37 protein-coding genes (1 of these 37 cut by a window edge) are annotated in these 41,963 nt (G+C 58.4%); 21 read left to right on the top strand and 16 right to left on the bottom strand.

Translation table 11 applies throughout. The annotated features are described in order from the left end of the window. The 3 genes in view from ACU0FH_RS24250 to ACU0FH_RS24260 are tightly spaced (at most 1 nt apart) and all read left to right on the top strand, a layout consistent with a single transcriptional unit that may run on beyond the window. Nucleotides 1-629 carry the end of a branched-chain amino acid ABC transporter permease gene (locus ACU0FH_RS24250; RefSeq protein ID WP_446197240.1) on the top strand. The gene continues 664 nt to the left of window position 1, outside the view, so the window shows 629 of its 1,293 coding nt (coding positions 665-1,293); its start codon lies off the left edge, out of view; its stop codon occupies nucleotides 627-629. Beyond that, on the top strand, nucleotides 626-1,384 hold the full coding sequence (locus ACU0FH_RS24255) for an ABC transporter ATP-binding protein (protein ID WP_446197241.1): 759 nt from the start codon (nucleotides 626-628) through the stop codon (nucleotides 1,382-1,384). Before ACU0FH_RS24250 ends, ACU0FH_RS24255 begins: the two co-directional genes overlap by 4 nt. A gap of 1 nt (nucleotide 1,385) precedes the next feature. Beyond that, a complete protein-coding gene (locus ACU0FH_RS24260) occupies nucleotides 1,386-2,087 on the top strand; it encodes an ABC transporter ATP-binding protein (protein WP_238371321.1) in 702 nt (233 codons plus the stop codon). A gap of 44 nt (nucleotides 2,088-2,131) precedes the next feature. On the opposite strand, the gene ACU0FH_RS24265 is transcribed toward ACU0FH_RS24260, so the two are convergent. Beyond that, nucleotides 2,132-2,737, bottom strand: a complete 606-nt coding sequence (locus ACU0FH_RS24265; protein WP_446197242.1) for a glutathione S-transferase family protein — start codon at nucleotides 2,735-2,737, stop codon at nucleotides 2,132-2,134. A 162-nt stretch (nucleotides 2,738-2,899) separates the two neighbouring features. On the opposite strand from ACU0FH_RS24265, the gene ACU0FH_RS24270 reads away from it, so the two are divergent. Genes ACU0FH_RS24270 through ACU0FH_RS24285 form a run of 4 tightly spaced genes read left to right on the top strand, consistent with a single transcriptional unit; the run spans nucleotide 2,900 to nucleotide 8,027 of the window. Beyond that, entirely contained in the window at nucleotides 2,900-4,126 is a 1,227-nt protein-coding gene (locus ACU0FH_RS24270) for a serine hydrolase domain-containing protein (RefSeq protein ID WP_446197243.1), read from the top strand. Continuing rightward, nucleotides 4,123-6,099 (top strand): acetoacetate--CoA ligase, encoded by a 1,977-nt coding sequence (locus tag ACU0FH_RS24275; RefSeq protein WP_446197244.1) that lies wholly within the window; start codon nucleotides 4,123-4,125, stop codon nucleotides 6,097-6,099. Before ACU0FH_RS24270 ends, ACU0FH_RS24275 begins: the two co-directional genes overlap by 4 nt. Beyond that, nucleotides 6,100-6,978, top strand: coding sequence for an acyl-CoA thioesterase (locus ACU0FH_RS24280; protein WP_446197245.1), 879 nt, complete (start codon nucleotides 6,100-6,102; stop codon nucleotides 6,976-6,978). After that, the gene (locus ACU0FH_RS24285; protein ID WP_446197246.1) at nucleotides 6,975-8,027 is read left to right on the top strand and encodes an amidohydrolase family protein; all 1,053 of its coding nucleotides are present in this window, start codon (nucleotides 6,975-6,977) and stop codon (nucleotides 8,025-8,027) included. Before ACU0FH_RS24280 ends, ACU0FH_RS24285 begins: the two co-directional genes overlap by 4 nt. A 17-nt stretch (nucleotides 8,028-8,044) precedes the next feature. Here the strand turns inward: ACU0FH_RS24285 and ACU0FH_RS24290 are convergent, their stop codons facing one another. The 7 genes from ACU0FH_RS24290 to ACU0FH_RS24320 form a co-directional block, all read right to left on the bottom strand. Beyond that, nucleotides 8,045-8,815 (bottom strand): SDR family oxidoreductase, encoded by a 771-nt coding sequence (locus ACU0FH_RS24290; RefSeq protein ID WP_446197247.1) that lies wholly within the window; start codon nucleotides 8,813-8,815, stop codon nucleotides 8,045-8,047. A 3-nt stretch (nucleotides 8,816-8,818) separates the two neighbouring features. Next, a complete protein-coding gene (locus ACU0FH_RS24295; RefSeq protein WP_446197248.1) occupies nucleotides 8,819-9,592 on the bottom strand; it encodes an SDR family NAD(P)-dependent oxidoreductase in 774 nt (257 codons plus the stop codon). Between the two features lie 3 nt (nucleotides 9,593-9,595). Beyond that, nucleotides 9,596-10,879, bottom strand: coding sequence for an acyl-CoA dehydrogenase family protein (locus tag ACU0FH_RS24300; RefSeq protein ID WP_238371547.1), 1,284 nt, complete (start codon nucleotides 10,877-10,879; stop codon nucleotides 9,596-9,598). Between the two features lie 50 nt (nucleotides 10,880-10,929). Beyond that, nucleotides 10,930-11,709, bottom strand: coding sequence for an enoyl-CoA hydratase-related protein (locus ACU0FH_RS24305; protein WP_446197249.1), 780 nt, complete (start codon nucleotides 11,707-11,709; stop codon nucleotides 10,930-10,932). Between the two features lie 4 nt (nucleotides 11,710-11,713). Further along, nucleotides 11,714-13,018 (bottom strand): 3-hydroxyacyl-CoA dehydrogenase NAD-binding domain-containing protein, encoded by a 1,305-nt coding sequence (locus ACU0FH_RS24310; protein ID WP_446197250.1) that lies wholly within the window; start codon nucleotides 13,016-13,018, stop codon nucleotides 11,714-11,716. Then, on the bottom strand, nucleotides 13,015-14,880 hold the full coding sequence (locus tag ACU0FH_RS24315) for a class I adenylate-forming enzyme family protein (RefSeq protein ID WP_446197251.1): 1,866 nt from the start codon (nucleotides 14,878-14,880) through the stop codon (nucleotides 13,015-13,017). Before ACU0FH_RS24315 ends, ACU0FH_RS24310 begins: the two co-directional genes overlap by 4 nt. A 179-nt stretch (nucleotides 14,881-15,059) precedes the next feature. Further along, the gene (locus ACU0FH_RS24320; RefSeq protein WP_446197252.1) at nucleotides 15,060-16,283 is read right to left on the bottom strand and encodes an acyl-CoA dehydrogenase; all 1,224 of its coding nucleotides are present in this window, start codon (nucleotides 16,281-16,283) and stop codon (nucleotides 15,060-15,062) included. 97 nt (nucleotides 16,284-16,380) lie between these two features. Between ACU0FH_RS24320 and ACU0FH_RS24325 the strand changes: the two genes are divergently transcribed. From ACU0FH_RS24325 to ACU0FH_RS24350, 6 genes are all read left to right on the top strand, one after another. Beyond that, a complete protein-coding gene (locus ACU0FH_RS24325) occupies nucleotides 16,381-17,292 on the top strand; it encodes a LysR family transcriptional regulator (protein ID WP_446197253.1) in 912 nt (303 codons plus the stop codon). Between the two features lie 92 nt (nucleotides 17,293-17,384). Next, entirely contained in the window at nucleotides 17,385-18,881 is a 1,497-nt protein-coding gene (locus ACU0FH_RS24330; RefSeq protein WP_446197254.1) for a chemotaxis protein CheW, read from the top strand. Nucleotides 18,882-19,112: 231 nt separating this feature from the next. Then, nucleotides 19,113-20,087: a MotA/TolQ/ExbB proton channel family protein gene (locus ACU0FH_RS24335; RefSeq protein ID WP_446197255.1), complete on the top strand. Its 975-nt coding sequence runs from the start codon at nucleotides 19,113-19,115 to the stop codon at nucleotides 20,085-20,087. Beyond that, complete coding sequence (locus ACU0FH_RS24340) at nucleotides 20,084-20,464, top strand: ExbD/TolR family protein (RefSeq protein ID WP_446197256.1); 381 nt, start codon at nucleotides 20,084-20,086, stop codon at nucleotides 20,462-20,464. The genes ACU0FH_RS24335 and ACU0FH_RS24340 overlap by 4 nt, the downstream gene beginning before the upstream one ends. Continuing rightward, a complete protein-coding gene (locus ACU0FH_RS24345; RefSeq protein ID WP_446197257.1) occupies nucleotides 20,461-20,853 on the top strand; it encodes an ExbD/TolR family protein in 393 nt (130 codons plus the stop codon). The genes ACU0FH_RS24340 and ACU0FH_RS24345 overlap by 4 nt, the downstream gene beginning before the upstream one ends. Beyond that, nucleotides 20,850-21,851 (top strand): energy transducer TonB, encoded by a 1,002-nt coding sequence (locus tag ACU0FH_RS24350; RefSeq protein WP_446197258.1) that lies wholly within the window; start codon nucleotides 20,850-20,852, stop codon nucleotides 21,849-21,851. Before ACU0FH_RS24345 ends, ACU0FH_RS24350 begins: the two co-directional genes overlap by 4 nt. Nucleotides 21,852-21,930: 79 nt before the next feature. On the opposite strand, the gene ACU0FH_RS24355 is transcribed toward ACU0FH_RS24350, so the two are convergent. Further along, entirely contained in the window at nucleotides 21,931-23,901 is a 1,971-nt protein-coding gene (locus ACU0FH_RS24355) for a TonB-dependent receptor domain-containing protein (RefSeq protein ID WP_446197259.1), read from the bottom strand. A 236-nt stretch (nucleotides 23,902-24,137) separates the two neighbouring features. On the opposite strand from ACU0FH_RS24355, the gene ACU0FH_RS24360 reads away from it, so the two are divergent. Genes ACU0FH_RS24360 through ACU0FH_RS24375 form a run of 4 tightly spaced genes read left to right on the top strand, consistent with a single transcriptional unit; the run spans nucleotide 24,138 to nucleotide 27,910 of the window. Then, nucleotides 24,138-25,202, top strand: coding sequence for a hemin-degrading factor (locus ACU0FH_RS24360; protein WP_446197260.1), 1,065 nt, complete (start codon nucleotides 24,138-24,140; stop codon nucleotides 25,200-25,202). Then, complete coding sequence (locus tag ACU0FH_RS24365; RefSeq protein WP_446197261.1) at nucleotides 25,199-26,047, top strand: heme/hemin ABC transporter substrate-binding protein; 849 nt, start codon at nucleotides 25,199-25,201, stop codon at nucleotides 26,045-26,047. The genes ACU0FH_RS24360 and ACU0FH_RS24365 overlap by 4 nt, the downstream gene beginning before the upstream one ends. Nucleotides 26,048-26,086: 39 nt before the next feature. Continuing rightward, nucleotides 26,087-27,133 (top strand): FecCD family ABC transporter permease, encoded by a 1,047-nt coding sequence (locus ACU0FH_RS24370; RefSeq protein ID WP_446197262.1) that lies wholly within the window; start codon nucleotides 26,087-26,089, stop codon nucleotides 27,131-27,133. Nucleotides 27,134-27,136: 3 nt separating this feature from the next. Next, the gene (locus tag ACU0FH_RS24375; protein ID WP_446197263.1) at nucleotides 27,137-27,910 is read left to right on the top strand and encodes a heme ABC transporter ATP-binding protein; all 774 of its coding nucleotides are present in this window, start codon (nucleotides 27,137-27,139) and stop codon (nucleotides 27,908-27,910) included. Nucleotides 27,911-28,042: 132 nt separating this feature from the next. Here the strand turns inward: ACU0FH_RS24375 and ACU0FH_RS24380 are convergent, their stop codons facing one another. From ACU0FH_RS24380 to ACU0FH_RS24390, 3 genes are all read right to left on the bottom strand, one after another. Beyond that, nucleotides 28,043-29,986, bottom strand: coding sequence for a multiheme c-type cytochrome (locus ACU0FH_RS24380; RefSeq protein WP_446197264.1), 1,944 nt, complete (start codon nucleotides 29,984-29,986; stop codon nucleotides 28,043-28,045). A gap of 257 nt (nucleotides 29,987-30,243) precedes the next feature. Then, nucleotides 30,244-31,338 carry a transglutaminase-like domain-containing protein gene (locus ACU0FH_RS24385; RefSeq protein WP_446197265.1) on the bottom strand — a complete coding sequence of 365 codons (1,095 nt, stop codon included), beginning with the start codon at nucleotides 31,336-31,338 and terminating at the stop codon, nucleotides 30,244-30,246. A gap of 426 nt (nucleotides 31,339-31,764) precedes the next feature. Then, complete coding sequence (locus tag ACU0FH_RS24390) at nucleotides 31,765-32,925, bottom strand: metallophosphoesterase (protein WP_446197266.1); 1,161 nt, start codon at nucleotides 32,923-32,925, stop codon at nucleotides 31,765-31,767. A gap of 849 nt (nucleotides 32,926-33,774) precedes the next feature. Here ACU0FH_RS24390 and ACU0FH_RS24395 point away from each other — a divergent pair. Further along, nucleotides 33,775-34,242, top strand: coding sequence for a pentapeptide repeat-containing protein (locus tag ACU0FH_RS24395; protein WP_446197267.1), 468 nt, complete (start codon nucleotides 33,775-33,777; stop codon nucleotides 34,240-34,242). Nucleotides 34,243-34,573: 331 nt separating this feature from the next. Here ACU0FH_RS24395 and ACU0FH_RS24400 read toward each other — a convergent pair whose 3' ends face one another. Genes ACU0FH_RS24400 through ACU0FH_RS24410 form a run of 3 tightly spaced genes read right to left on the bottom strand, consistent with a single transcriptional unit; the run spans nucleotide 34,574 to nucleotide 38,253 of the window. Beyond that, the gene (locus tag ACU0FH_RS24400; RefSeq protein ID WP_446197268.1) at nucleotides 34,574-35,566 is read right to left on the bottom strand and encodes a HupE/UreJ family protein; all 993 of its coding nucleotides are present in this window, start codon (nucleotides 35,564-35,566) and stop codon (nucleotides 34,574-34,576) included. Continuing rightward, on the bottom strand, nucleotides 35,563-36,423 hold the full coding sequence (locus tag ACU0FH_RS24405) for a peptidylprolyl isomerase (protein ID WP_446197269.1): 861 nt from the start codon (nucleotides 36,421-36,423) through the stop codon (nucleotides 35,563-35,565). Before ACU0FH_RS24405 ends, ACU0FH_RS24400 begins: the two co-directional genes overlap by 4 nt. A 9-nt stretch (nucleotides 36,424-36,432) precedes the next feature. Beyond that, the gene (locus ACU0FH_RS24410; protein ID WP_446197270.1) at nucleotides 36,433-38,253 is read right to left on the bottom strand and encodes a DUF3604 domain-containing protein; all 1,821 of its coding nucleotides are present in this window, start codon (nucleotides 38,251-38,253) and stop codon (nucleotides 36,433-36,435) included. Between the two features lie 122 nt (nucleotides 38,254-38,375). Here ACU0FH_RS24410 and ACU0FH_RS24415 point away from each other — a divergent pair, with 122 nt between their 5' ends. The 3 genes from ACU0FH_RS24415 (at nucleotide 38,376) to ACU0FH_RS24425 (ending at nucleotide 39,874) form a co-directional block, all read left to right on the top strand. Next, entirely contained in the window at nucleotides 38,376-39,098 is a 723-nt protein-coding gene (locus ACU0FH_RS24415; protein WP_446197271.1) for a Crp/Fnr family transcriptional regulator, read from the top strand. Nucleotides 39,099-39,422: 324 nt separating this feature from the next. Further along, entirely contained in the window at nucleotides 39,423-39,620 is a 198-nt protein-coding gene (locus tag ACU0FH_RS24420) for a hypothetical protein (protein WP_446197272.1), read from the top strand. Nucleotides 39,621-39,691: 71 nt separating this feature from the next. Next, nucleotides 39,692-39,874, top strand: a complete 183-nt coding sequence (locus tag ACU0FH_RS24425; RefSeq protein WP_446197273.1) for a hypothetical protein — start codon at nucleotides 39,692-39,694, stop codon at nucleotides 39,872-39,874. A gap of 296 nt (nucleotides 39,875-40,170) precedes the next feature. Here the strand turns inward: ACU0FH_RS24425 and ACU0FH_RS24430 are convergent. Then, a partial coding sequence (locus ACU0FH_RS24430) for a hypothetical protein (protein ID WP_446197274.1) occupies nucleotides 40,171-41,963 on the bottom strand: 1,793 nt, incomplete at its 5' end.

Consider the following 41,963-nt stretch of genomic DNA (forward strand, 5'->3'; position numbering starts at 1 on the left):
GTTATTCAGCGCGTTGGGTTCGCTTCTTCTCTTTCTCCGCGGCTGGATTCTTTGCCGGGATCGCGGGCGCGCTTTTCGCGATCAACTACGAAATCCTCACCGAAACCAACCTTTCGACCACCCAGTCCGGCGTGATCCTTCTGATCGCGTTCCTTGGCGGCGTCGGGTTCTTTTTCGGGCCGATAATCGGGGCGATCGTCTTTACCCTTCTGCAATCGGTTCTCAGCCTGCAGAGCGAAATCTGGCAGCTCTACGTGGGTGCATTGTTCCTGGCGACGGTGATGTATTTCCCCGGCGGTCTAGCCGGTGTCCTGATGATGCATGTGCCGGCGGCTAAGTTCGGAAAACTAGGCACTCTGGTCGTGCCCTACATCAAAACCTTGGTTCCGGCGATTATCGCCATCTTTGGCCTTGCCGCGCTGATGGAACTGCTCTTCCACGTCCGCCATGCCTCGGCCGGTGATGATCAAATGACGCTCTTCTGGACGACTTTTGATAGCCATAGCGTGCTGCCATGGATCATCGCATGTGTTGCGACGGTTGGCGGTTTCTGGCTGGCGCGTCTATCCGCGCCTTCACTCAGGGAAGCTTGGCATCGGGCCAATACACCAAAAGGGAGACCCGCATGACGGCCGCTCTTGAAATCACCGACCTGAAGAAGAGTTTCGGAAAAGCCGAAATTATCCGTGGTGTGAACCTGTCGATCGCCAAAGGGGAACGCCATGCGATCATCGGGCCAAACGGGGCGGGAAAGTCCACGCTGTTCAACCTGATTACCGGACGGTTTCCCCAGACAAGCGGGTCAATCAAGCTTCACGGGCATGACCTGCGCGGCAAGGCTCCGTTCGAAATCAATCGCATGGGGCTCAGCCGTTCGTTCCAGATCACCAACATCTTTCCAAAGATGACGGTGTTCGAAAACGTGCGCTGTTCGCTGCTCTGGTCGCATGGCTACAAGTACTCGTTCTGGAACATGGTGAGCCGGTCGCAGGACCTTACTGATGGCGCTTTGGAAATACTTGATCAGATCAACCTCTTGCAGCGCGCCGAATTGCCCGCGGGCCTCCTGTCTTACGCGGAACAGCGTGCGCTTGAGATCGGGATCACGATTGCCGGCGGTGCTGATGTTATCATGCTGGATGAACCGACCGCAGGCATGAGCCATTCGGAAACCGATTACATCGTCGAGCTGATCCGCAAGGTCACGCAGAACAAGACTTTGGTGATGGTAGAGCATGACATGGGCGTGGTCTTCGGCCTCGCGGACCAGATTTCCGTTCTGGTCTATGGCGAGATCATCGCCACGGGACATCCCGAAGACGTCCGTTCCAACCCCAAAGTTCAAGAGGCTTATCTGGGCGCCGCATTGGAGGCAGAGCATTAATATGCTGGAAGTCAGAGACATGCATGCTTACTACGGCAAATCCCATATTCTTCAGGGGGTTAACCTTAACATCCAAGAGGGCGAGATCGTCGCCCTCTTGGGCCGAAACGGGGTAGGGCGATCAACGACCTGCAAGGCCGTTATGGGCGAGGTGTCGCCTGTCGGGTCGGTCGTGTTCAAGGGACAGGAGATTGCCGGGAAGAAAGCGTTCGAGATCGCCAACCTTGGCGTCGGCTATGTGCCTGAAAATCGGGATATCTTTCCTGGCCTTACCACGCGTCAGAACCTGATCCTTGGTCTTAAGCCCGGACAAAAGGATGGCGCCGGACGCTGGTCGATGCAGGACATGTTCAACCTGTTTTCGAACCTCGACAATCGGGCCGATGTCGAAGCCTCAGTGCTTTCCGGCGGCGAACAGCAGATGCTGACCATGTGCCGTACCCTGATGGGCGACCCTGACCTCGTCATGATCGACGAACCGACCGAAGGCCTTTCCCCCCAGATGGTCCAGCGCGTGGCCGAGCTCTTGCAGGAAATCGCCAAACGCGGGATCTCGACCCTGCTGGTGGAACAGAAACTTTCCATCGCGCTGGACATCGCTCACCGGGTCTATGTGATGGGCCACGGCAAAGTCGTTTTCGAAGGCACGCCGCAGGAATTGAAAGCCCGCGAGGATGTGCGCAAGGAATGGCTCGAAGTCTGAGCCTTAGGAAAACGAAAGGCCCCGAATTCCGGGGCCTTTTCATTTCAAAGCGATGCGGCCTTTTGAAAGGCGGGACGCGCCTTGAGACGATCGATATAGGGCTTGAGATTAAGCTTGTCAGACAGGTCGGCCCCAAGGCGGTCGGACACGATGACGGCCTGACCGCACATGATGTCCGCGCCCGAAAATTTTCCCGCCAGATACTCCTTGCCTTCAAGCGCTGCATCAACGGCTTTCAGCATGTTGTTCAAAAGCTTGGTCGCCCGTTTGACGTTGGTCTCATTGCGACGTTCGGGCGGAAGAAACACAGTTTCCACCATGATCACGTTAATCTGCGGCATAATCATGCCCTCGGCATAATGCAGCCATTGCAGATACTCGGCGAATTCCGGGCTCTCCTGCGCAGGGATGAGCCGCCCATTCCCATATCGCGCAAGGACGTATTCGACGATGGCGCCGGATTCGTGAATCGTCACATCGCCATCTACGATGGTCGGCACACGACCGTTTGGGTTGACCGCAAGATAATCCGGTTCGCGCATGGACTTGTCGCCCAGTTTAAAAGGGACGATTTCATAGTCCATTCCAAGCTCTTCGAAAAGCCAGGCAATCCGGATTGCCCGCGTATTTGCGGCAAAGTATAGTTTCATTAATCCCCCCTGTTTTCGCTTTAACCCGAGTGGCTTGCATGGCAAGTTCAGCTCGTGCACGGTGCTCGCGATATGTACCGTTAACATGTAAAGCCGTCAATTCCGGACCACTATGCGCCCGATGCGCAACGCACGGAAATGCCCGGCCGAGGGGAGTGTAACATGCAAACTGCCGGGTTCGACAAAGAACGTCTGGAACGTATCGCCGACTGGATGGAACGCTATGTTTCGGAACGCAAGTTTCCGGGCAGTTCGGTCCTGATAAAGCGGCATGGCGAAGAGGTTTACTTTAACGCCGCCGGTAAAAGAAACGTCGAGGACGATCTACCGTTCGAACGGGATACCGTGGCACGCATCTATTCGATGACCAAGCCGATCACCTCTGTCGCGATCATGATGCTGGCGGAAAAAGGACTGTTTCATCTTGATGCGCCCGTTTCGGAATTCATTCCTGCCTTCAGCGACATGCAAGCCCTAGTTGAAGGCGCGGAAACACTTGACCAGACCGAACCGTCGCCCAGCCCGACACTCCACCATTTACTGACCCACACCAGCGGGCTGAGCTATCCGTTCAACCCGGGCTTGCTGGGGAAGGCGATGGATGAACACAAGATCCTGTTCCGGGCAAATGATAGCAGCCTAGAGGAAATGACGGATCGAACAGCGGCACTGCCACTTGCGTTCCAGCCGGGACGCCATTGGGAATACTCGGTTTCCATCGATATCCTGGGCCGGGTGGTCGAAGTCGTTTCCGGCAAGTCGCTCGATGCGTTCTTTAAAGCTGAAATTTTCGACCCGCTCGGCATGACCGAAACCGCTTTCACTGTTCCCGCTCATGTCGGTGATCGTTTTGCGTCGCTCTACACCCCGCTCGAGGGCGACGGGATGGCGCTTAACGCGGCAAAGGGCGAAGGTAATACGCTGCGCCGGGTAGACCGCGCGGGCAAATCGCCTTTTGAAAGCACCACCTGTTTTTCCGGTGGCGGCGGTCTTGTCGGTACACTCGACGATTACATGGCCTTTACCGAAATGCTCCGTCGGGGCGGCAGTTGCGAGGGCAGTCGCCTGCTCAGCCCGCATACCTTGTCGTTCATGATGCGCAACCATCTGCCTGGCGACATCGCCTCGATGGGACCCAAGAGCTTTGCCGAACAGCCAATGGAAGGCATGGGCTTCGGTCTCGGCGGATCGGTTGTCCTTGATCCCGGCCGGGTCCGCGTTCCAGGCAATGTCGGTGACTTCAGCTGGGGCGGCATGGCCTCGACCATGTTCTGGGTCGATCCGGTCCTTGATCTCAGCTGCGTCTTCTTCACCCAGCTGACGCCTTCCAGCTCTTATCCCTGTCGGGCAGAATTGAAAGCGCTGGTCCATGGAGCGATCACGGAATGACCACCGAACGTCCGATCCTCTGGACCCCTTCGCCCGAGCGTGCCGAGGCCAGCACGATGGCCCAGTTCATCCGTTGGATCGAACAGGAATATGGCCTGATATTCGACGATTACGATGCCCTGTGGCGGTGGAGCACGAGCGATCTCGACAGTTTCTGGCGCGCGATCTGGACTTATTTCGAAATCGGAAGCGCCGATGACGTGGATGAAGTCATCACCGATCGCAAAATGCCCGGGGCCAAGTGGTTTCCCGGCGTCAAAACGAACTTTGCTGAAGTAACACTCAGGCAGGCCCGGAAAACGCCCGACAAACCCGCCCTGATCGTTCATTCGGAAACCTTCGAGCGTAAGGAGTTAAGCTGGAAAGAACTCGAGCGGCAGGTCGCCAGCGTTGCAAAGCATCTGTCAGATATGGGGGTCGGGCAGGGCGACCGGGTGGTTGCCGTCCTCCCCAATACCGAAACCGCGATCATTGCCTGCCTTGCTACTGTCAGTCTTGGAGGTATCTGGTCGCTCTGTGCCCCCGATATGGGTGGCGTCGCTATTCTGGACCGGTTCCGGCAGATCGAACCGAAAGTCCTCATCGCGCAGGACGGTTATGTACACAACAACAAGCGCATCGACCGGAGAGAGCTGATCGCCACGACAGCCAGGGGCCTGCCAACCTTGGAACATCTGGTGGTGCTTCCGGTGGTTGGCGACCTTCCAGAAGGCGCCACTTCCTGGAGCACCCTGACCCGGGAACATGTTGAATTTTCTCCCGTCCCGGTCGATTTCGAACATCCGCTCTGGGTAGTCTATTCCTCGGGGACAACCGGCAACCCGAAACCCATCGTGCACGGCCACGGCGGCATTCTGCTCGAAGCGTCCAAGCAAAGCCTGCATCAGGACCTGAGCGATAAGGACAGGTTCTGCTGGCTGACTTCCTCTGGCTGGATCATGTGGAATTCGCAGTTCACCGCCCTTGGTCTTGGCGCAACGGTGGCTCTGTTCGATGCAGCGCCGAATAACCCTGATATGCTGGAGTTCTGGCGTTTCGCGGCAGAGGAAGAACTTACCTATCTTGGCGCAGGGGCCGCGTTCTATGCAAGCTGTCTTAAGGCGGGCATCCGGCCAAGGGATAGCGTCGACCTGAGTGCGCTTCGCTCGCTTGGCTCGACGGGCTCACCACTGTCCGATGACTCCTATCGCTGGATCTACGACGCGGTGAAGCCCGATGTCTGGCTGGCGCCAATCTCGGGCGGCACCGACCTTGCCGGTGCCTTTGTTGGCGGACACCCTATGATGCCCGTCCGGATGGGTGAAATGCAGTGCCGTCTGCTTGGCAACGCCGTCCGCGCATTCGATGAAAGCGGCGATGAAATCAACGGACAGGTAGGCGAACTTGTCTGCACGGAACCGCTCCCTTCGATGCCACTGTTCTTTTGGGGGGATACGGACGGCTCGCGTCTACACGAAAGCTACTTTGATACCTATCCGGGTGTCTGGCGTCACGGCGACTGGATCGAGTTCACCGATACCGGCGGATCGGTAATCTACGGCAGGTCCGACGCGACGATCAACCGGCGCGGTCTGCGTATGGGCAGCGCGGAAATCTATCAGGCCGTCGAAGGCCTGCCCGAAGTGATGGACTCTCTGGTTGTCGATCTCGAATTCCTCGGGCGCGACAGCTTTATGCCCCTGTTTGTCGTCCCGGCAGTGGGTGTCACGCTGGACGACGCTCTGAAAACCAAGATTGCCGATGCCATTCGCGCCGCCGTGTCTGCCCGGTTCGTGCCAAACGAGATGATCGAGATTGCCGAAGTTCCGCGCACGCTGTCCGGCAAGAAACTGGAAGTTCCGGTAAAGAAGCTTCTGCTTGGCGGAGATCCGGATAAAATCGTCAACCGGGATTCGATGGCGAACCCGGACAGTTTCGACACCTTTATCGCCTATGCGAAAACCCTGAACGACAACATGAAGAAAGAAAACTAGATGTCTGATCCCTCAGCGGAAATACAGAACCTGCTCGATATTGAACGACTGGAAGTCGATCTGTTTCGCGGCATCGGCTCGGGGGGAGAGACCGAAATCCGCATCTTTGGCGGACACGTTATCGCACAGGCGCTGATGGCCGCCTATCTCACAGTGCCCGACCGGACCTGCCATTCGCTTCACGCCTATTTCATCCGGCCCGGCGATCCGAAAATACCCGTTATCTACGAAGTCGATCGGGCCCGCGACGGCGGCAGCTTTACCACCCGACGTGTCATCGCCATTCAGCACGGCAAGCAAATCCTAAACCTCTCGGCTTCGTTCCACGTACCGGAAGAGGGTTGGGAATATCAGCACAAGATGCCCGATGTACCCGCTCCCGACGGGCTGCCCAGCATGGCAGAGCTTCGCGCCAAGGATGCCGAGAAACTCGACCCAAAACAGGCCAAGTTCTTTGCGCGCCCGCGTCCCATCGAAGTACGCGAAGTCAATCCGCAGAACATGCTGGAACCAACGCCGATGGACGATGAAAACTGCATGTGGTTCCGGATGCCGGCGGCCGAAGGGCACGATGCCAAGCTTCAGCATTGCTATCTCGCCTATGCCTCCGACATGAACTTGCTTGGGTCGTCCTTGCGTCCTCACGGACTAAGCTGGCTTAAGGGCGGCGTCGTCCCGGCAAGCCTTGACCACGCCATGTGGTTTCACGCGCCGATCCATTTCGACCAATGGCACCTTTACGCGATGGATGCGCCCTTTACCGGTGGCGGTCGCGGCTTTAACCGCGGCAAGATATTCGATCAGACCGGCAAGCTGGTCGCCAGCGTAGCTCAGGAAGGGCTGGTGCGCCGGTACAAGCCAGCGGAAGCGCGCAAGTGAACGCGGGCGGGCGCTATCCCGGATGGCGTCCGGGAATCGAACTGCGTGACGAGTGGCTCGCACTGACGCGCGAAGAGATCATCGATCCGGATCGCCAAATCGTCGATCCGCATCATCATCTCTGGGTGCACGGGACAAAGGATAATCCGGCGGTTTACGAAACTGAACGGCTGCTCCGTGATACCAGTGCAGGACATAACGTTGTTCAAACCGTCTATATCGAATGCCGCTCTTACTGGGACGTCACGGCGCCGGATCATCTGCAATCGGTGGCTGAAACCGCGAACGTCGCGCGGATGGCGTCCGAAATGCCACAAGGTGGTGCGCAGATCGCGGGTGTCGTCGCGCATGTCGATCTGACCTTGCCGACAGAAAAACTGGACGAGGCACTGGATGCGCATGAAAGGGCCGGGCAGGGACTATTGAAAGGCATCCGCCATTCCGGCGCCCGCGACGACGATCGCGCCAGCCTGATGATCCCGGGGAGAGGCGCAAAGGGTCAGTACAGCGATCCCGCCTTTCGGCGCGGCCTGTCGCATCTGGGCAAACGCGGCCTGACCTACGATACGTGGCACTACCATCATCAGAACCGCGACTTCCTCGATATGGTCCGCGCTGTACCCGAGACGACGATCATCCTCGACCACTTTGGCACACCATTGGGTGTCGGTCGCTTTACCGGCAAGCACGACGAGATTTTCGATCTTTGGCAGGAAGATATGGCCGATCTTGCAGATTGCCCGAACCTGCGCGCAAAACTCGGCGGGCTGGCGATGCCGGACAACGGGTTTGGCTTTATGGACCGTTCCAAGCCTCCCGGTTCCGATGAATTGCTCGACCAGCAAGGGCGGTGGTACCGACACATGATCGCTCATTTCGGCCCAGAACGCTGCATGTTTGAAAGCAATTTCCCGGTCGATCGCGTATCGGTCAGCTACGCTATACTTTGGAATTTTTTCAAAAAATTGGCGGCTGAGCTTGATGCAGAGTCTCAGGATTTACTTTTTGCCGGGTCCGCCCGCGCCACTTACGGCCTGCCGCCCGCCTAAAGCGGACGGCAGATAGGTCATTTCAGCTTGCCGTACTGACGGTTCAGCTTGCGCATCCCGCCGATCCAACGGTCGTAATTCTCGGTTTTTTTGCGCATATAGGCCAGAACTTCCTGATGAGGCAGAACAAGGAATGTCTCCTCGCGGATGGTCCGCACGCAGGCTTCGGCCACGGGTTCCGGCTCCAGCATGCCATCCATCGAGGCCACGCCGTCTTCGCGGCCACGTGTCATTTCGCTTCGGACCGCCTGCGGGCAGAGAACCGAAACCTTGATCCCGTCATCGCCGTGGGTCAGCGCAAGCCATTCGGCAAGGCCCACCGCCGCGTGCTTGGTCACACCATAGGGGGCCGAGCCGACCTGGTTCAGCAGACCCGCCGCCGATGCCGTGTTCAGCAGGTAACCGCCGCCGCGCTCGATCATCCTAGGGACAAGATGACGTGCGGCCCAGACATGCGCCATCACGTTCACCTCCCAGATCCGCTGCCAGTCTTCGTTGGCAACTTCCATACCGCCGACGGTCAGGATGCCCGCATTGGAACAGAACAGGTCGATGGGGCCAATTTCGGCTTCGACCTTTTCGATCAGGCCCGAAATTTCTGCCTCTCGCGCCACATTGACCTCAAAAGCAATACCGTTGATTTCGCTGGCTGTTGCCTCGGCACCGGCAAGATTGAGATCGGCGCAGATCACTTGCTTTGCGCCCTCGGCGGCAAAGCGGATGGCCATCGCCTTGCCGATACCGCTGGCGGCCCCGGTGACGACGACAATTTTATCTTTTAGTTCCATTACTTACGTCCACATATTTGAGCCGCCACAAACCGTCAGCGCCTGACCGGTCATATAACGACTGGCATCCGACGCGAGGTAGACCGCGATACCCGCGAAATCCTCTGGCTCACCCAGCCGGCGCAGCGGAATGCTCTTGTTGATACGGGCCTCGACATCAGGATTATCCCAGAGTTCGCGGGCAAAATCAGTTTTCACCAGCCCCGGACAAATTGCGTTGAACCGGATGCCGTCGGGGCCGAACTCTGCCGCGAGGTTCCTCACAAGCCCGATCAGCGCCAGTTTCGACATGCCATAGGTGCCCAGCGTTTCCGACGGTTTGAACGCCCCGATGGAAGAGGTGAACATCATCGACCCAGTGCCTTTGGACACCATGTCCGACACCACCATCTTGGCCAGCCAAAGATTGGCCTGTACATTGGCGCGCATCGTTTTTTCATACGCTTCATCAGGTATTTCCGAGGTTTTCCCGTAGTAAGGGTTCACCCCGGCATTCCCAACGACGATGTCAATCGGGCCAGCCTTTTCCCGCGCCCCGGCAACCAGCGCTTCAAGCTGCTCTTTGTAGCCGACGTTACAGGCGATCCCAACGGCGCGATCCGCGCCGACCGTTTCGTTAATCTTGGCGGCAGCCTCGTCAAGCTGATCCTGCTTGCGCGCAGAGATCACCACCTTGGCGCCGTGATCGGCAAGGGCCGTCGCCATGACAAGCCCCATGCCCTTGGACGCGCCGGTCAACAGCGCGACGCGTCCCGTAAGATCGAAAAGTTCGCGCATTTCTTACGGCCCCTCGAACATGCGGCCACCGACCGAGCGCGCGACACGGGCCTTGCGGTCGTTGGAATCCTGATAGCCCTGAACTTCGGCGCGGGCGACAACGTGGTGGTGCACCTCGTCCGGACCATCGGCAAAACGCAGCGTCCGCTGGCCAACATACATCTCGGAAAGAGGGAACCATTGCGACAGACCTGCGGCACCATGCACCTGCATCGCCTGATCGATGATCTGACAGGCTTTCTCAGGCACCAGCGCCTTGACCGCCGAAACCCAGATCCGGGCTTCCTTGTTGCCGAGCACGTCCATCGCCTTGGCGCCTTTCAGAACCATCATCCGCATCGCCTCGATATCGATACGTGCGCGCGAGATGGTCTCCATGTTCTTACCAAGATCGACGATACGCTTGCCAAACGCTTTCCGGTTCAGCGACCGATCCAGCATCATGTCCAGCGCCTTTTCCGCCGAGCCGATCGAGCGCATGCAGTGGTGAATCCGGCCCGGCCCAAGGCGAAGCTGGGAAATCTCGAAACCGCGCCCTTCACCCAACAGGATGTTATCCTTGGGAACACGCACGTTTTCGAACTTGATGTGCATATGGCCATGCGGCGCATCGTCATGGCCAAACACGCGCATCGGACCTACGATGGTTACGCCGGGCGTATCGATGGGCACGAGGATCTGACTTTGCTGTTTGAAGGTTTCCGCCTCGGGCGAGGTTTTCACCATGGTAATCATGATCTTGCAGCGCGGATCTCCGGCACCGGAGATGTAGAATTTCTCGCCGTTGATTACCCATTCATCGCCTTCAAGCACCGCGCTCGTCGCGATGTTCTTGGCGTCCGAAGAGGCCACATCCGGTTCCGTCATCGCATAGGCAGAGCGGATTTCACCGGCGAGCAGGGGCTTCAACCACTTTTCCTTCTGCTCGGGCGTGCCAACACGTTCCAGCACTTCCATGTTGCCAGTGTCAGGCGCCGAACAGTTCAGCGTCTCAGAAGCCAGCGGGTTTTTACCCAGTTCCGCCGCGATATAGGCATAGTCGAGATTGCTCAGGCCTTCGCCGGTTTCCGAATTCGGCAGGAAGAAATTCCAAAGACCGCTTTCCCGTGCTTTCTTCTTGGCGGTTTCGAGTAGCTCAAGCTGGCCCGGCGCATAAGACCATCGATCTTCACGCCCCTCACCCAGGCGATAGAATTCCTCGGTAATCGGATCGACGTTCTCGGCGATATGCTTGATGACCGCCTCAAGCAGCGGGCGCGCCTTTTCGGACATGCGCAGGTCGTTCATCTCCGGGGGATGTTTTGCCAATGACATACTGAATTATTCCTTTCGCTGACTTAGCGGTTTTTCCATTCGGGTTTGCGTTTTTCGACAAAGGCCTGCACGCCTTCCTTGAAGTCTTCGGTCTTGGCCAGATCGGCCTGAACCTCACGCGAATATTGCAGGCTTTCTGGAAGACCATCGGCAACGGCCATGCTGTTCAGGATACGCTTGGTCGCCTTGATCGAAGACGGCGACACCGTGCAAAGCTGTTCGGCAACTTCCATCGCGCGCTCCATCACCTTTTCATGGGCGACAACCTCGTTGCAGCATCCAAGTTCAAGCGCTTCCTGCGCATCAATTGTGCGGCCGGTAAACATCATCTCTTGCGCGGCAAGGCGACCGATATAGCGCGACAGACGCTGGACACCCGAGGCCGAGGCAAAGAAGCCGACTTTGACTTCGGGCAGGGCGAACTTGGCGTTTTCCGACGCGATGATGATGTCGCAGGAGAGCGCGGTTTCGAAACCACCGCCCATGGCAAACCCGTTGACCGCCGCCACCAGCGGTTTCTCGAGGTCAAAGCGCGACGATAAACCGGCAAAGCCGCTCGCCGGCAGACCTTTCTTGATCCCGCCCTCATTGGTCGCCTTGAGGTCATTTCCTGCGGTAAAGGCCTTGTCGCCCGCACCGGTCAGAACCGCGACCCATAGGTCTTCGTCCGCTGCAAATTCGTCCCAGCAATCCGACATTTCATGATGCATCTCGGAATGGACGGCATTGTAAACCTCGGGACGGTTCATGGTCACGACGAGGATATGACCTTTCTTCTCGGTCTTGATGAATTCATATGCCATGGATTTATGCCCCCTTGTCGGTTTTCAGACCGCCTGCATCGATATCGATGAACTTGCCACCTTCGGCGGCCAGCTTCTTGAGTGTTTCCGCTGGCGCAAATTCCGGATCATCGGCGGCAAGCTTTTCCATCCGGTCCAGAACTGCCTGCGCGCCGACCATATCGCCGTAAAACATCGGGCCGCCCTTGTCGGCGGGCCAGCCATAGCCGTTCAGCCAGACAACATCGATATCCGATGGCCGCTGTGCCTTGTTCTCTTCAAGGATCTTCACGGCCTCGTTGATCATCGGATAGATGCAGATTTCTATGATCTCATCCTGCGCCATTGTGCTGGGCTCGGCCCCGGTGATGTCATGGATGATCTTGGCGGTCACATCCGACGGGATCGGCGTGCGCGCTTCATCATAATCGTAATAACCCGCCTTGGTCTTTTGCCCGCGACGATCCATCTCGCACAGTGCATCCCGGATCGGATTCGCCGTCTTGGCCCCCTTGGACCAGCCGATATCCAGACCGGCAAGATCCGACATCTGAAACGGGCCCATGCGGAACCCGAAGGCATTCAGCGCCGCATCCACATCCCAAGGCATCACGCCCTGATACACCAGCTTGTTGGCCTGCTTCTGCCGGGCAAAAAGTATGCGATTGCCGACAAACCCCGGGCAAACCCCAACCAGAACCGCGATCTTGTTGATCGTCTTCGCCAGATCCATGCATGTCGCAACCACGTCATCCGCAGTCTTTTCGGCGCGCACGATTTCAAGCAATTTCATGACGTTAGCGGGCGAAAAGAAGTGCAACCCGATAACATCTTCGGGCCGCTTCGTCATCGCGGCGATCTCGTCGATATCCAGCGCCGAGGTGTTCGTGGCAAGGATCGCGCCGGGCTTCATCACTCGGTCAAGCTCAGTAAAAATCTTGCGCTTGAGCTCCATGTCCTCGAACACAGCTTCGATGACCAGATCGCAATCTGCTAGCGCGTCGATCGACAGTTTCCCGTCAAAACGGGCCATACGGGTTTCGACCTCATCCTGCGGAAATCGACCCTTGTCTGCACTACGCTGATAGTTGCCACGCACGACACTCAATCCGCGATCCAGCGCTTCCTGCTTGGTTTCCACAATCGTAACGTCAAAGCCTGCCGTCGCGAAATTCATCGAAATGCCGCCGCCCATGGTCCCGGCGCCGATGACACCGACAGTGCGTATTTCACGCCGTGGCGTCGAGCCATCGATACCCGGCACGTTCCAGGCAGCTTTGCCAGCTTCGGCAATATAGCTGCCGATCTCTTCCTGTGTTGGTTGGTTCATGCAAGCTCCGTTTTTTCATTGAGTTCGTTTAGGCAGATCCGACGCAATTCGCGCCGATCCAGCTTATCCGTCGTGCCGCGGGGCAGGGCGGTGTCAAAGGTCCATATCCTCTCGGGTATCTTGAACTTTGAAATATGCGGGGCAAGAAAGGCGGCTAGTTCGCCGATTTCCAATTGGGCCCCGGGGCGCAGACGCAACCCGGCGCCGACCACCTCACCCAGCCGTTCATCCGGTATCGAGAACGCGCAGGCTTCGACCACGTCGGGATGCCTGTGCAATGCACCCTCTACGTCGAGGCAAGCGATATTCTCACCCCCGCGTATGATGATGTTTTTCTTTCTATCTACGATGGTTAATATGCCATCTTCATCCATCATACCCAAATCGCCGGACTTCAGCCATCCATCCTTCAAGATTTCAGCGGTCGCTTCGGGTTTGTTTAGATAGCACCGCATGTTACAGGGGCTTTTAACAGTGATTTCCCCGACTTCACCCTGCGGAACCTCATTACCCAGATCGTCGAGCAGTTTCAGATCCTGGACCGGTGGATAAAGACGACCCGTCGCGCCGGGATGAGACAAGTATTCTTCTCCGGCAAAGCCGACTCCGTTTGCATTTGTTTCGGTCATGCCCCAGCCGGTGGCAATCTGAGCCTCGGGAAATGCCTCGGCCAGCCCATCTACCTGTGCCGCGGGACGTTTTGCGCCGCCAGCGCCCAGATACTGGAGCGTCGGAAAAGACAAACCGTCACGCCGGGCAACGGCAAGAAGATCCGCCGATTGCGTCGGAACCCCAAGAAAACGCGTAACTTTTTCCAAAACTATAAGCTCGGCGGCTTTCTCGGCGTTCCATTTTTCCATCAGGATGACACGACCACCGGCGGCAAGACTGAGCAAAAACATCGGATGCGTAGCTGTCACGTGGAACAAGGGCGTCACGATAAGCGCGCATGGGCGAGGGGGTTCATCCACCGGCTCCGGAGGTGGCGTCAAGATCGCTGCGATTTCGGGTTGCATCAGCCACGTATATACTGCGTTAAGTGCGCCCCGATGCGTCTGCACCACACCTTTGGGTTGGCCTGTCGTACCCGAGGAATACATGATCGCCATGTCATCGTCGGTATCGATTTCCCGTTCGGACCAATCCGCCGAACCAACGCCATCCTTCAGCGCCGCATAGCTTTTCTCATCACCGGCATCGCCATCGCGAACGCCAACCAGAGTGAGATCAAACTTATCCAGCAAAGGTCTGATACGATTACATCTTTCACCGTCGGCAAAGACAATTTTTGCACCGCTGTCCTCAATCGCATAGGAAAGTTCTTCGGTCGTCCACCAACCATTGAGGAAAACGATGACACCGCCGACAGAGGTGATTGCCATCATGAGGATCAGCATCTCGGGACAATTACGCATAGCAACGGCAACCGGCTGTCCTTTGGCTATCTTCATGTCCTTTTCCAGAACCTGTGCCATCGCCTTGATGTCATTACAGAACTCTTCAAAGGTCCAGGTTTCGCCGTTAAACGTGATATAGTTAGCAGAGCCATCGTCGAACAGCGGCCGTACGCGTTGCAGAAAATCGCGCATGTGCCGCGGAATGGATTTGAATACCCGGTAGGTGACGCCACGGATATCGGCTTCTTCAACCGCGTACTGCGGGTTGTTTGTCACGACCTGACGGGCAGCTTCCTGAAAACTCAAAGCTGAAGTCATAAGGCGTTTTCGCTGCGACACTCGGCAGCGAGCGCGACATCTGCTAGCATTCGATTTCCTCCCATGCGCAGCGCAATCAATCACTCGGGGGATTGCAGGCTGCGACTCTCCTCGAAAAAATGGTAACCATCTTTTCAGAGACTGCAATACCGCTTGTCGGAATTGTATTCCGCAATACGTATATCCGCGTTTTACATAATACCAATTATACGATGTTCTGGTGGGGATGCGCGTTGGCCTTCTCCCGGAATAAATGCCCCCCAAAAAAAACAAAGGCCGGTGCATCACACCGGCCTTCGCAAATATCAATCGCTGTTTCAGCAGGATCAGAAGAATGCCTGCAATCCGGTCTGAGCACGCCCAAGGATCAAGGCATGGACATCATGGGTCCCCTCATAAGTGTTCACGGTCTCAAGGTTCATCATGTGCCGGATCACCTGGAACTCGAGGCTGATGCCGTTGCCGCCGTGCATGTCACGCGCCATGCGCGCAATATCCAGCGCCTTGCCGCAGTTGTTGCGCTTGACGATCGAAATCATTTCCGGCGCGGCATTCGCCTCGTCCATCAGACGTCCCACCCGCAGCGATGATTGCAGGCCCAGCGAGATCTCGGTCATCATGTCTGCCAGCTTGCGCTGGAAAAGCTGCGTCTGCGCCAGCGGACGGTTAAACTGGTGACGGTCCAGCCCGTACTGCCGCGCCGCGTGCCAGCAAGCTTCGGCCGCGCCCATCGCGCCCCAGCTAATCCCGTAACGCGCGCGGTTCAGACAGCCGAACGGTCCTTTCAGACCCTCCACATGCGGCAGCAGCGCATCTTCGCCGACTTCAACATTGTCGAGCACGATCTCGCCGGTCACCGACGCGCGCAGCGACATCTTGTTCTCGATCTTCGGCGCCGACAGCCCCTTCATACCTTTCTCAAGGACAAAGCCACGGATTTTACCGCCGTGGGCTTCGGATTTTGCCCAGACAACAAAGACATCCGCGATCGGCGCGTTCGAGATCCACATCTTGGAGCCGTTCAGCCGATAACCCGCGTCGGTCTTGACGGCGCGGGTTTTCATACCCGCCGGGTCGCTGCCTGCGTCGGGTTCGGTCAAACCGAAACAGCCGATGTATTCACCGCTGGACAGTTTCGGCAGATACTTCTCACGCTGCTCTTCCGAGCCATAAGCATAGATCGGATACATGACGAGCGAGGACTGAACCGACATCATGGATCGATAACCGGAATCGACCCGCTCAACTTCGCGCGCGACAAGACCGTAACTCACATAGCCCGCGCCGATACCGCCGTATTGCTCGGGCACTGTAACGCCCAGCAGCCCCATTTCGCCCATTTCGCGAAAGATTTCCGGCTCAACGGTTTCGTTTTCGTAGGCGGCGGTCACACGCGGCTGCAGCTTTTCCTGCGCATAGGCGCGCGCGCTGGCCGCGATCATCCGCTCGTCTTCGGTCAGCTGGTCTTCAAGCCGCAGAGGATCGGTCCAGTCGAACCGACCAAGATCGGGCGCGTCTTTTGGTTTCAGCGATGGCGTCGGCGCGTTCATGTGCTTTCCTTCCGAAATCTGGTTTTGCGCATCATAAGTGTTTCATCGCCGGAAAAACAGCAAGACTTCCGCATGTAAGTATGAATAAAAGGAATACATGCTGACACCCCGACGTTTCCTGCCTTCCATTTCTTCCCTGCGTGCACTTGAAGCGCTTGATCGCCTTGGCAGCGCCTCTGCAGTCGCCCAGGAGCTTTCTCTTACCCAAAGCGCGGTAAGCCGGCAGTTGCAGGCCTTGGAAAAACAGATGGGCACGGAAATGGTCCAGCGGGATCAGAAACGGCTTACCCTGACAACCGCCGCCAAGGATTATGCGGCCGAGATCCGGCAGGCCCTCACACAAATAACTAATGCCTCGATGCGGCTTCAGGTTCAGCCAACCGGCGGCACGCTCAATCTCGCGATATTGCCGACGTTCGGTATGCGATGGCTGATGCCCCGCCTGCCCGAGTTCGCGCGCCTGCACCCCGATGTCACTCTGAACATGGCGACGCGCCTTGAACCGTTCAATTTCGCAACGGAACCTCTTGATGCGGCGATATATTTCGGTACAGATGATTGGCCCGGCACAGACCGGCTCCTGTTAAAGCATGAATCCGTCATCGCCGTTGCCGCGCCCTCACTCGTGCCCGATGGTGCACTGGCAAATCCGCAGGACATTCTTGCCCTGCCCCTCCTGCACATCAAAACGCGCCCCAAGGCCTGGGCAGAATGGTTCAACGCTCAAGGCGCACCCCTTGGCAAGGCGGTGCCGGGAATGATCTATGACCAATTCTCAACCATTACTCAAGCCGCGCTTCACGGTATCGGCGTGGCCCTGATGCCCGATTATCTTGTCGAACAGGAAATCGCGACGAGCAAGCTTGTGCCGGTGTACGGCGGCCCGGTGGAAATGCGCGGAGCCTATTACCTCGTATGGCCACGGGCGCGCGCGAACAACCCGGCGGTTGTTGCGTTTCGGGAATGGTTGACAGGTAAAGCGGAACCCGAAGATCCCCTGCCCCGATAAGCCCCAGACACCACGGTTAACTTACGGTTAGGACCTGCGCGTTTACCAAGGGCCCTCGAAGTCCCGCTCTGGTCCTTCGCGCGAGCACCGGTATGACCGACGATCAGAAAGATCACGAAGCCAGCCACAGAAGCGCATACGGCATTCTTCGTGTCGGAGGCACGTTCGTCGCTTTGTCCTCAGATTTCCTGCGCGAAGTCGTGCCTCGACCGGCGCCTCTCAGCCAACTCCCCTATGGCGGATCTGGTCTTATAGGGGCTATGATCTTGCGCGACGACACCATTCCCTTGGTCGATCTGCGCCTCGTTCTCAGACTAAACCAGAACGACACGCCGCAAGATGATGTCGCGGTTATTATCTCTCACGAGGATCGGCTTGTTGCACTGCTCGTCGATTCCATCCACGGGATCGCCACCGTCTATCCATCGGACATGCGGACGTGCAAAAACGTGCCGCATGTCGAAGAGAAAATGGTGTTCACCTACGACAATTCAGTCGTTTCGCTGCTATCGCCCAACGATCTGTTCGGCGCACTGGGCCTGCCCTCCATCAGCGTCCCACCAAGAGAGCAGATGGCCGAGAGACAAAAAAGCCATGAAACGTATCTGCTGTGCAGTTGCGCAGGTCATGACCTTGCCTTTCGCGCCGACGAGGTCGAGGCGACGCATCCGCTATCGGTCTTGTCGCCCTCGCCGGTCGCCGTCGGAATTTGCGACGGAGTTGTCCACTATCACGGGCGCGATGTGCCCATGATCGATACGCTCAGCGCCCTTGGGCTTGGACGCCGCATGTCTCCCCAACAATCCGCCGGTGTCGTTATCCGTTTTCCCGACGACGGGTTCATCGCCTTCGAAATCGACACGTTTCACAACGTGGTCAAACTGGGAAGTGACCAGATTGCCGATTGCCCAACCGTGATCTCTGGCAAGCCGCAGTTCTTTGAAAAAGCTCATATCGATGAATCGGGCCGCTCATTCCTGATTGTCGAGGTCGAGGCCTGCCGCAAAGACCCCGCCCTTTTCAACCTGTCACGAACAGCAATCGCGGAGCGTGCCGTTGCCCGGACAGACAGCGCGGCAACCGATGCCCAACAGCTTTACCTTGTGTTTTTCGCCGGGATGAGAACCTGCTGCCTAATCCTGCAAGCCTCTGAAATCATTCGAATACCCGAATATATCCTCTCGTCATCCCCGTCGCAGAGCGGTTACATGGGGACTATCACGAGGCACGGCCAAATCGTACCGATCTATTGCGCGGCCCGGCTTTTCGGTCGCGAAGGACGTATGCTGGCCAAGGACTCTGCCATACTCATCGTGCGTCGCGGCCCGGGTATGTTCGGTTTCACCATCGAAAGATGCGAGGAAGTCGCCAAGGCCCACGTGGTCGAAAGTAACGATCAGGGTCAGGCTCTGGTAGCCCGACGCCGACGCGATGGCACCCTCCTCCCGATCACCGACTTTGCCCGGCTGATCGACGGTATTGATCTTGGTCCAAAGCGTTCAACCGATCAGGAAAACTGCACGCGAGACGCGCCGGAACAAGTAACATCCTCGCCAGGTGACGCTAGCCGCTCGATCACACGAGCTTGACCCAACCATCGCGATCCAAATCAATCCGCCCCGACGACTGACCTTTCACAGGCAATTCTCACCGGTCGATCGGCTGGAATTCTCTTGCGCCACTAAACTTGACTATTTTTATCAATATTACTAGGCAGGATAAAAATCGCACCGTAGCATGAGCAAAACCTTGGGCAAACGCGCCGCAACAGCAGAACGCCCCGCTCACCGCAACCGCAGTCAAGAAGGGATGCTGGCACCGTGAAAACCCGATTTGTGAGAGTCCCTGCCCTGCTTGTCTTACTGTTCTCTCTGTCGCCCCTGTCGGCACTGGCGCAGTCAACGACGCCCGAGGTCACAATCGATACTCCCAGCCTGCAAAGCCCGGCACCGGCAGACAACCTTCAGCGTCCGCAAGCCGAAGAAAACGTCACCGCACCGCCGTCGCTCGATGCAACCACAGATCCGGCTACAACGGAATCGCAAGCGGCCAGCGAAACCTCTACGGTCACTCCCGCGACAGAACCGGCTGGTTCAGACGAAGCCGTGTCCACGCCGCCGGTGGATACACTTGCCGCTGCAGCCGATCGTGCGCGTAGCTTCCTGATAGATGGCGGGCCGTCGATCTGGGCCATTGCCGCCCTGTCAGTGATCACTGTCGCGCTTATCCTATGGAAAATCTGGCGTTTTATCCTCGCCGGTGCCTGGTCCAGGCGCATGTCGAACCGCGCAGTAACTGCGTGGGAGACAGGCGATACCCGCATCGCTCTCGACATCATCCGCACGCGTCGCGGCATCCGCAGCCGCCTTGCCCGCGCGGCGATGCAGGCGCGGATCAATCACGAAGACTCCGCCGCCCGCGAGGATGTGGCCCGTGTTGCCAAGAACCTGATCGCGAAACAGGAAAACGGTCTGCGCGCGCTGGAACTCATCGCGACGATTGCCCCGCTGCTCGGTCTTCTCGGGACGGTCATGGGCATGATCTCGGCTTTCCAGGCGCTACAGGAAGCGGGCAGTTCCGCCGATCCCTCGCTTCTGGCAGGGGGTATCTGGGAGGCACTCCTGACCACGGCTGCTGGTATGGCCGTCGCGATCCCCGCCTCAGCCGCGCTGACATGGTGCGAGGCGACCATCGACAGCATCCGTCGTGATATCGAGGATCTGGCGGCCCGCATCTTTATCGCCCCCCTGCCCGTCACCGTCGCTGAATCGAGCCGGAAGCTCGCCGCTGAATGACCCTCTCGCTTGCCAAAAGCCGTCCAAGGCGCAAGCCCAGCCTGACGCCAATGATCGACGTCGTATTCCTGTTGCTGGTGTTCTTCATGCTGGCCTCTCGGTTTGGCGTCGATCAGGTGATGCCCCTGCCGCTGGCCTCCGGCGGATCGGACTATTCCGGGCCCCCACGCCTTGTCGATATCCAGCCCGACGCCCTGCAACTGAACGGGCGCAAAATGCCCATCGAAGCGCTAATCGCGGCGCTGAAGGACATGACCGAAAGACCTGACGACCTGATCATCCTGCGCGGCGACGACGAAACCGATCTGCAACGGCTCGTCACCGTCGCGGCACAGCTGAGGAGCGCCGGGTTTTCCCGGCTAACGCTGGTCGAATGAGCTTTGATCTCGCCCCCGCCCCCAGACGTCCGCGCGCGGAATCCATCGTGCCGATGATCAATGTGGTGTTTCTTTTGCTGGTGTTCTTCCTGATGACCTCGCGGCTCAGCCAGCCCGAACCGTTTCCGGTGACTCCGCCGACGGCCGAACAGGGCAGCGATACAGAAACAAGCCCGATCATTTACTTGTCGGCCGAAGGTGAGATAGCGTTTCAAGAGTTGCGCGGCGAGGCGGCCATCGAGGCGCTTTCGCAAGCCTCAGAGGATGGCATCCCCGCCCCGCAACTTCGTGCCGATGCCGGGGCCAAAGCCAGCGATGTCGCCCGGCTCCTTCGCGATCTCTCCGCTGCCGGGCTGCGGGATGTGTCGCTGGTGGTGGCACAGCCATGACGCGGTATTTTGAGATCACCGGTTTCGTCGCCCTGTCTGTAGCCTTGCACCTCGTGCTCGCGATGGAAATCGACGAGCAGGATGGCGCCAATGCCGGTGGCGAAGGCGGCGCCGAGATGGTCAGTCTTGTCGCGGCAACCGCCAGCGTGCAAACCATGGTCGAGCAGTGGGAGGCCCCGCCCCCTGTGGTCACTCAGGTGGCGCAGCCCAGTCGCGAAACTGTCGAGCCGGACGTCACTCCTGACCGGCCACAGGCTCAGTTCGATCTTGCGCCCGATCGCAGCGCCGCGATCAGCCTGCCCTCGGCGGAGCAGGACCTCCCTGATATGCCGCAGGTAGACATGAGCTCGCCCGAGCCACCCAGACCACCAGAGCCCAAGCCGGAACCGGAGGTCGCGGAGCCCGAACCTGCACCTGAACCGTTGGAAAAGATTGCCGAGGCGGAACCGCAGGAACCACCGGAGGTCGTCGACGAGCCAGAAATCGAGGATCAACCTCTCGAAACCGCCATGGCCACAAGTCGCCGTCCCAAGCAACGACCAGAACATATCGAGCAGGCACAGCCCGAGCCGAAACCTCGTAAAAAAACCGAACCCGCGCCCGTCGCAAAGCAAGATTCAGTGGGGCAAAACGCCCAGAAATCCGCCGGGACCGGTGGGACGACGCAGGCGGGCAATTCCGGCAATGCCAAGGTTGCGACACTCAGCAACGCACAAAAAGCCAGCCTCGAGGCGACCTGGGGCGGGCAGATCCGAACCCGCATCGAGCGGCGGAAAAGATCACCACGTGGCGCGCGTGGCGAAGGCCGGGTGGTGCTCAGCATCACCGTCGCGCGGTCCGGGCAGGTTCTGCGAGTGGCCGTCGCCCGTTCTTCGGGCAACCGGCTTTTCGATCAGGCCGCGCTTCAGGCCGTGTCGCGATCCGGCAAGATGCCTTCGGCTCCGGCCGGGCTGACCAATGCCAGCTACGGGTTCATGCTGCCGATGGATTTCCGTTGAATCCCGGTTGCCCGCCAGCAGATATCAAAGTTCAACTTCAACTGCCCCGGCCAGCCACATGAACTGACCGGGGCATATATCAGAACGTCTTGGACACGGTGAACTTCAGGTTCCGTCCCATGGCCGTCCGGGTCGCCAACGCCGGGGTATATTCCCGGTCAAACAGGTTTTCGATGCCGACACGGAACTCTGTACCTTCAAGGAATCCCGAGTCGGGCCGGTAAGTGGCCCGCAGGTTATGCACGCCGTAGCCCGTCGAAGGCGTCGCACTTCGATCCATGCCACGGTCCGCCACCACCTCCCAGCTCAAGTCCAGCCAACGGTCCCATTTTCTGCCAAGCGTCAGCCGGATTTCGTCGGCCGGCGTTCCCTCCCAGTATGAGGTCGATCCCGGCGTGGTGTTCTCCGAGCGGGCGATATTGGCATTCATATCGACGTAATATCCCCCCATAATCGAATAGGCCGCCTCGAGTTCCAGCCCCTCATGTTCGACATCGGTTAGGTTGATGTACGAGGTGATATCCCAGACCCGCGTCTGATATACGACGGCCTTGACCGCCAGCGCATCTCCATCGGCAAAAAGATCGTAACTGTCATAGCTTACGCCAAGTTCATAAGTGACGGCCTTTTCCGGCTGCGTCATGTAAAGCGGCGTGCCGAGGTCATCGATGATCGGCATGCTTTCACCGTAGAACGCGCCCCCGAATACAGCGATGCCTGACGCAAATTCGTACCGTGCGGAAAGCCCTCCCATCAACGCAGTGTTGTCATAGAACCCGTAAAGGTCGCCGCCGATTTCCTGAGATTCAAACCTGACCTGCGGCGTTATGGTTAGGGCGTCACTAAGGTCGATATCGTCCACCGCGAACAGCGCAATCCGGCGATCCGTGCCGCCCGGTGCCGAGGATGCATCCAGCCGCTCCCGCTCTGACAAATCGAGCCCAAAGCGCAGGTCATGCTGCACATTGCCCGTGGCGAAGAAGGCATTGTTCGTGATCAGCAGTTTCGTCGTTTCATACCGGTGATCCGCGTTTACGGTCGAAACCAGCAGGGGAAAGCTCGACGTGCCCTCCAGCGGGGAAGACCCGGGCACATATTCCTGATCGATCTGCTGATCGGAATAGGACAGATCCACCTCCAGATTGATCCATTCGGTGTTTGGCGAATCAAAGCGGTAGCGCAGCACGGCCGTCTTGTCGTCGGTTTGCCGGTCCACGTTGCCGAAACTGTCAGCCGTCACCCCGAAACTGTCATAGGGCACGTCTTTTTCGTCGGTCTGCGTGCGCGACAGCAGCAAACCGATGGAATGCTGACGTGCGTCACCAAAGGTATAGCGGGTGTTGACCAGCCAGGACGGTAGTTCATACCCCTCATCCGAACGCGGATTGCCTGCCCCGTCCTCCGTCACCCCTTCTTCGCGCCAGACATAGTTGAACAGAACCTCGAGATCCTCGTTCACCTGCCACGCGCCAATGGTTGAACTCGTCAGCCCATCCCCGTTCGAGGAGAACTGCAGCGTCTGCCGCAACCTCAACCCCGGCTCGCCTAGGGTGAAATCGCTGGCCTGCAACGGCTCGAGCCGGATTAAGCCGCCGAAATAGCCCGATCCATATTCAAACGTGCCGCCCATACCGCGCAAGACGACCGCTTCGCGGTACAGCGCGGGGTCAGTAAAAAGCTGGGTGCCGACACGGTAAATCTCCTCGCTGCCTTTACTGGCGCCACCGATCTGAATGCCGACTTTCTGATCTGTCCCAAAGGTTCCATTGGCACCGAAACCGCGAATATTGATCCCCGAGCCCACCGGCGAGCCACCGTTGACAAGGTTCACCCCCGGCACACTGTCGACCAATTCAGCGATGGTGCCTGCCTGCCGATCCTCGATCTCTTCGTAATCAACGGCGGTTTCCGAGGTCGCCGTATCCGTAGCCACGTCGCGTTTGCTCTCCACTTCGATCGGCGCCAGTTCGATAAGATCGTGCGCGAATACGGAACTGCCGTGAACGAAGGCCACTGTGCCCAGCAATAATGCCCGGACGGTTGGTTTCATCACCATTTACTTTCCTGTCCATTCTCTTTTCTCAAGCTGGCAAGAAAGCTGGCTGCATCACCTTGGCATTGAAAATCGAGTTTTCTTTCAACGCCTCGCGGCAACCGGTTAAATTACCCTAGTAATTCTGTCAAGAATGCGTTAACCGCCGGGTGTCACGATCCAGCAGCGCCTGCCTCCCTCGGTTTCAAGGTCAGCAAGACATGTGGCTTTTCTTCATATCGAAAGGATCAAGAATGGCCGACAGCCCGTCCACTGACATTGCCGAAAGACCCAGCCCCGAAGCCATTCGCGACGCCGTGAAGGGTGCAACCCTGCGCGCGCGCGATCTGGCCGCCAGCCTCAACGTGAGCGAGGCACAGCTCCTCGCGGCGCAGTCGGGTCAGGGCGTGACCCGGATCGACCCAAACCCTGACCGTCTGATCGCCGCCGTACCCGAACTTGGCCGGGTCATGGCGCTTACCCGGAATGAAAGCGTCGTAAGCGAACGCCATGGCACCTATCGGGATTATCGCGGTGGCGAGCATGCCTCGATGGTGCTGGGGCCCGAAATCGACCTGCGCATCTTTCCCCAATACTGGCAGCATGGATTCGCCGTCGAGGCTGAGACCAAGACAGGTATCCGCCGGTCCTTTCAGATCTTCGACGCCGCCGGAGATGCGGTTCACAAGATCTACCTGCCGCAGGATGCCGATCCCTCGGGCTGGAACGCGCTGCGCGATACATTGACCGTACAGAACCAGTCTGACTCCATGCAGGTAAGCGCCCAAGAACCGGTAGAGGATGCCATCGTCAAACCGGAACGCGCCAGCCGCCTGCGCGAGGAATGGGACAAGATGACCGACACCCATCAGTTCCTGATGATGGTCCGTCGGCTCAAGATCAACCGGCTGGGGGCTAATCGCATGGCAGGCGCGCCCTATGCCCGTCCGCTGGCACCGGGTGCCGTGGCGACCATGCTCGACGCGCTCGCCGAGCGTCAGATTTCACACATGATGTTCGTCGGCAATCGCGGTTGTATCCAGATCCAGTCCGGGAGGATTTCGCCTATCAAACCGGTTGGGCCGTGGCTCAACGTGCTGGACCCGGATTTCAATCTGCACCTGCGCGGCGACCACATCGCCGAAGTGTGGGCGGTCACCAAGCCGACCCGCCGTGGCCCGGCGATTTCCGTAGAAGCCTTTGACAGCCAGGGCGGTCTCATCATGCAGTTCTTTGGCCATCGGAGCGAAACCGAAGATCATTATCCCGAATGGACAGAAGTCGTCGACAGCCTGCCCGAGCTGGAGCCTGCCCTATGATCCGCTTGTCGCTTGGCTCCATTTTCAGCTTGTTCGCAATCTTCCTCGCTGCGCCCCATGCGGATGAGCAACCGTCGCGTATTGTATCGCTCGGCGGTAGCGTGACCGAGATCGTCTATGCGCTGGGCGAAGGCGACCGGCTTGTGGCGCGCGATACAACCTCGAACTACCCGCCAGAGGCGAATGACCTGCCGGATGTCGGTTATATCCGCCGCCTCTCGGCCGAGGGTGTGCTCTCGGTCAGTCCCGATCTGATCCTTGCCGAAGAAGGCGCGGGCCCGCCCGAGGTCGTCGCACAACTGCATCAGGCAGGCGTTCCGATGGTCGATGTGGTTGAGACGCCAACCGTTGACGCGATCCGAGAAAAGATCCTGACGGTCGGCAAGGCGCTGGGCACCGAACCGGATGCCAAAGCCCTTGCCGACAAAGTCATGCAAGACCTTGAGACAGCGCTAGAAACCCCTGTTTCGGCAGAGAAACGCGTGCTTTTCATCCTGTCTATGCAGGGCGGACGGATCATGGCCTCGGGTCAGGATACTGCGGCGGATGGCATGATCGAACTTGTCGGGGCGACCAATGCGATGCAGGGGTTCTCAGGCTACAAGACAGTGACCGGAGAAGCCGTGATCGCGGCCGCGCCCGACGTGATCCTGATGATGGACCGCAGTGGCGATCACGCGATGGCAGATGACGATCTGTTTGCCCACCCGGCCATTGCCACGACCCCCGCCGGGGAAAACCGCGCGGTGATCCGGATGGACGGCATGCGCCTGCTCGGCTTTTCAGTGCGCACCCCCGAGGCCGCGCAGGAACTTATTGCAGCGCTGAACGGGCTCGGCTCCTGATCCATGGTGGCGATGTCGGAGATCAGGTCTGTTTCGCCAATGGACCGACCGGGCGACCGCAGCAACCGGGCCCGCGTCCTTGGACTCTGTCTGGCGGTCTTGCTGGCACTGGTCGTGGTGTTCAGCCTGACGACAGGCGCCTCCGGCATTAATGCGGTCGAGGTCATGGCGGGCTGGCTGCGCGGTGAACCGATGGCAAGCCGTGACGCTGTCATCCTCTGGCAAATCCGTCTGCCACGCACCCTGACCGGCATCGCCGTGGGCGCATCGCTGGCAGTGTCCGGGGCGCTGATGCAGGGATTGTTCCGCAACCCTCTGGCCGATCCGGGTATCATCGGTGTCAGTGCGGGCGCCGGTCTGGGCGCGATCGGCGCTATCGTGCTTGGTGGCATGCTGCCGATTTTGTTGCGCGATTTGGCCAGCGTCTACCTTGTTCCGATTGCGGCCTTTTTCGGCGCGTGGCTCAGCATGCTGCTGCTCTATCGCATCGCAACCCGGCAGGGGCGAACCTCGGTTGCGATGATGCTTTTGGCCGGTATTGCGCTGGCCGCGCTGGCCGGTGCGTTTTCGGGTGTGATGATCTTTATCGCGGACGACGCGCAGCTGCGCGATCTCACCTTTTGGGCGCTTGGTTCGCTGGGCGGTGCCACATGGCCAAAGGTCGCCACGGCCTATGTCATTATGACCCCTGCCCTGATCTGCGCCCTGTTCCTGACGCGCGGGCTGAACGGCCTTGCATTGGGCGAAGCCGGTGCATTTCACATCGGTATCCCAGTGCAACGGGTTAAAATCCTTGCCATTCTCTGCGTCGGCGCGGCCACCGGGGCCGCCGTCGCAGTTTCCGGCGGGATCGGATTTGTCGGGATCGTGGTGCCGCATCTTTTGCGGCTGATAAGCGGCCCGGATCACCGGTTCCTGATCCCCAACGCCGCGCTTCTTGGGGCGTCGTTACTGCTGGTCGCGGATGTGATCTCACGGGTCATCATGGCCCCGGCTGAACTGCCGATCGGGATAATCACGGCAGTGCTTGGCGGACCGTTCTTCCTCTGGATCCTGCTGCGCCAGCGCGGCGTGTTGGATATGTAAGCGATGATCGAAGCACGCGATATCACCGTCCACCTTGGCAATCGGCAGATCCTGAAAGAGATCAATTTCATTGCCAAACCCGGTCAGGTTTCTTCGGTCGTTGGTCCGAATGGATCAGGGAAAACAACGCTTCTTAGGGCGCTTACGGGTGAAATCGCATGTGATGGCGAAATAATCCTTAACGGGCGCGACTTGCGACAAATCCCGCATTGGCAACTGGCGGGCATGCGTGCTGTGCTGCCGCAATCTACCGCGCTTGCTTTCCCCTTCAACGTGATCGAGGTGATCCATCTGGGGCTGCCCGACAGGCGATCCTATCCGCTCGCGCTTGAGGCGCTGTCGCGTGTCGGGTTGGCGGGCTACGAACAACGTCCCTATCAAGAACTGTCCGGCGGTGAAAAACAGCGGGTGCAGTTGGCCCGTGTGCTGGCACAGATCTCCGGTCCGACGGATCAGAGCGGGCCGCGTTGGCTGTTCCTTGATGAACCGGTCTCGGCGCTTGATATCGGGCACCAGTTACAGATCATGCGACTGGCGCGGGAGTTCGCGGACGCAGGGGGCGGTGTGGTTGCCATCATGCATGACCTGAACCTGACGGCGATGTTCTCGGACCAGATCACCCTGCTCAAGGACGGGGCCGTTCTGGGTACGGGACGCCCCGAAGCCACGCTGACCGACAGCCTGCTGAGCCGTGCCTACGACTGCCCGTTAAGGGTTGGGTTCACCCCGCCGCAGGTCCCATTTGTTCTGCCGCAGAGTGCCGGGAAAAGCCTCTGAACGGCGTGCACAAGCCGTACACCCCCTGTACACCCCCCGTACATCAGGCGTGCACTTTTCTGGCAAATTTCACCTTCAAGCAGGACATGCTGCGCCGAATTTGCTGATTTTCGGTTAACCGGACAGAGCCGGTCAGTCGGCGGCGGGCGGCAGCAGGTCACTGCCGTCGTTCTGGCCGAGCAGCTCGGATCGCATGGTCTGGAGCCCCAGCGAGTCGGGGTTTCGAGCGATGGCCTCGTCGAGGATATTGAGCGCCTCGCGTTGCTGACCCTGAACCGCGGCGATACGGGCGCGCATACTCCAGGCGTCGACCAGTTGCGGATCGAGCCAGGTCGCGGCGGCAAAGGCGCCAGACGCCGCCGCAAGGTTTCGCCGGACCAGCGCGAGACCGGCGATTTGCAGATGCGTTTCAGGATAATCCAGACGATTGCCCACTGAAGAGCGCCACTCGGCAGCGACAGATTGCATCCGTTTTGCATATTTGTCGGGAAGATGCGCGATCTGCGCGCTCGAAAGCTCCATAAATGCCGCGATACGGACGGACTTGGACGGATCGTTCAGCAGTTCGATCAGCCGCATGCTCCTCTCCGTCATCGGTGCCATACGCTGGGCGCGAACGGCGGCAGCGCGGACCAGCGGATCGGGATCGTCCAGCGTCGCCGCAACGGCATCGGCCGGACCGCCTTCGCCGTTCTGGGCAAGCAGCCAGAGTGCGGTGGCGCGGACAAGGCCCGGCTCGGCCCGGTTCAGCGACAGGGTAACGAGATCTTGCGCCGTACCTGCGGGATCACGTCGTCCATGGGCAAGGATCTCCCCGTAGTGCGGACCGCGATGTGTGCTATTGGGGAACCACTCGGCGATCTGATCCGCTGCCCATTCGGGATTGCGCCCTTCGTGACAGGTAGTGCAGGCATCGGGCGCACCGGTTGTTTCCGCCAGATCAGGCCGTGGAATGCGGAAGGAATGATCGGCGCGCCAGTCGTTGCCCATATAGACGCGTTCGACCATATGACAGTTCTTGCACTGTGCGCCGGGGGTTCCGGGTTCATGTCGGTGGTGCTCCGGGCTGTCATAATCGGCTTTCACGAGCGTCGGAAACTCCGGATTCCCCGCCGGGTTGTGACACTGGGTGCAGACGGCGTTGCCCTCGGCGACGAGATCGGCTTCGTGCGGTAGGTGACAGTTCGAGCAGGAGACGCCCTTGGCATACATCTTGGATTGCAGGAAGGAGCCGTAGACATAGACCTCATCCAATATCTGGCCGTCGGCTTCGTAAAGACCGGGGCGCAGGGTCGCGAGGTTGTAGGCATCGTCGAAATCTGTGCCCGGCATCGGGTTGCCATCAAGAAAAGCCTCGCGGCGGGAATGGCATCCGGCACATTGCTGGATCGCCTCTTCGGCGTCGGAGAAATCGACCGTGAACCCGTAATTCTCGGGTGGGGTCTGGGTGGTTTCCATGGTCTCGGCCCAGCCGACGTGATCGGACCCCGGACCATGGCACGCTTCGCAGCCGACGCCGATTTCGACCTGCGTCGAGGCAAAGCTCTGCGTGCCTGAATCGTAATTGGTGGCATAGCCGGTCGCGTGACAGGTGGCGCAACGGCTGTTCCAGGTCTTGTAAGGACCACTCCAGTGCAGCCCGTTGTCCGGTGCGTAATCACTGTCGGGATAGAGGTGGAACCAGCCGCCCTTTTCCGTATCCCAGACCACGTCGAAACTTTGCAGGCGTCCGGGTTCGGTTTCGAGCAGGTATTGCTGGAGCGGTTCGATGCCGACAACGGAATGCACCGGGTAGTCGGTGGTCTCACCATCTTTTTCCGTGACTTCGATGCGGGGATTGCCATTCTCGTCACGGTGAAACAGTACGCTGAAATCGCCTTGGGCAAAGCGCGTGTCATTGAAATCGGCAAGGATGTTGGTGTCTTCTGCCGGGGTCCATGCTAGCGCGTGGTGCGACCCCTCCCAGGCCTCGAACGCATCTTGATGGCAGGCGGTGCAGCGGTCGGAGCCGATGTAGTCCTGCGCCGAGACGGCAGGCGCGGCCATCAGAAAAGCGAAGGCGATTACCCAGCGCATGGCACGCGTCTTTCGACTTGCCCTGTCGAAGGGCGTGAACCGGGGCGGATCAAAGGCGTATGGCGGTAGAACGGCACGAAATTCACCCAAAGAAGCTAATAAATTTGGGTGCTTATCCCCTCGTCGATCTTTGCGGATCAACAAGGGTTAATCAATCAAAAGTTGAAAAATCTTCGTGATGCTGTCGCAATAGTGCGCATCGGCCGTGGCGGCGCCGTCCCGCCGGGCGCAGCGGGCGGGACGGGAAAGGATCGCAATCAGAGGTCGATTTCGCGCGCGTTGATCGTATAGGCGAAGCCTGCCGGGTCGAGCGCGTCAAGCGGCGCACCGTCGATTTCCGCCTCAGGATACATGAGGAAGCTGACCGGCCCCGAGGCCGCGCCAGGCAAGGCGACATCATGGGCAAAGTTATAGGCGACCCAGTTGCCTTCCCATGCGCCGAACAGACCGGCACGGACATCGGCAACCTTGGAATCATCAAGTGAGAGGTTCTTTGGCGGTTCTTCAAGCATGACCTTGCGCACATCGGCTGGATCGACCGCTGTCCAGCCGATACCGTCAAGGAAAACCTCTGCCCGGCAGTGCTGCGCCTTGGTCACATCGCTCGATCCGGCACCGAGGCTTTTGTAACCAAAGCGGGACGGTGCGACGCGCAACCCGTAAACATCACGCGCGGGCAGACCGGCGGCACGGGCGAGACCGACGAAGAGCGTGTTCAGATCGGCGCATTTGCCGGTGAGATTGTTCATCTCCAGCATGGAGGCCACGTCGCCAAGGCCGCAGCCACGGGTTTCGGGATTACGAGTGGTGTTCAGCACAATCCAGTCATAGATCAGCCGCGCCTTTTCCAGATCGCCGGTCGCATCGCCGATGATGGACTCTGCGGTTTCCTTGACGATCCCGTCGGTCGGCACGAGCGTGGTGGGTGCCGTGTAATAGGACCGGTCCTCTGACGACAAAGGAACCGCGCCGGTATCGGAAAGATCGGCGTGGCGGTCCTGTGCCTCGGCCGTCGCGACCAGTTCGAGCTTGGCCGGGGCGTTGCCTGCGTCCCAGGCCGCATGCAGGAAACGCGCCCCGTTTTCCGGATCGGTCACAAGCTCGGCCCGATCGGCGTTGGTGGTCCAGTCCGCCTGCCCCGCCCGCGCCCAGTTTTCTTCGGTGACGGCTGGAACCGGCACCCAGAGGTCGACCGGCGCGCCATTGCGGGCGATCTCGACACTTGTGGTCAGCTCGAACCGCCGCCAGCCCGAGGGCTTCGGCGCGAACCCCGCCGAAGCGCCCCGCGGCAGAAGGGAAATGGCGGCGCTGGCACTGAGGGCTTGCATGAAAGTACGTCTGTCGAAGGTCATGAAAGGGTTCCTGAATAGAGGGTGTCGGCGGGATATGCCGGGCTTCCCGCAAGGGCAAGCGGGTTGTCATTTGCGCAGGCCACGAAAAGACCCAGAGGATGGCGCGGCTAACCGTAAAAAAGCCCTGAGTTGTCTCTACGTCACCCATTCAACTCAGGGGTGCTTTGCGCTAATAGCGCGCCTACTCACAAACGCCAAATAATGGCGCCTCTCCACCACTCACGACCGACATTCGGCAGAGGCCGCCACCGTCCCGACCGGACGCGAGAATTAGCTCGCGCGACCGGTCGGGCAAGTTTCACCCCTGAAATCGCTGAACTGCTGACGTGAGGCTGGAAGGTGGCTTTCACGTTGGCCATTTTAGGTTTTCTTATACGGTGTTGAGCCATGAAAGGCGGGCTGGCAGCAGTGCGTCCCTATCCGCATTCAACCACCGATAGCGTCTCCCTCTGCCGGACGCGGGATTGTATCGCCACGCGCCCGCAGGGTGATGCGGGTCAGTTCAGACGGAACGCCAAGGCGCAGGGCAAATCCTGGCCAGAGCGCGGTACCATTGCTGACATAGAGGTGCATGTCATCGACCGCGTAATGCCCTGAGATGAAACCTTCGTTAAATTGGGCTATCAGCGAGGCGAGACCCACGACCATACCGCCATGGGTATGCCCGGAAAGGTGCAGGTCGACCCCCGCTGCAGCCATCATCCGCGCCTGAATGGGCTGGTGATTGAGGAGAATTACCGGCGCGTTTTGGGGCGCGCCGTCCAGCGCCCGGCGGATATCCGGCGCGGGAAAGCCGAACCGCGTGGCCGCAAGATCGGTCAGTCCCGCGACCACCAGCGTTCCCCCTGCCCGCTCGATCCGTGCATGGGCATTGGCAAGCGGACGCATCCCGAGATCCTGGTAAACCGCCCACCATGTGTCGTAGTCGAAGTAGTATTCGTGGTTGCCTGGGCTGACATAAACCCCATCCCTCGCCGAAAGCGCGGCCAGCGGCGCCACATCGTCACGCCGCGCATCAAGATACCCATCTATCAGGTCACCGCTGATCAGGATGATGTCCGGGTCGAGCGCATTCACCCGCGCCACAAGCGTTTCCGTAAAGGGACGCTGAAACAACCGGCTGAGGTGAAGGTCAGTCAGGTGGACAATGGAATAACCATCGAACCCGGCAGGCAGGCCTTCGATGTCAAAGGCGATGTCTTTCTGCGCGGGCTGGCGAATGGCGTTGACCACGCCAAGGCTGGAAAACGCGATACCGAGGGCCAGCGCCGCAAAGCTCCAGCCCGGGGCAAGCGGTCGCCATTGCCAGATTACCAGCGAGCGCAGGAGCATGAAGATATCAAGCAACGCGTAGAAAGCGGCGGTAATGATGATGGCCCCGAAACCGAGGTTTACCGCGATCACGACAGCGCGCGGCAACTCCAGCGAGAACATGTTGCCATAGGCCAGTTTGGTCAGAAGATGGTTCTGTGCCAAAAGGAAGATCACGAGGGCGACCAGAACCTTGCACCAAAGCGGCATGCCCAGCGGAACGAGCGTGCGCAGCGCGACATAGGCACCAACGATCCCGACGATAATGGCAAACATGAAATGACTCTCCTGCTCGTGGACCGGCCTGTGCGGTCACCGCAAGCTAGTTGGCGGCAGTTGGAATGTCGCGCGCGTTCTGCTGAAAAAACTTATGAACGAGAGACATAAATGGCCTCTGTACGCTTTGTTGTCAGGTTAAATTCGAATTTCAGGTTTTGTTCGGGTTTTATCCACCGAGAGCAGCGCTTTCAGAATGGCACGAACTGAATCTTACCAACGGAGGTTGAATATCGGTGCTTCAGTCAAGGCTTGATAAGTCTTGCCAGAGCGCCGATCGATCACAGCTTAGCAAGTGTGCGCCCGGTCATCGAAAGCTGACCTGCGGTGCATGAGGGAGCCAGACCGCCTCTGGTCTCCCGCCTGCGACAATCAGGGTGATATGCCCCGAGAGATGTTGGTACCCAAGGCCGGAACTCCAACCGGCACGCCCGAAGGCGGGGGGTTTTTGAATTCGGTCGAAACCCATAAATCACAAGCGGTTGAGCCGATTTGCGTCACAGCGACAAAACATGAACAAAAGGTGACTGTGCGAGCGCTGAATTTTGCACGCTTATCGCGACCAAAACCACATGCTCCCTTACGTTAGCACCGCTTTGAAGCCGAGCAAAATTTGGATGTCTAATGGTAGTACCAGAGCAGGTTAACTACGCGAAAAAGTGGCCGCGATACCTTGAAAGGCGAAAGGCGCATACAGACTTTAGCCGAGATCTATACGGACAAACCATCGATCAAGGTGCACCTATTTCGTGTCTCTCTTTTCGCGGGCGCTCGTACCGATTGGCCAAAGACAACGTCCACGGTCAAAACTAGCAAACACGCGCTTCGCGTATTACCCAAGGTGCTCCGATGGTGGCCAACAGATTTGCCGTTTTCTTTTCCGCAACCCTTACCGTTTTTCTGACGGGTTCGGCCCCCGCAATCTCTGAAGACGCGGATCGCTCGAAAGATGTGCGCGCTTTGGGACGCTGTGCTGAGTGCGTTCTGCATCAGGATGACTTCAGTGGACGCAACCTCATGGGGATCGATTTCACATCGGCTGACCTGAAGCTGATCAAATTCGACGGCTCCAACATGAACCTGGCCGTTTTCGAGAATGCAGTCCTCACGGATACAAGCTTCGCCGGGGTCAAGCTGCGCGGCGCCAATTTCGTAGGCGCTCGTCTCATAAACGTATCTTTGAAAGAGGCCGACTTGCAGGGCGCTGTCTTCGACGGCGCCATTCTCGAAGGCACCGATCTCGACGCGGCCAAACTCTGCAACACTCAGACCGCGTCCGACGAGATCGACAACTCGGATTGTGACGTAGCACGCTGAGCGCATTCGGTTGGCAACGATTGGTGCGCTACGCGAAGATAGAGAACATCCGTAACCTAGACCGAGGTCCGCTTAGACGGACTTTCCCGACATCTGTACCGCCAGATAATATGGTAGCAAACGGCCCACAGCTGACCTTCAAGCTATCTAGAGCGGAAGTCGGGTTTCGAGTTCTTTCAATGCACTCGATTGCGGAGCTTCCTCGCAAGCACAGAGCTTGACCTGACGAGTATCGTTATGTCTCGACGTCTTGAAAAGGCGTTGATGGGACTGCCAGTCCTACCGATTTGGGCTCAGATGGATATTGCCGATGCCGAAAACCGAATTCATCTCAAAAAAACATCCCGTCCAGTCGCTCAAAAACCCAGAACGTCGCGATGATGCCAATCCCGTAGGCCGCCATGATCGGCGCGGAGCGTGGAAGATAGACCAGCTTTCGCAACAGCGCCACCAATGCGAGCAACGCCGCGATAAAGGCGAGCTGCCCGAGTTCCACACCGACGTTGAAAAAGAGCAGTGCCAGCGGGACGTCTCCTTGCGGCAGACCGATTTCGCCAAGTGCCCCGGCGAAGCCAAATCCGTGCAGCAGACCAAACGCAAAAGCAACAAGCCACGGCCACCGAGTCGCGAGGCTGGAACGACCATGACGCAGGTGGATCGCCTCGACCGCGACCAGCAGGATGCTGAGGGCAATCAGCGTCTCGACCGGGGGCGGCGGAAGCGAGACATACCCGAATGTCGCGAGCGCCAGGGTTATGGAGTGGGCAACGGTGAAAGCCGTTACAGTCTTAAGAAGCATCGCCCATCCGCGCACGATCAGCATAAGCGCCGCGACGAAGGCGAGGTGATCGAGACCTTCAAGAATGTGCTGAAAGCCAAGCAGCGTGTAGGTTTCAACCACGGCGAGCGCGGAAGGTTTCTCGGGGATCATCACGCTGTTCTCGCGCGGGCGCAGCAAAAAGCTGTGTTGCGTGCCATCCTGCAGAGTCAGCTGCACCAAAGTATCGATGGTGGTGCGATCAAGGTTTTCGATCCGCAATTCGGTGCCTGGCAACCCGACTCCGCCGGTTAGAACATACCGGAAGATCACGAAGCCATCGACGATGGTTTGGCCCGGGATCGCGCTAAGAGTAAGAGACGCATCAAAGGCAGGTCGAATATCCTGCACCATGCCGTCGCGGGTGGGCACCTTCCACAGCATTTCGTAGCGCTGCGGTGCAAGTTCGTCGATCTGCAAAAAAGCTGGGCGGATTTCATGCGCGCGCGCCTGCGGGAACAGCATGAGGAGGCACAGCAAGAACGCGGAAAGAAAGCGCAGTATCATGGTCGCGCGTATGCCTGACGGACCGCCTCGGGCACGCCTTCGGCCTGCAGTCTGATTTCGTAACGGTCCAGCAACGCGCGGAACATCTGATCCTGCGCGTCAAGCACGGTGTAATACTCGTATTGCCGCGCGACGAAATCGCGGATCTCGTCAAAGGGGGCAAGGCGTTCGGGCTGGTAGTCCGTTACTTTGACGAGATGCTGACCCAGCCCCGAGCGCACGGGACCTGACCACGTCCCCACCGGCAATTCCGGCAGCGTCGCCGCGAAATCGCCGCCAAAAGAATTTTCCAGCACTTGTGTCGCTGTCATCTCCCAGTCCAGCGGTATCGTCAGCTTGCCTTTCCGATCCGGCGGCACCTCGCCGCCATCGCGCAGGGTCGCAAGCGTCACCTCAAGCGACCCCTCGCCCGGCAGGTAAAGCACCTGCCGAAAGGCAAATGCCTCAGGCAGGGTAAAAAGGTCGGGGCGCTCGGCATGGAAAGCGCGCAACTGTTCCTCTGTCGGCGGCTGCATCAGCATGCCGAGATCGCTCGACACCGCCTCCATCTTTTGCGCCAGCCGGGTGCGGATGATGTCGTCTTCTTTGTCCAGCCCCATACGAAGCGCTTCTCGGTAAAAAACCTCCTGCCGCAGGTGACGGTCGATGATGGCCGCCATGTCCTCGGGTGACGGATCGCGCTTCCATTGCGCAGTCCACAGCGTCTGCAAATGATCGAGCCGGGCCTGGTCGAGTGTGATAACTTCGGCCTGCGGCCCCGCGTTCTCCTTTGGCGCCAGCGTGTTCCAGGCAGCAAAGAGTAACCCGCCCAACACAAGGATATGGACGAGCGGCTCTCTCAATATCGATTTCAACATCGGACCGCCTCAGTTCACCTCATGCCAGATCGGCGAGGCCCAGGCGCGCTCGACCAGCTCGCGCTTGACGTCCTCGGGATAGGTCACGCCCTCGCGCAGCTCGTCGTAAAGCGTCCAGCGCGCGGTCGGCAGCTGGAGCACACGGGCATAGTAAAAGGCTTCGACATCCGGGTTCCAGTCGGGATCGGTCCAGACGGTCATCAACTCGGGCTCGCCCTTTTCGGAGTTGAACTCACCGGTTTCCATGTTGATCGGGGCATCGACCGGGACGACGCTGCCATCGGCCTGCAGCCGGTCGCCCGAGGCGACGACGTCATAGATCGTATCCTTCATCTCGCCGTCCTCATACCAACCCTTGATGATCTGAATGCGGTCGAGGTTCGGTCCGATCGGGTCTTTCATCGCCCAGACGAGAAACTGCGGCGCTTCGCTGCCAGTGTAATCGCCACCCATAGGTACACCTTTTTCGTAACCGTCGGTGACCATAGCGTCGTAGCTGTCGTAACTGTCGGCAAAGCCCTGACCGGCAAAGACGCGAACCTTCATGCGCGGGCCAGAGGTGGCAAAGGTCTCTTTGGCCGACATCGAATCCCATATGGCCCCCCGGGTATTGGATTCCGCCCAGACTGCTGTCAGCGCGCCGGGGTTCACGTCCGAGATCAGCATTTCGCCCTCAAGCACCGAAGTCGATCTGATCTCGGCAGTCTGATCCGCATAGCCATGACTGCCGACCATGAAGTTATCTTCCTCGACGTTGCTCGGCGTACCGTTATGACTGTCAGTGCCACCGACGAAGCCGTATTTGAAAGGGTTCACGCCAAGGTCGGCATTGTACTTGATGCCGCGCCCAAGCCCGTAGCGCACGAAATTCTCCTTTACAAAGCCCCGGCCGCTGAACCGCTGGATAGAAACCGCGTTCTCAAAATCAGCAAACTCGTCGTTGGGCCAGAAGTTCGGTATCACCTCGGAGTTACCCTTTACCTGCATCATCTCGATCAGCGGCTCCATCGAAGCGCGTGTCTCGGCGTAATCCTGTCCGATCGGTACACCGGTCAAGCTTGCCTCTGCAAAGAGCAGTCCCTTGGATTCGTTGGAGTTATGTGGAATGGCAAATACCTTCTTGCCATCGTCGCGCTGGGTCTGCATCCACGCCCACAACATCTCCGGATCGGCGCCCTCGTTGGACGAAAACGGCATGTCCGGCACATTGGTGTCTCGGAAGAACACGTTGCGGTGTTGGTTCGACCCGCCCGGAGCAGACGTCCATTCATAAGCGTGTATCGTGGTGAAGGTGCCCGGTTCGTAATGCGCTTCGGTCGCCTCGAAGTTCTTCTGCCAAGTGGTCTTGATCGCTTCTTCACCTTGAAAGAATGGCGGATGTGGATCGCCACCCCCGGCAAGCGGCGCCAATACGTATTGACCGTAGAGCCCCAGTGCCGTTTCAAGGTCCGGCGCCGTGCGGAACGCCACGGCGATCTCGTCATCGTACCCCGGCGCGCCCTCGGTCATTAAGCTGTAGGCCTCGCCCATGAACTCGGAATGATCCGTAACAGCGACGAAATCCAGCGGGCGCTTGATCTTGTGGAGGCTGCCATTGACCATGATCTCTTCGCCCTTGGCGAAGCGGTAGGCATCGTCCGGCGTCAGTCTGTTCCCGCCAATAAAGGCATCCATCGACACGCCGGTGTGGACATGCTGTTCGCCGAAATAGGCTTCTTTCAGTGGATTTTTTGGCGCGTCGGCTTCGGTAGCTTGTGCTTGCACGCCAGTGGCGAACGAGGCAGCAAGGGTTCCCGAGCAGAGCAATAAGCGAAAATCGTTTCGAGCCATGATCAAATTTCCTCGCTCCAAATAGCAATCGAAAGGTTTTCATTAACTGCAGGGTAACGCGTGAAGGATACACGTATAACGAGAGTAGACTACACTCGTAAATTTGATAACACTGCCCACGTATGGGCATTTCGAAAAATTTTGATCTGACGACAAACGACAGGTTCAAGCTTGAAGAGCGGGGGTGGCTCTTTCGCCAGCCTGAAGAAATCCGCAAAGCAGTTCTGGACGCGTCTGTCGTGATGGAACTGGAACGCGGTGAGAGTGCAATGCACCTTGGCGGTGAAGACGGTGGGCTCTTTGGACTGATCGAAGGCTGGCTCGACGTGCTGATCTCGCCGGGAAGTATGGAGCCTACCTTGGTGCATGTGGCTACCACCGGCTGGTGGTTCGGAGATAGCGCCTTGTTAACTCATACCCCGAAGCGTGGTGCCCATGTCGCCCGCACGCGTTGCAGGATCGCGCATCTGCCCGCAGAGGCGGCTGAATGCATGGCGCGCGATGGTTTCGACATCTGGCGCAGCATTGCCTTCATCTCCGTAGGTGTAATCGACCATACCTTTGCAGTGATCGCGGCAAACCGCTGCCACGACCCTCTCGAACGTACAAAACTGACCCTTTGTATACTGTTGCGCGAAGGGCTGCCTTTCGCCTCAGGCGCCTCGGCCAAGCAGCCGGTGCTGCCTATCTCTCAAAGCGAGTTCGCCGAGATCGCTAATCTTTCGCGCAATGCGGCGGGCGATGCGCTTCGTGAGCTTGCACAGATAGGAGCAATCCACTTGGGGTATCGCGAGATCAAGGTTCTGGACCTAAAGGCGCTCCGCTCGAGTTACCACGGTCAGTAATTCTCTCAGGTGGCTCGGCAAGTCCTGTGTACCATCTGTTCGAAGTCGATAATGTGCGCGATGCTTCAAGGTGGCGAGCTTTCGGAAAAACGACAAAGCAGACTTTAGCGCAAATCGCAGCGAACTTTCGGAATCCGCCGTTCCGGTCAAAAGCCGCGCAGCGTACCAATGTCTTTGGCCAGCTCCGAGCCGGCATTTGCCACTCGGCAGTACAAAGTCCAGCCATTCCCCCCGGCAGCACAAAAGCAACAGATCACAGCCCCTTTTTCGACGCACTTGATCGTTAGCCGAAAATTGGAACCAGCCGCTACTTAGGGGAGACGCATGAAGCACGACGACATCTTGAAAGAAGCAGTCGTTTCGATCGATATCGCTGACGCGACAAGTCGCGGGAAATCCATCGCCCCGCTCGAACCACTCGGCTTCGTGAAGTCCCTGTTTCGCTACACATTCCTTGGTTTGATCGGTCTAATAGTCCTGTCTGGCGTCGCGATGCGGTCTATTTTCCAATCAAAGCGATAACTTAACAAATTCATTAACTCGAATCTTCGCTCCCTAAACTGTGAAATCGACATAGAACTGGGGGGTTCATTATGAAATTTGTGCTGGCGCTTTGCGTCCTTCTTTTTGCTGTGCAGGCCGAAGCGGCCAATTTGCGCTATGAGTTCCAAGTAAAGGTGATCGAGGAAACGTTTTATACAACACGTGGCTGGAGTCCGGGAGACTGGGCAAACAATCCTGGAACTCACACCGTCACCTATGACAATGACCCTTAAGGCTTTCACTACAAGTATTCCGCTATTCGGGATGGTCAGTGGCACGATGCGATCATCGAGCTGAGGCCGGACCCGTATGGAAACGAAATTTTCTTTTTCTCAACATGCTCTCTTGGAGGAGTCAGGTGCTACGCTAGTTCCGGTAGGTTCACCTTAGAAAACTATCTGTCCAGTCCAGACGTCTACGGATACTTTTCCGCATACTTGGTCGACGGTGGCGGCATCACAGAGGCCTATGACGGCCTCTTTAACTGTGGAACGAACCCAAAGGGGAAGGACATGGTCTGCGGAGGATATCAAACACGGTTGGCTGTCCGGATCGTGAACACGCCACTCTCTGCCGGGGGCGTGCTTCTCGTTTCAGCACTTCTCATGATGTCCCGCCAGAAACGGTGCCATCGCCGTCTTCGACGAGGAGAGCAACAGCGCTCGCGGTGATCGCGATTGTTAGCTTCTTGGCGCCGTTCCCTGCGGCAGTCACGGCATCGAACGCACCTGACACGTAATCTACGCTGACGAGCGTATAGGTCCCGTTCCCATCCCCCGTGACATCTAGGTGCAAAGTTCCACCCGTTGATCACGACCGCGCTCGGCATATTTGGCTCGATGACTTTATCTGTCTTGAAGTCATCAAACTCTTTGATGCCGGTGACAACTTCCGAAATAGAACCATCGAACCAGACTTCAGGCGCGTGCTCGTTATAGTCCAGGCGCGCGTAATCAGTCTTTTCGCCCTGATCATCGTCAAGACCGCGGATCACGACCCCCGACACGTCTTCAGCATTCGCAGGAACATACTGAATATCATCAAGGATAACCATGAAATCATCTTCAATCCGGGGCTGGAACTCGCGAACCGTTCCGATCGTGCCGCCGCTGCCGGTCATTTCATGACCCGGCTTTGGCAAGAAATAACTCGCCCCATTTTCCTGACACCAGATCCGAAGCGTCGGTTTGAATGAAACGGTCGATCCCGGTTCGATCGTGAGCGTCCGCGTCGTCGCGCTGACCCCATCGAATCCAACATTCGACATCCCGTAAATGGTCAGACTGTTGCCGCTCGACAGGGTGAAATCACCGTCATCCATGACCACGGCAACATCGCTGTTTGCCCGCGCGGTGATATCGACATTTCCCTGAACGTCGCCGGTGTTCATGAACATGCCGTCATAGCAATCGACGGCGAGCTTGTCCGTTCCCCTATAGCCACCAATCCCAAAGATGGTGCCCATAGAGGAATTGACCCGGCTATCGCCAATGACCGTCACCGGATCGGACGCAATAAGTGCGCCCTGCGTGACCTCCATCAGGATCCGCCGAAGCGTCAGGCCCTCATAGTCAAACTTCGGATCGAGGTTCCAGTTCATGTAGGGCGCGCCGTAGGTGTCGACGCTGTCGCCCTCGACGTCCCCCGGGAGACCTTCGAGGCCGTCGGCCGACCAATCGAGCTCGATGCACGCCATGAAGCCCGGTGTGTACTTCCAGGCGTTCGGTTTGAACTGCATGGTTTTCGGCGTGGTGCGGCGCGTGACGTTGTTGCCCATGCGCCCCCGAAACCAATCAGAGATCTCCCGGCGTTCTTCCCACGGTGCCTCAGAGGCTCGCATGCGATTGTGGAAATCGTAATGCGTCTTGCCCGAGGAACCTGTCTTCTGATCCTCGTAAGCCTCGAGCGTGGTGCCGTCCTTGATCAGCTGCGAAATGCCATCAACCCGATAATCAGGTGTCGCCGCATCCCAATTGCAGAACTGAACATCGTATTGCTCCGGGTCCGGTTGCTGATTGTTATCGACCTGATCCAAGATTGCCGTGGTCTGGCTGAACGCCCGCGTGTTCGACCCATAGCCGGGGATATACTCGACACACGGCCCAATGGTTTCCGGGCCGGTTAGATCCACGAGACCGGGTCGGTTCGGATCGTGATCGATCAAAAGGACATGGCGCAGCCCTGGAGTAGCCCCCTGAAAGTGGTCCACCAACTGGGATAGATTTGTCCCGCAAATTGGAGGATCAGCGATGGCTGGGAAACGAGAAAAGCCCGAAGAGATTGTATCGAAGCTTCGGCAGGTTAAAGTTCTGCAGGGACAAG

The sequence above is a fragment of the Heliomarina sp. genome, from assembly GCF_052826185.1.

What these genes read in the sequence shown, in the direction of transcription:
- ACU0FH_RS24280 (WP_446197245.1), top strand. Translation starts at nt 6,100, where the DNA reads ATGTCTGATCCCTCAGCGGAAATACAGAACCTGCTCGATATTGAACGA.
- ACU0FH_RS24385 (WP_446197265.1), bottom strand. Translation starts at nt 31,338, where the DNA reads ATGACCTTCGACAGACGTACTTTCATGCAAGCCCTCAGTGCCAGCGCC.
- ACU0FH_RS24390 (WP_446197266.1), bottom strand. Translation starts at nt 32,925, where the DNA reads ATGTTTGCCATTATCGTCGGGATCGTTGGTGCCTATGTCGCGCTGCGC.
- ACU0FH_RS24345 (WP_446197257.1), top strand. Translation starts at nt 20,461, where the DNA reads ATGAGCTTTGATCTCGCCCCCGCCCCCAGACGTCCGCGCGCGGAATCC.
- ACU0FH_RS24415 (WP_446197271.1), top strand. Translation starts at nt 38,376, where the DNA reads ATGGGCATTTCGAAAAATTTTGATCTGACGACAAACGACAGGTTCAAG.
- ACU0FH_RS24270 (WP_446197243.1), top strand. Translation starts at nt 2,900, where the DNA reads ATGCAAACTGCCGGGTTCGACAAAGAACGTCTGGAACGTATCGCCGAC.
- ACU0FH_RS24340 (WP_446197256.1), top strand. Translation starts at nt 20,084, where the DNA reads ATGACCCTCTCGCTTGCCAAAAGCCGTCCAAGGCGCAAGCCCAGCCTG.
- ACU0FH_RS24425 (WP_446197273.1), top strand. Translation starts at nt 39,692, where the DNA reads ATGAAATTTGTGCTGGCGCTTTGCGTCCTTCTTTTTGCTGTGCAGGCC.
- ACU0FH_RS24350 (WP_446197258.1), top strand. Translation starts at nt 20,850, where the DNA reads ATGACGCGGTATTTTGAGATCACCGGTTTCGTCGCCCTGTCTGTAGCC.
- ACU0FH_RS24380 (WP_446197264.1), bottom strand. Translation starts at nt 29,986, where the DNA reads ATGCGCTGGGTAATCGCCTTCGCTTTTCTGATGGCCGCGCCTGCCGTC.
- ACU0FH_RS24420 (WP_446197272.1), top strand. Translation starts at nt 39,423, where the DNA reads ATGAAGCACGACGACATCTTGAAAGAAGCAGTCGTTTCGATCGATATC.
- ACU0FH_RS24375 (WP_446197263.1), top strand. Translation starts at nt 27,137, where the DNA reads ATGATCGAAGCACGCGATATCACCGTCCACCTTGGCAATCGGCAGATC.
- ACU0FH_RS24400 (WP_446197268.1), bottom strand. Translation starts at nt 35,566, where the DNA reads ATGATACTGCGCTTTCTTTCCGCGTTCTTGCTGTGCCTCCTCATGCTG.
- ACU0FH_RS24290 (WP_446197247.1), bottom strand. Translation starts at nt 8,815, where the DNA reads ATGGAACTAAAAGATAAAATTGTCGTCGTCACCGGGGCCGCCAGCGGT.
- ACU0FH_RS24295 (WP_446197248.1), bottom strand. Translation starts at nt 9,592, where the DNA reads ATGCGCGAACTTTTCGATCTTACGGGACGCGTCGCGCTGTTGACCGGC.
- ACU0FH_RS24360 (WP_446197260.1), top strand. Translation starts at nt 24,138, where the DNA reads ATGGCCGACAGCCCGTCCACTGACATTGCCGAAAGACCCAGCCCCGAA.
- ACU0FH_RS24300 (WP_238371547.1), bottom strand. Translation starts at nt 10,879, where the DNA reads ATGAACGACCTGCGCATGTCCGAAAAGGCGCGCCCGCTGCTTGAGGCG.
- ACU0FH_RS24325 (WP_446197253.1), top strand. Translation starts at nt 16,381, where the DNA reads ATGCTGACACCCCGACGTTTCCTGCCTTCCATTTCTTCCCTGCGTGCA.
- ACU0FH_RS24330 (WP_446197254.1), top strand. Translation starts at nt 17,385, where the DNA reads ATGACCGACGATCAGAAAGATCACGAAGCCAGCCACAGAAGCGCATAC.
- ACU0FH_RS24265 (WP_446197242.1), bottom strand. Translation starts at nt 2,737, where the DNA reads ATGAAACTATACTTTGCCGCAAATACGCGGGCAATCCGGATTGCCTGG.
- ACU0FH_RS24310 (WP_446197250.1), bottom strand. Translation starts at nt 13,018, where the DNA reads ATGAACCAACCAACACAGGAAGAGATCGGCAGCTATATTGCCGAAGCT.
- ACU0FH_RS24365 (WP_446197261.1), top strand. Translation starts at nt 25,199, where the DNA reads ATGATCCGCTTGTCGCTTGGCTCCATTTTCAGCTTGTTCGCAATCTTC.
- ACU0FH_RS24255 (WP_446197241.1), top strand. Translation starts at nt 626, where the DNA reads ATGACGGCCGCTCTTGAAATCACCGACCTGAAGAAGAGTTTCGGAAAA.
- ACU0FH_RS24395 (WP_446197267.1), top strand. Translation starts at nt 33,775, where the DNA reads ATGGTGGCCAACAGATTTGCCGTTTTCTTTTCCGCAACCCTTACCGTT.
- ACU0FH_RS24275 (WP_446197244.1), top strand. Translation starts at nt 4,123, where the DNA reads ATGACCACCGAACGTCCGATCCTCTGGACCCCTTCGCCCGAGCGTGCC.
- ACU0FH_RS24355 (WP_446197259.1), bottom strand. Translation starts at nt 23,901, where the DNA reads ATGAAACCAACCGTCCGGGCATTATTGCTGGGCACAGTGGCCTTCGTT.
- ACU0FH_RS24410 (WP_446197270.1), bottom strand. Translation starts at nt 38,253, where the DNA reads ATGGCTCGAAACGATTTTCGCTTATTGCTCTGCTCGGGAACCCTTGCT.
- ACU0FH_RS24260 (WP_238371321.1), top strand. Translation starts at nt 1,386, where the DNA reads ATGCTGGAAGTCAGAGACATGCATGCTTACTACGGCAAATCCCATATT.
- ACU0FH_RS24305 (WP_446197249.1), bottom strand. Translation starts at nt 11,709, where the DNA reads ATGGCATATGAATTCATCAAGACCGAGAAGAAAGGTCATATCCTCGTC.
- ACU0FH_RS24370 (WP_446197262.1), top strand. Translation starts at nt 26,087, where the DNA reads ATGGACCGACCGGGCGACCGCAGCAACCGGGCCCGCGTCCTTGGACTC.
- ACU0FH_RS24320 (WP_446197252.1), bottom strand. Translation starts at nt 16,283, where the DNA reads ATGAACGCGCCGACGCCATCGCTGAAACCAAAAGACGCGCCCGATCTT.
- ACU0FH_RS24405 (WP_446197269.1), bottom strand. Translation starts at nt 36,423, where the DNA reads ATGTTGAAATCGATATTGAGAGAGCCGCTCGTCCATATCCTTGTGTTG.